This is a genomic window from Parvibaculum sp., from assembly GCF_035325945.1.
GTDB lineage: Bacteria > Pseudomonadota > Alphaproteobacteria > Parvibaculales > Parvibaculaceae > Parvibaculum.
This window is the reverse complement of record NZ_DAOKYX010000001.1, coordinates 1-56086: the sequence shown is the minus strand read 5'-3', so window position 1 is coordinate 56086 and position 56086 is coordinate 1. Positions and strand designations below refer to the sequence as shown.

General features: G+C 64.8%; 54 protein-coding genes. 22 read left to right on the top strand and 32 right to left on the bottom strand.

Translation table 11 applies throughout. The features are described 5' to 3' along the window. Positions 1-343 precede the first annotated feature (343 nt). Positions 344-1174 carry a ferritin family protein gene (locus tag PKA57_RS00270; protein WP_324297251.1) on the bottom strand — a complete coding sequence of 277 codons (831 nt, stop codon included), beginning with the start codon at positions 1172-1174 and terminating at the stop codon, positions 344-346. Between the two features lie 415 nt (positions 1175-1589). Here PKA57_RS00270 and PKA57_RS00265 point away from each other — a divergent pair, with 415 nt between their 5' ends. From PKA57_RS00265 to PKA57_RS00235, 7 genes are read left to right on the top strand one after another with little or no spacing between them, the layout of a single operon-like run. Further along, a complete protein-coding gene (locus PKA57_RS00265; RefSeq protein ID WP_324296915.1) occupies positions 1590-3728 on the top strand; it encodes a 4Fe-4S binding protein in 2139 nt (712 codons plus the stop codon). 39 nt (positions 3729-3767) lie between these two features. After that, the gene (nosZ, locus tag PKA57_RS00260; RefSeq protein ID WP_324296914.1) at positions 3768-5696 is read left to right on the top strand and encodes a TAT-dependent nitrous-oxide reductase; all 1929 of its coding nucleotides are present in this window, start codon (positions 3768-3770) and stop codon (positions 5694-5696) included. A 34-nt stretch (positions 5697-5730) separates the two neighbouring features. Next, positions 5731-6999, top strand: coding sequence for a nitrous oxide reductase family maturation protein NosD (locus PKA57_RS00255; protein WP_324296913.1), 1269 nt, complete (start codon positions 5731-5733; stop codon positions 6997-6999). Beyond that, entirely contained in the window at positions 6996-7901 is a 906-nt protein-coding gene (locus PKA57_RS00250; RefSeq protein WP_324296912.1) for an ABC transporter ATP-binding protein, read from the top strand. Before PKA57_RS00255 ends, PKA57_RS00250 begins: the two co-directional genes overlap by 4 nt. Then, complete coding sequence (locus PKA57_RS00245) at positions 7898-8728, top strand: ABC transporter permease (RefSeq protein WP_324296911.1); 831 nt, start codon at positions 7898-7900, stop codon at positions 8726-8728. The genes PKA57_RS00250 and PKA57_RS00245 overlap by 4 nt, the downstream gene beginning before the upstream one ends. Next, positions 8725-9270: a nitrous oxide reductase accessory protein NosL gene (locus PKA57_RS00240; protein ID WP_324296910.1), complete on the top strand. Its 546-nt coding sequence runs from the start codon at positions 8725-8727 to the stop codon at positions 9268-9270. The genes PKA57_RS00245 and PKA57_RS00240 overlap by 4 nt, the downstream gene beginning before the upstream one ends. Continuing rightward, positions 9267-10265, top strand: a complete 999-nt coding sequence (locus PKA57_RS00235) for an FAD:protein FMN transferase (protein WP_324296909.1) — start codon at positions 9267-9269, stop codon at positions 10263-10265. Before PKA57_RS00240 ends, PKA57_RS00235 begins: the two co-directional genes overlap by 4 nt. An 18-nt stretch (positions 10266-10283) precedes the next feature. On the opposite strand, the gene rffA is transcribed toward PKA57_RS00235, so the two are convergent. Together rffA and PKA57_RS00225 are read right to left on the bottom strand one after the other, a co-directional pair. Further along, a complete protein-coding gene (gene rffA / locus PKA57_RS00230) occupies positions 10284-11408 on the bottom strand; it encodes a dTDP-4-amino-4,6-dideoxygalactose transaminase (protein ID WP_324296908.1) in 1125 nt (374 codons plus the stop codon). 79 nt (positions 11409-11487) lie between these two features. Next, complete coding sequence (locus tag PKA57_RS00225; protein WP_324296907.1) at positions 11488-12138, bottom strand: HAD-IIIA family hydrolase; 651 nt, start codon at positions 12136-12138, stop codon at positions 11488-11490. 321 nt (positions 12139-12459) lie between these two features. Between PKA57_RS00225 and PKA57_RS00220 the strand changes: the two genes are divergently transcribed. Together PKA57_RS00220 and PKA57_RS00215 are read left to right on the top strand one after the other, a co-directional pair. After that, a complete protein-coding gene (locus PKA57_RS00220) occupies positions 12460-13992 on the top strand; it encodes a L,D-transpeptidase family protein (protein WP_324296906.1) in 1533 nt (510 codons plus the stop codon). Between the two features lie 124 nt (positions 13993-14116). Next, complete coding sequence (locus PKA57_RS00215; RefSeq protein ID WP_324296905.1) at positions 14117-14665, top strand: DUF882 domain-containing protein; 549 nt, start codon at positions 14117-14119, stop codon at positions 14663-14665. A 29-nt stretch (positions 14666-14694) separates the two neighbouring features. On the opposite strand, the gene PKA57_RS00210 is transcribed toward PKA57_RS00215, so the two are convergent. From PKA57_RS00210 to PKA57_RS00200, 3 genes are all read right to left on the bottom strand, one after another. Next, a complete protein-coding gene (locus tag PKA57_RS00210) occupies positions 14695-15918 on the bottom strand; it encodes an MFS transporter (protein ID WP_324296904.1) in 1224 nt (407 codons plus the stop codon). A gap of 136 nt (positions 15919-16054) precedes the next feature. Continuing rightward, entirely contained in the window at positions 16055-17272 is a 1218-nt protein-coding gene (locus PKA57_RS00205) for an acyl-CoA dehydrogenase (RefSeq protein ID WP_324296903.1), read from the bottom strand. 82 nt (positions 17273-17354) lie between these two features. Further along, a complete protein-coding gene (locus tag PKA57_RS00200) occupies positions 17355-18251 on the bottom strand; it encodes a LysR family transcriptional regulator (RefSeq protein WP_324296902.1) in 897 nt (298 codons plus the stop codon). A gap of 94 nt (positions 18252-18345) precedes the next feature. Between PKA57_RS00200 and PKA57_RS00195 the strand changes: the two genes are divergently transcribed. Both PKA57_RS00195 and PKA57_RS00190 read left to right on the top strand, forming a co-directional pair. Further along, a complete protein-coding gene (locus PKA57_RS00195) occupies positions 18346-19359 on the top strand; it encodes an SDR family NAD(P)-dependent oxidoreductase (protein WP_324296901.1) in 1014 nt (337 codons plus the stop codon). Beyond that, positions 19359-19520: a hypothetical protein gene (locus PKA57_RS00190; protein ID WP_324296900.1), complete on the top strand. Its 162-nt coding sequence runs from the start codon at positions 19359-19361 to the stop codon at positions 19518-19520. The genes PKA57_RS00195 and PKA57_RS00190 overlap by 1 nt, the downstream gene beginning before the upstream one ends. On the opposite strand, the gene PKA57_RS00185 is transcribed toward PKA57_RS00190, so the two are convergent. The 4 genes from PKA57_RS00185 to PKA57_RS00170 form a co-directional block, all read right to left on the bottom strand. Further along, complete coding sequence (locus PKA57_RS00185; protein ID WP_324296899.1) at positions 19465-19857, bottom strand: DUF3703 domain-containing protein; 393 nt, start codon at positions 19855-19857, stop codon at positions 19465-19467. The two genes, PKA57_RS00190 and PKA57_RS00185, sit on opposite strands and share 56 nt — an antisense overlap. Positions 19858-19889: 32 nt before the next feature. Continuing rightward, a complete protein-coding gene (locus tag PKA57_RS00180) occupies positions 19890-20660 on the bottom strand; it encodes an AraC family transcriptional regulator (protein ID WP_324296898.1) in 771 nt (256 codons plus the stop codon). 97 nt (positions 20661-20757) lie between these two features. Continuing rightward, a complete protein-coding gene (locus PKA57_RS00175) occupies positions 20758-21765 on the bottom strand; it encodes a nitronate monooxygenase family protein (protein WP_324296897.1) in 1008 nt (335 codons plus the stop codon). A gap of 98 nt (positions 21766-21863) precedes the next feature. Continuing rightward, positions 21864-22778, bottom strand: coding sequence for a LysR family transcriptional regulator (locus tag PKA57_RS00170; protein WP_324296896.1), 915 nt, complete (start codon positions 22776-22778; stop codon positions 21864-21866). Positions 22779-22975: 197 nt separating this feature from the next. On the opposite strand from PKA57_RS00170, the gene PKA57_RS00165 reads away from it, so the two are divergent. After that, complete coding sequence (locus tag PKA57_RS00165) at positions 22976-23974, top strand: nitronate monooxygenase family protein (RefSeq protein WP_324296895.1); 999 nt, start codon at positions 22976-22978, stop codon at positions 23972-23974. 77 nt (positions 23975-24051) lie between these two features. Here the strand turns inward: PKA57_RS00165 and PKA57_RS00160 are convergent, their stop codons facing one another. After that, the gene (locus tag PKA57_RS00160) at positions 24052-24768 is read right to left on the bottom strand and encodes a Crp/Fnr family transcriptional regulator (RefSeq protein ID WP_324296894.1); all 717 of its coding nucleotides are present in this window, start codon (positions 24766-24768) and stop codon (positions 24052-24054) included. A gap of 93 nt (positions 24769-24861) precedes the next feature. Here PKA57_RS00160 and PKA57_RS00155 point away from each other — a divergent pair, with 93 nt between their 5' ends. Together PKA57_RS00155 and PKA57_RS00150 are read left to right on the top strand one after the other, a co-directional pair. Then, positions 24862-25701 (top strand): TauD/TfdA family dioxygenase, encoded by an 840-nt coding sequence (locus PKA57_RS00155; RefSeq protein ID WP_324296893.1) that lies wholly within the window; start codon positions 24862-24864, stop codon positions 25699-25701. A gap of 89 nt (positions 25702-25790) precedes the next feature. Further along, entirely contained in the window at positions 25791-26660 is an 870-nt protein-coding gene (locus PKA57_RS00150) for a TauD/TfdA family dioxygenase (RefSeq protein ID WP_324296892.1), read from the top strand. Positions 26661-26671: 11 nt separating this feature from the next. Here PKA57_RS00150 and PKA57_RS00145 read toward each other — a convergent pair whose 3' ends face one another. The 5 genes from PKA57_RS00145 to PKA57_RS00125 all read right to left on the bottom strand — a co-directional run bounded on the left by PKA57_RS00145 (position 26672) and on the right by PKA57_RS00125 (position 31790). Then, positions 26672-27577 (bottom strand): DMT family transporter, encoded by a 906-nt coding sequence (locus PKA57_RS00145; RefSeq protein ID WP_324296891.1) that lies wholly within the window; start codon positions 27575-27577, stop codon positions 26672-26674. A gap of 215 nt (positions 27578-27792) precedes the next feature. Next, positions 27793-29034 carry a serine hydrolase domain-containing protein gene (locus tag PKA57_RS00140; RefSeq protein ID WP_324296890.1) on the bottom strand — a complete coding sequence of 414 codons (1242 nt, stop codon included), beginning with the start codon at positions 29032-29034 and terminating at the stop codon, positions 27793-27795. A gap of 91 nt (positions 29035-29125) precedes the next feature. Further along, complete coding sequence (locus tag PKA57_RS00135) at positions 29126-29413, bottom strand: hypothetical protein (protein ID WP_324296889.1); 288 nt, start codon at positions 29411-29413, stop codon at positions 29126-29128. A 26-nt stretch (positions 29414-29439) separates the two neighbouring features. Further along, positions 29440-30732 (bottom strand): Glu/Leu/Phe/Val dehydrogenase, encoded by a 1293-nt coding sequence (locus PKA57_RS00130; RefSeq protein WP_324296888.1) that lies wholly within the window; start codon positions 30730-30732, stop codon positions 29440-29442. Between the two features lie 14 nt (positions 30733-30746). Continuing rightward, positions 30747-31790: a serine hydrolase gene (locus PKA57_RS00125; RefSeq protein WP_324296887.1), complete on the bottom strand. Its 1044-nt coding sequence runs from the start codon at positions 31788-31790 to the stop codon at positions 30747-30749. 214 nt (positions 31791-32004) lie between these two features. On the opposite strand from PKA57_RS00125, the gene PKA57_RS00120 reads away from it, so the two are divergent. After that, entirely contained in the window at positions 32005-33972 is a 1968-nt protein-coding gene (locus tag PKA57_RS00120) for a cellulase family glycosylhydrolase (RefSeq protein ID WP_324296886.1), read from the top strand. Here the strand turns inward: PKA57_RS00120 and PKA57_RS00115 are convergent. Next, complete coding sequence (locus PKA57_RS00115; RefSeq protein ID WP_324296885.1) at positions 33969-34754, bottom strand: DNA-binding transcriptional regulator; 786 nt, start codon at positions 34752-34754, stop codon at positions 33969-33971. The two genes, PKA57_RS00120 and PKA57_RS00115, sit on opposite strands and share 4 nt — an antisense overlap. 182 nt (positions 34755-34936) lie before the next feature. Between PKA57_RS00115 and PKA57_RS00110 the strand changes: the two genes are divergently transcribed. Beyond that, positions 34937-35512, top strand: coding sequence for a DUF1214 domain-containing protein (locus PKA57_RS00110; RefSeq protein WP_324296884.1), 576 nt, complete (start codon positions 34937-34939; stop codon positions 35510-35512). Then, positions 35509-36042, top strand: a complete 534-nt coding sequence (locus PKA57_RS00105; protein WP_324296883.1) for a DUF1254 domain-containing protein — start codon at positions 35509-35511, stop codon at positions 36040-36042. Before PKA57_RS00110 ends, PKA57_RS00105 begins: the two co-directional genes overlap by 4 nt. Positions 36043-36061: 19 nt before the next feature. Here PKA57_RS00105 and PKA57_RS00100 read toward each other — a convergent pair whose 3' ends face one another. From PKA57_RS00100 to PKA57_RS00080, 5 genes are all read right to left on the bottom strand, one after another. Further along, a complete protein-coding gene (locus tag PKA57_RS00100) occupies positions 36062-38155 on the bottom strand; it encodes a S9 family peptidase (protein ID WP_324296882.1) in 2094 nt (697 codons plus the stop codon). Between the two features lie 10 nt (positions 38156-38165). Beyond that, positions 38166-38591, bottom strand: coding sequence for a peptide-methionine (R)-S-oxide reductase MsrB (gene msrB / locus PKA57_RS00095; protein WP_324296881.1), 426 nt, complete (start codon positions 38589-38591; stop codon positions 38166-38168). Between the two features lie 60 nt (positions 38592-38651). After that, entirely contained in the window at positions 38652-39104 is a 453-nt protein-coding gene (locus tag PKA57_RS00090; RefSeq protein WP_324296880.1) for a MaoC family dehydratase, read from the bottom strand. Positions 39105-39244: 140 nt separating this feature from the next. Further along, entirely contained in the window at positions 39245-39727 is a 483-nt protein-coding gene (locus PKA57_RS00085; RefSeq protein WP_324296879.1) for an OmpA family protein, read from the bottom strand. Positions 39728-39792: 65 nt separating this feature from the next. Continuing rightward, entirely contained in the window at positions 39793-41343 is a 1551-nt protein-coding gene (locus PKA57_RS00080) for an AMP-binding protein (protein ID WP_324296878.1), read from the bottom strand. Positions 41344-41544: 201 nt separating this feature from the next. On the opposite strand from PKA57_RS00080, the gene PKA57_RS00075 reads away from it, so the two are divergent. After that, positions 41545-42450 (top strand): crotonase/enoyl-CoA hydratase family protein, encoded by a 906-nt coding sequence (locus PKA57_RS00075; RefSeq protein WP_324296877.1) that lies wholly within the window; start codon positions 41545-41547, stop codon positions 42448-42450. Here the strand turns inward: PKA57_RS00075 and PKA57_RS00070 are convergent. Continuing rightward, entirely contained in the window at positions 42447-43703 is a 1257-nt protein-coding gene (locus tag PKA57_RS00070; RefSeq protein WP_324296876.1) for an MFS transporter, read from the bottom strand. The genes PKA57_RS00075 and PKA57_RS00070 overlap by 4 nt on opposite strands. Before the next feature lie 20 nt (positions 43704-43723). Continuing rightward, a complete protein-coding gene (locus tag PKA57_RS00065) occupies positions 43724-44944 on the bottom strand; it encodes an MFS transporter (protein WP_324296875.1) in 1221 nt (406 codons plus the stop codon). A gap of 251 nt (positions 44945-45195) precedes the next feature. Between PKA57_RS00065 and PKA57_RS00060 the strand changes: the two genes are divergently transcribed. Further along, positions 45196-46374 (top strand): ATP-binding protein, encoded by a 1179-nt coding sequence (locus PKA57_RS00060; RefSeq protein WP_324296874.1) that lies wholly within the window; start codon positions 45196-45198, stop codon positions 46372-46374. Positions 46375-46381: 7 nt separating this feature from the next. Here PKA57_RS00060 and PKA57_RS00055 read toward each other — a convergent pair whose 3' ends face one another. From PKA57_RS00055 to PKA57_RS00045, 3 genes are all read right to left on the bottom strand, one after another. Beyond that, a complete protein-coding gene (locus PKA57_RS00055) occupies positions 46382-46591 on the bottom strand; it encodes a hypothetical protein (RefSeq protein WP_324296873.1) in 210 nt (69 codons plus the stop codon). 186 nt (positions 46592-46777) lie between these two features. Continuing rightward, complete coding sequence (locus tag PKA57_RS00050) at positions 46778-47446, bottom strand: NAD(P)H-binding protein (RefSeq protein WP_324296872.1); 669 nt, start codon at positions 47444-47446, stop codon at positions 46778-46780. Then, on the bottom strand, positions 47443-48690 hold the full coding sequence (locus PKA57_RS00045; protein ID WP_324296871.1) for a citrate synthase family protein: 1248 nt from the start codon (positions 48688-48690) through the stop codon (positions 47443-47445). The genes PKA57_RS00050 and PKA57_RS00045 overlap by 4 nt, the downstream gene beginning before the upstream one ends. 126 nt (positions 48691-48816) lie before the next feature. On the opposite strand from PKA57_RS00045, the gene PKA57_RS00040 reads away from it, so the two are divergent. Next, positions 48817-49941 (top strand): citrate synthase/methylcitrate synthase, encoded by a 1125-nt coding sequence (locus PKA57_RS00040; protein ID WP_324296870.1) that lies wholly within the window; start codon positions 48817-48819, stop codon positions 49939-49941. A gap of 16 nt (positions 49942-49957) precedes the next feature. Here the strand turns inward: PKA57_RS00040 and PKA57_RS00035 are convergent, their stop codons facing one another. Beyond that, positions 49958-50380, bottom strand: a complete 423-nt coding sequence (locus tag PKA57_RS00035; protein WP_324296869.1) for a Rap1a/Tai family immunity protein — start codon at positions 50378-50380, stop codon at positions 49958-49960. A gap of 103 nt (positions 50381-50483) precedes the next feature. Between PKA57_RS00035 and PKA57_RS00030 the strand changes: the two genes are divergently transcribed. Next, on the top strand, positions 50484-51608 hold the full coding sequence (locus tag PKA57_RS00030; RefSeq protein ID WP_324296868.1) for a saccharopine dehydrogenase NADP-binding domain-containing protein: 1125 nt from the start codon (positions 50484-50486) through the stop codon (positions 51606-51608). A 3-nt stretch (positions 51609-51611) separates the two neighbouring features. On the opposite strand, the gene PKA57_RS00025 is transcribed toward PKA57_RS00030, so the two are convergent. Both PKA57_RS00025 and PKA57_RS00020 read right to left on the bottom strand, forming a co-directional pair. Further along, positions 51612-51887, bottom strand: a complete 276-nt coding sequence (locus tag PKA57_RS00025; protein ID WP_324296867.1) for a hypothetical protein — start codon at positions 51885-51887, stop codon at positions 51612-51614. Positions 51888-51945: 58 nt separating this feature from the next. Beyond that, complete coding sequence (locus PKA57_RS00020) at positions 51946-52275, bottom strand: hypothetical protein (RefSeq protein ID WP_324296866.1); 330 nt, start codon at positions 52273-52275, stop codon at positions 51946-51948. Between the two features lie 158 nt (positions 52276-52433). Between PKA57_RS00020 and PKA57_RS00015 the strand changes: the two genes are divergently transcribed. Then, a complete protein-coding gene (locus PKA57_RS00015) occupies positions 52434-53552 on the top strand; it encodes a DUF2336 domain-containing protein (protein ID WP_324296865.1) in 1119 nt (372 codons plus the stop codon). Here PKA57_RS00015 and PKA57_RS00010 read toward each other — a convergent pair whose 3' ends face one another. After that, a complete protein-coding gene (locus PKA57_RS00010; RefSeq protein WP_324296864.1) occupies positions 53553-54365 on the bottom strand; it encodes a helix-turn-helix transcriptional regulator in 813 nt (270 codons plus the stop codon). Between the two features lie 396 nt (positions 54366-54761). Continuing rightward, complete coding sequence (locus PKA57_RS00005) at positions 54762-55817, bottom strand: aromatic ring-hydroxylating dioxygenase subunit alpha (RefSeq protein WP_324296863.1); 1056 nt, start codon at positions 55815-55817, stop codon at positions 54762-54764. Between the last annotated feature and the right edge of the window lie 269 nt (positions 55818-56086).

Genomic DNA, 56086 nt, shown 5'->3' with positions numbered 1-56086 from the left:
TTTCACATGGCAGCCGCGTGGCGTTCCCGGCACATATTTCGGATATCCGAGGAAGTAACAATTTCCGATGGAGCTATGTCGGGCGTGAGCGTGAATGGCTGTTGGTGACCTGTGCTCCCCGCAAACTGGCCATTCGAAGTAGGAATTTTCTCATAGGTCCGAGGCCGGACTGACGAGGAAAGACCGGGAAGACGTCCAGATTTTCAGGGCTACCGATTGCCGTCCTGCGGAAGCAAGTGGATGACGGGTTCGGGGGCGGCGGGCGGGCAGGGGTATCCGAGCGACGCATGCCTCGTTCAGCGTCGAGCCATGACGGCACCGACAGCGTCACGTCCAGTGACGATCATCTCGCTGCGGGCAGGGAGCCGAGCGCCAGGCTCAGGCGGCGGAGGGCCCGGGTCGCCATATCCATGGAGACGCGCATGACTTCTTCATCGCCGGTCCGCTCGGCAATGTCGGAATAGCGCTCGAAGGCTTCTTCGAGCAGGCGAAGGCCGCCTTCGACGGTCGGCCGGTCTTCCGGCGCGATCTCCGGTACGGCCTGGCCGGTTAGGGCTGCCGCCTCATTGGCGCAGCTCTCCTCATCGCTGGCGGCGGCGATGAAGGGCGCGGCATCCCTGCCGAGATCGGTGAGCACGCGCCCGAGTGCGCGGTGGTAGCGCGCGGCGCGCCACTCCTCGCGAAGACTGATCGTCCAGAACTCGTCGGTGGAAGCCGGAATGGCCGCGCGTGCCCGCCTCGTTCCGTCCTCGGCGCGATAGGCGCGCCTGCGCTCCGCGCGAAGAAGGGCCGCATGGTCGAGCTCTTCTCTGGCGAGATCCTCGGCAATCGTCCGTGTGCGCTCGTCCGGGGCTTCGGCGGCCACATATGTATAGAAGGCGAATGCGCGCTCCTCGTTGCGAACCGCGATGGCGAGCGCGAGATAGGGCGTGAGCGTGTGCGAGCTTCCCGCCTCCTCGTCGAAATTCTCGGGCACCTCCCACGACGCTTGCGCAAGGTCGATGCTCTGGTCGAGCGCATCCTGCGTAAGCGTCGTGATATGGACCGCGTGCTTCTCCTCGATGGAAGCGAAAAAATCGAAAAGCGAGGCCAGCGCCATTTCGCCGCGCAGCCTCATGCGGGCGGCAAGCTCTCCATACCACCGCGCCGATTCTCGCTCCATTGCATACGCCATCGCCATGAGCTGGTGAGGCGAGCATATGGGCGGCGGCAAACTTTTCGATGCGACCAAGACCCGACTCCCTCCTGTCGTCCGATGGTGCATTTGTCTTGAAGTTTAACCGAAAAATCTTTCCGGTCATTGCGATCGATCAAAGACCGCTCACGCAGGATTGGCGATGGTTGCCCGGACGATCATCTATGTTACCCTCTTCCGTGAGCGTTGAATGCGAATTGCCGACGGCCTTGTGAGCCGCAGGGCCACCACAAAATACGACCGCGCCGCCCGGCGCCGGTGGGGAGGGCCCTTGTTCAGCAGCCGATTCGTCATTCGAATTGTTGCGTTTCTGCTTATTCCGTTAGCTCTTGTTGCATTGCTGCCGCGTCCGGCCATGGCTGCGAGCCGGCTGCCCGAATTTCTGCAGAAATTGATGCCTTCCGACGTTTTTCCGGGCGCTGACAGATTCGGCGCCGTCGAGGGCACGCCGCCCGTGGCGGCCGCCTTCGCGGGAAACAGGCATCTCGGCTACGTCTATCTCAACAGCGACGTCGTGAACTCGGTCGGCTATTCGGGCAAGCCGATCAACATCGTCATCGGTCTTTCCGATGCCGGCGTCATCGTCGGCGCAAAGCTCGTCGAGCATCATGAGCCGATCGTTCTGATCGGGATTCCGCAATCCAAGGTCGAACATTTCATCCAGGGCTATGTCGGACTGAACTACAGGGACATTCCGTCCGTAACGCGCAACGGTCCGCCCGTGGATATCGTCAGCGGCGCCACCGTCAGCATGATGGTGATAGGCGACAGCATCACGCGCTCGGCGATTGCGATTGCGCGTGCCACGGGGCTCGAGGGGCCGGGGCAGGCGGGCGGTCGGCCCGCGCCGCAGGAAACGCGCGTCATCGATGAGCAGAAATCTTCCGTCGAGGACTGGCAGACACTGATCGGCGACGGCTCGGTGCGGCGGCTGCATCTCACGGTCGGCGAGATCAACAAGGCGTTCGAGCGGACGGGCAACCGGGGCGCCATCCGCCATCCCGAGGCCGGCGATGCGGACGATACCTTCATCGACCTTTATGTGGCGCTTGTCAGCGTGCCGTCGATCGGGAGGAGCCTTCTCGGCGAGGAGGGATGGGAGCGGCTGAGGGCGCGCCTCGAGCCCGGCCAGCAGGCGCTCCTCATTGGCGGGGAGGGGAACTATTCGTTCAAGGGATCGGGCTATGTGCGCGGCGGCATCTTCGACCGGATCGAGCTGCTGCAGGATGAAAACAGCATCCGTTTCCGCGACAGGAACCACCAGCGGATCGGCGATATCGAGGCGGAAGGCGCGCCGGAACTGCCGGAGATCGGCCTTTTCACCGTTCCGCGCGGCATGGCCTTCGATCCGGCCGCGCCATGGCGTCTGCAACTTCTCGTCCAGCGCGCTTATGGCGCGCGCGACAAGGCCTTCCTGACCTTCGATCTCGGCTACACCCTGCCCGGAAAATATACGCGGGTTGCGCAACGGCCCGCCGCAATCGCGGCGCCGCCAGCGGCGACCTCTTCCTCGGCACTCGCAGGCGAGATCGGATCGGCGCAAACGGCGAGCGTCTTGCCCGGCGCTCCGGGCGAAGAACCGCTCTGGCAGAAGATATGGCGAACCAAGCTCATCCAGATCGCGGTGCTGCTGGTGGCGCTTCTGATCCTGACGGCGGTCTTTTTCTTTCAGGATTGGCTCGTGCGCCGTCCCGTCTTTTATGAGCGGTTCCGCATCGGTTTTCTCGTCTTCACGCTCGTATGGCTCGGCTGGTACGCGCAGGCGCAGCTCTCCGTCGTCAATGTGCTGACCTTCTCCAACGCGCTCAGAACCGATTTCCATTGGGAATATTTCCTGATGGACCCGCTGATCTTCATTCTCTGGTTCGCGGTCGTCGCCTCGATCCTGTTCTGGAATCGCGGCGCCTTCTGCGGCTGGCTCTGCCCATTCGGCGCGCTTCAGGAACTCACCAACAAGGCAGGACGCCTGCTCGGCATCCGCCAGATCGAGGTGCCGTTCGGCCTGCATCAGCGGCTCTGGGCGCTGAAATACATCATCTTCCTCGTCCTGTTCGGCCTCGCCCTCTACGATCTCGCGCTGGCCGAGCGCATGTCCGAGGTCGAGCCTTTCAAGACGGCGATCGTGCTGAGGTTCATCCGTAGCTGGCCGTTCGTCGCCTTCGCCGTCGCGCTGCTTGTCGCCAATCTCTTCATCGAGCGCTTCTTCTGCCGCTACCTCTGCCCGCTGGGCGCCGCGCTCGCCATTCCGGCGCGCATCCGCATGTTCGACTGGCTGCGCCGTTATCGCGCCTGCGGCAATCCCTGCCAGCGCTGCGCCAATGAGTGCCCGGTGCAGGCGATCCATCCCGACGGCGTGATCAATCCCAACGAATGCATCCAGTGCCTGCACTGCCAGATGCTCTACCACCACGACCAGAAATGCCCGGTGATGATCCAGAAGAGGCTCAAAGAGGAAAGAAGGCTTGTCGTGACGACGTCGAAGGGGAGGGCCGCGCGCGCGGAAGCGCCGGCTCCCTCGTCAGCGGGAAAATGAACCCTGGAGCGTTTCGCTCCGTATAAAGAGGAGCCGATCATGGCCAATGAGAGCGAAAAAGGAGTGAGCCGCCGCGGCCTTTTGAGTGGCACCGCGACGGTCGCGGGCGTGGCGGGGCTCGTCGGGGCGACGGGCGGCCTCGCGGCATCCGATTTGATCGCCGGCGCGCAGGCGGCGGAAAAGAAGAAGGCGAAGGGGCTCAGTTCCGAGGTTCTCCCCGGCGATCTCGACGAATATTACGGCTTCTCGTCCAGCGGCCAGACCGGCGAGGTGCGCATCATCGGCATCCCCTCCATGCGCGAGCTGATGCGCATCCCCGTCTTCAACAGGTGCAGCGCCACCGGCTGGGGCCAGACCAATGAGAGCCTGAAGATCCTGACGGAAGGGCTGACCGAGCGGACGAAGGAATTCCTGAAGACGCGCGGTGGCGTCTTCATGAATGGCGACGCGCATCACCCGCATATGTCCTTCACGGACGGCACTTATGACGGACGCTATATCTTCATCAACGACAAGGCGAATTGCCGCGTCGCGCGCATCCGCTGCGATGTGATGAAGACCGACAAGATCATCGAGGTGCCGAACGCATCCGACATTCACGGCCTGCGGCCGCAGAAATTTCCTCGCACCGGCTATGTCTTCGCCAATAGCGAGCACATCATTCCGATCCCGAATGATGGCAAGGTGCTGGACGATCCGAAGAAGAATTACTGGTCGGTCTTCACCGCCATCGACGGCGACAAGATGGAAGTCGCCTGGCAGGTGCTTGTCGATGGCAATCTCGACAATTGCGATGCCGACTATCAGGGCAAATACGCCTTCTCGACCTGCTACAACTCCGAGAAGGGCGTGACGGTTGCTGAAATGACCTCGGCCGAGCAGGACTGGGCGGTGGTCTTCAACATCAAGCGCATCGAAGAGGCGGTGAAGAAGGGCGACTACAAGAAGATCGGCGGCGTGCCGGTGGTCGATGGCCGCCACGGGTCCAAATACACGCGCTACATTCCCGTACCGAACTCGCCTCATGGCTGCAACACGGCGCCGGATGGCATCCATGTCGTCTTCAACGGCAAGCTGTCTCCGACCGTGACTGTGATCGACGTGCGCAAGCTCGACGATCTCTTCGACGACAAGATCAAGCCGCGCGATTGCGTCGTCGCCGAGCCGCAACTGGGCCTCGGGCCGCTTCACACCGCCTTCGACGGAAAGGGCAACGCCTTCACCACCGTCTTCATCGACAGCCAGATGGTGAAGTGGAACATCGAAAAGGCGAAACAGGCCTTCCAGGGAAAGAAGGTCGATCCGATCATCGAGAAGCTCGACGTTCACTATCAGCCGGGCCACAACCACACTTCAATGGGCGAGACGAAGGAAGCGGATGGAAAGTGGCTCATTTCGCTCAACAAGTTTTCCAAGGACCGCTTCCTCAATACCGGCGTTCTGAAGCCCGAGAACGATCAGCTCATCGACATATCGGGCGACAAGATGAGGCTCGTGCATGACGGGCCGAGCTTCGCCGAGCCGCATGACATCTGCATCGTCCACCGCTCCAAGGTGAACCCCGTAAGCATCTGGAAGCGCGACGATCCGACATGGGAAGATGTGCGGAAGATGGCCGCCAAGGATGGCGTCGATCTCGACGAGGCGGCGGATGTCATTCGCGACGGCAACAAGGTGCGCGTCTATATGTATTCGACCGCGCCGACCTTCAGCCTTGAGCAATTCGAGGTCAATGAGGGCGACGAGGTGACCATCGTCGTCAGCAATATGGACGAGGTCGAGGATCTGACGCATGGCTTCACGCTGGTGCGCTATGGCATCGCGATGGAGATCGGGCCGCAGGCAACGGCCTCCGTCACCTTCAAGGCGGACCGGCCGGGCGTGCATTGGTGGTATTGCCAGTGGTTCTGCCATGCGCTCCACATGGAAATGTCTGGTCGGATGCTCGTTCATCCGAAACCGGCCTGATCCGGTGCGGTGGAGCCCGTCATGGTTCGGGAGAGTGAGGGCGGCGGTTGCGGCAATCGCCGTCCTCAATCTCGTGTCGATCCTTCCGGGCCTCGCCGCCACCATCGAGCTTCAGCCGGGCGACAGTCTTCAGGAGGCCGCCGCCCGCGCGAGGCCGGGCGATGTGCTCCGCCTCGCTCCGGGGCGTTACGCGGGCAATGTCGTCGTCACGCGGCCGCTCACCATAGAAGGGCCGGATGATCGTTCCGCCATCGTCGAGGGGCTGGGCGATGGCCGCGCGATCTGGATCGAGGCGCCGGATGTCACGATCCGCAATCTGACGGTCAAGGGTTCCGGCCTCAGCCTGTTCGACATGGACGCCGCGATCTTCGCCGACAAAACGGCCGATCGCGTTCTGGTCGAGCATAACGACATTCTCGACAATCTAATCGGTGTCTATCTCTGGGGTCCGCGCGATGCGACGGTGCGCGAGAACCGGATCGTCGGCCGGCACGATTTGCGCCGCAGCGAAAGAGGCAATGGCGTTCAGCTCTGGAACACGCCGGGCTCGATCGTCATCGGCAATGACATAAGCGCCGGCCGCGATGGCATCTTTACCACGACGAGCCGCAACAACATCTTCCGCGGAAACAGGTTTCGCGATGTCCGCTTCGCGGTTCACTACATGTACACGAATGACAGCGAGGTAAGCGGTAATCTCTCCATCGGCAACGATGTCGGCTACGCCATCATGTATTCCGACCGGCTTGTCATCAGCGACAATGTCTCGGATGGCGACCGCGAGCACGGGCTGCTCTTCAATTTCGCCAATGGCTCCGAGATCAGCGGCAATGTCGTGCGCGGCAGCGAGAAATGCGTCTTCATCTACAACGCCAACAAGAACCGCTTCGAGGACAATCTCTTCGAGGGCTGCCGGATCGGCGTGCACTTCACGGCGGGATCGGAGCGCAACCGGATTTCGGAGAATGCCTTCATCGGCAATCAGACGCAGGTCATGTATGTCGGCACCCGCGCGCTCGACTGGCAGGTGGAGGGGCGTGGCAATTACTGGAGCGACAATGCCGCTTTCGATCTCGATGGCGACGGTGTCGCCGACACGGCCTATCGCCCGAATGGAATCCTCGATCAGGTGCTCTGGCGCGCGCCAGCGGCGAAGCTTCTGCTCAACAGCCCGGCGACGGAAGTCGTGCGCTGGGCGCAGTCGCAGTTCCCCGCCATTCATCCTGGCGGCGTGATCGACAGCGCGCCGTTGATGAGCCCGCCGCATGTCGCGGCGGCAAGCCGGCTGGAGGTGAAGCCGTGAGTGATGTATCGGTCGAGCTTTCCGGCGTGACGAAGACCTATGACGGCGTTGCCGCCGTCGAAAGCGTGGATCTCGTGTTGCGGCCGGGCGAGTGCGTTGCGCTTGCGGGGCATAATGGCGCGGGCAAGAGCACGCTCATCAAGCTGATGCTTGGGCTCATTCGCCCGGATGCGGGCCATGTTCGCGTGCTTGGCGAGGACCCGGCCAGCCGCGCGGCGGCGCAAGTGCGCATGGATATCGGCTATCTGCCGGAGAACATCGCCTTTCATCCGGCGATGACGGGCGTCGAGACGCTCGCCTTTTATGCGCGGCTGAAGCGCCAGCCGCTCGCGGGCAATGCGAGGCTGCTCGAGCGTGTCGGCATTTCGCAGGCGGCGAGAAGGCGGGTCGTCACCTATTCCAAGGGCATGCGCCAGCGCCTCGGCCTCGCGCAGGCGCTGCTCGGGCGCCCCAGGGTGCTTTTCCTCGACGAGCCCACCACCGGCCTCGATCCGGCCTTGCGGCAGAGCTTCTATGACATCCTTCGCGAACTGCGCGAGGAGGGCGCCTGCATCCTTCTTTCGTCTCACGCGCTGGCCGAACTCGAAGGCAGGGTCGATCGTGTCGTCATCATGAACCGCGGACGGAAGGTCGCCGACGGCACGATGTCGGATCTGCGACGGGCGGCTGGCCTGCCCATACGTATCGAGCTTCGGCTGAGCGAGAGGGCCGGGGCTGCGCGGCTCCCCGCCGGCTGGAGCCGCATCGGCGAGGCGCGATACGAACTTCGCTGCACGGAGAAGGAGAAGATCGCCGCCATTCGGGCGCTGTCGGAGCTTCCCTGTTCCGTCGAGGACATCGAGCTTCACCAGCCCGGCCTCGATGACATGTATGCGCATTTTCTGACACGCGAGGACGCATGAGATCGGTCGCGATCATTGCCGGCAAGGAATTCCGCGATGGCTTGCGGAACAGGTGGGTCGTGGCGACCACATGCCTGCTGGCGGCGCTGGCGTTGACGCTCGCCTTCCTCGGCAGCGCGCCCACGGGTGAAGTGCGGGTCGGCGCGCTCGCCGTCACCATCGTCAGCCTTTCGAGCCTCACGATCTTTCTGATCCCGCTGATCGCGCTGCTGCTTGCCTATGATGCCGTGGTCGGCGAGGTGGATCGGGGCACCATGGCCCTGCTTCTCACCTATCCCGTCTCGCGCTGGGAAGTCATGCTCGGCAAATTCGCGGGCCATGTCGCTATTCTCGCCGTTGCCACGCTGATCGGTTACGGCATTGCCGGCGTCGCGCTCGAAGCGGTGAACGGCGAGGGCGATACGGACGCCTGGCAGGCGTTCGCCGCCATGATCGGGACAAGCGTGCTGCTCGGCGCGGCTTTCGTTTCGATCGGCTATCTCATCAGCGCGGCCGTGCGCGATCGCGGCACGGCGGGCGGCATCGCCATAGGCGTCTGGCTCGTCTTCGTGCTGATCTACGACATGGCGATCCTCGGCATTCTGGTGGCGGATCAGGGGCGCATACTGACGGCGGAGCGGCTCAACCTTCTGCTCATGCTCAATCCGGCCGATGCCTACCGCCTGCTCAATCTGACGGGATTTGCGAATGTCTCGCGCTTTTCTGGCATGGCGGGGATCGCATCGCAGGCCAATCTTGCGCCATCGGTACTGATCGCAACGCTCGTTGGATGGGTTCTGGCGCCGCTCGGACTTGCGACCTTCCTTTTTGCGAGGAAACAGTTGTGAATGCGCTTGTGAGGAGTTTTGCGGTTTGTGCTCTCGTCCTCGCGCTGTCCGGTTGCGACCAGCCGGAGCAGGCGAAGGCGCCGCCGCCTGCGGAAGTGTCCGACGTCGCCGTCGGACATTTCTGCGGGATGACGCTTCCCGAACATGCGGGCCCCAAGGCGCAGATTTTCGTCGCGGGCAGGGCGGACCCATACTGGTTTTCGTCCGTGCGGCAGCTTTTCGCCTTCATGCGTCTGGCGGAGGAGCCGAAGAACGTCACCGCGATCTATGTCAACGACATGGGCAAGGCGAAGAACTGGAACCAGCCCGAGCCCGGAACATGGATCGACGCGCGCAAGGCCTGGTACGTGATCGGCAGCAGCCGGCGTGGCGGCATGGAGGCGGATGAGGCCATTCCCTTCGGCGAACAGCAGCAGGCGGAGGATTTCGTGGGCAAGGCAGGCGGCAGGGTGGTCGGTTTCAATGACATGCCCGACGATTACGTCTTCCCCGGCGCGGAGCCCTCATCTGCTGACGCCACGGACAAGGAGGATCGGAGATGAGCGTGACGCGCAGGCGATTCATCACCATCACGGCGGCGGCCGCAGGATTTTCTCTCATGCCGCGCATGCCGGGTGCGGCGGCGCAGGGCGGACAGGCGAACCTCAGAAGCTGGCGCGGCGTAGCGCTTGGCGCCGATGCCATGCTCCGCATCAACCATCCCGACCCGAAGGTGGCGGATCGCCTGATCGAGCGCTCCATCGCCGAAGTGCGGCGTCTGGAGCGGATCTTCAGTCTCTATGCGCCCGACACCGCGATCTCGCTTCTCAACCGACAGGGCCGCATAACGGAACCGCCTGCGGATTTTCTGCGGCTTCTGAGCGAAAGCGAAGACTATGCCCGCATGACGGGCGGCGCTTTCGACATCACTGTGCAGCCGCTCTGGCGCCTCTATGCCGAGCACTTCTCGAAACCCGGCGCGGACAAGGACGGCCCATCGGCGCATGAGCGTGCGCGCGCCCTCGCATCGGTCGGCCATGATTCCGTCGCCTTCGATGCCTCGCGGGTGGAATTCATGCGTCCCGGCATGGGGCTCACCTTCAACGGCATCGCGCAAGGCTACATGACCGACCGCGTGACGGAGCTTCTGCTGGCCTCGGGGATCGAGCGTGCGCTGGTCGACATGGGTGAAATCCGCGCGCTGGGCGAGAACCCTTCCGGCGAACCGTGGCGCGTCGGCATCGAGGATCCGCGAAAGCCGGATCGCATCGCCGAAACGGTCGAACTCGCCAATCTCGCCATTGCGACGTCGGGCGGCTATGGCACGGTCTTCGATCCGGCGGGGCGCAGCAACCACATCTTCGATCCGCGAACGGGGCTGACGGCGAGGCGCTATCTCGGCGTTTCGGTGTTGGCGCCGAGCGCGACGAGGGCGGATGCGCTTTCGACCGCCTTTTCGCTGATGCCGCTCGATGAGACGCAAGCGATCGTACGGCGTCTCGGCATCGAGGCGCGGTTCGTGCTCCCGGACGGAACGCGGATCGTGCAGACCGCCTGACGCGGAAGGCGCCAGTCCTCAGAGCGTGGCGAGCGCGGCGGCCGCGCGCTCGATCACGTCGTCCGGCATATGCGCATAGAGCGGCATGCGCAGCAGCCCTTCGCCGACATGATCGGCAACCTTCATCGCACTTGCCGCGCGACCGAGGCGTTGACCGGCGGGAGAGCTGTGCAGCGGCGCGTAATGCGCCGAGGCCATGATGCCCTGAGCGACGAGAAGTTCGCGCGCCCTTGCGCGCAGGTCGCCGGTCTCGAAGACGAGCCAATAAATATGGCCGTTATGCGCGCAATGCTGTGGTATCTCCGCGCGTCGCGCGAGGCCGCGGGCTTCGAGCGGGCGAAGCGCCTCGTGATAGCGCCCCCATAGCGCGACGCGGCGCTGGTTGATCGCCTCGGCCTGTTCGAGCTGGGCGAGCAGCAGCGCCGCCGTGATCTCGCTCGGCAGGAAGGACGAGCCGAGATCGACCCAGGTATATTTGTCCACCTCGCCGCGAAAGAACTGGCTGCGGTTCGTGCCTTTCTCGCGCACGATCTCGGCGCGCAGCCGGTATGCGGGATCGTTGACAAGCAGCGCGCCGCCTTCGCCCGCCACCACATTCTTGCTCGCATGGAAGCTCAGCGCGGAGAGCGCGCCGAAAGTGCCGAGCGCCTTGCCCCGATAGAAGGCGCCGAAACCCTGCGCCGCATCTTCGGCGACGGCGAGCCCGTGCTTCGCCGCGAGCGCCATGATCGTATCCATCTCGCAGCCGACGCCCGCGTAGTGCACCGGCATGATGGCCCGCGTTTTCGGCGTGATGGCCTGTTCGATCAGATTTTCATCGATGTTGAGCGTGTCGGCGCGAATGTCGACGAAGACGGGGACGCCGCCTCGCAGCGCGATTGCATTGGCCGTGCTGACGAAAGTGTAGGATGGCATGATGACTTCGTCGCCCGGCTCGATTTCGAGCAGCAGGCCGATCATGTCGAGCGCGCCGGTGCCCGAATGGGTGAGGAGCGCGCGCGCAGCGCCCGTCTTCTCCTCGAGCCATGCGTGGCAAGCCTTGGTGAACTTCCCGTCCCCCGCTAGCTGCTTTGCCGACAGGACTTCGTCCAGATATTCTCTCTCGCGGCCAGCGAGAGTGGGCTCGTAATAGGGAACGCTCATGGGATGATGTCCGGGGCAGCGGTGGAATCGTGCGGCCATTGAACAGGCCCACTGCCTTGCGCGCAAGGGGCGGCGCTGCCTATCGGGCGGCACCGAAGCGCCGGGCGCTGAGAAGCGCAAGCGCTTCCTCCGGATCGGCGGCGGCGATGACCTCGAAGCCTGGCCGCGCCAGCGTCATGGCCGCCCCGCGCTCCTCGGGCCCATGGCCGGTGAGCACATGAATGGCGCCGGCAAGGCCCGCGTTTCTCGCCGCTTCCACATCGCTTGCCTTGTCGCCGATCATGAAGCTCCGGCTGCGGTCGATGCCGAGCTTTTCGGCGGCAAGATCGATCATGGCCGGGCCGGGCTTGCGCCAGCGCGCATGGGCGTCGTCATAGCCATCCGTGTGGTCGGGGTGATAGGCGCAGGCGACGATGAGATCGAGCGCGACTCCGGCGGCCCGGAGCTGGCGCGCGATCTCCGCCTCCACCGCCTCGAAGTCCGGCCAGCCGAAACGCCCCCGCGCGATGCCCGCCTGATTGGTGACGGCGGCAACCGCAAGCCCCTGCGCATGCGCCCAGCCGATGAGCTTCGCCGCCCCGCGCTCGAGAACGACATCCTCGGGGCGGAAGAGATAATCGACCTCCCGCACGATGACGCCATCGCGATCGAGGAAGAGCGCGGCCGCGCCCTCGCGCCGTTCCGGGTTCTCGTTTGAAATCCAGATTCCGTCTGGCAGGGGCGTCGTCATTCTCGATCTCTCGTCTTTCTGTCTCGGTGGCAATCCGGCCATGCCGGTGCGGCAGGGCGATGATGATCGAAGTGCCGCTCGCCGTCAGCCTCGAAAGCGAAAGCCGGCCGTGCCCGGACGCAAGCTATCCACGCGACGCCTGGTCCCGGCGATCGGCCCACAAGGGCGACCCGTTTCGGTGTATCCTGTCACTTACGGCGCAATCGGGCGGCTCGATATTGAAAGCAGGGTTTCGTTCAGGTGTTGCGTTCCAATCCGAAGCCCCGTTCGCAGGGGTACTCCTTCGCCGCCTGGCATCATTTCCGAATGTTCGCCGGCGCCATGGCGATTGCGTTTTCCTGCATCGCGGGCGCGCCTTCCGCGCAAGCCGCAGCCTGTTCCGATCCATTGTCAGCGATTGCGGCGTTGCCCGGCTCCGTAAGCGCGACGCTCGATTTCAATTCGCTGCGCCGCTTCTATGGCGGATCGGGCGGTGTCTGCGTCTGGTCGGCGGCGGATGCAGCCACGCTCATTAAGGCGCTCACCGCTGTCGGGGAGCAGGGGCTCGACCCGCGCGACTTTCATCTTGCCGAACTGAAGGGCAGCGACGCCATCAGGGATGCGCGCGCCCGCGATCTCCTGCTGACGGACGCCGCCCTCCGATATGCACGCGATATGCGGAACGGCCGCCTCGAACTCGAAAGCATCGAGAGCGATATCGACTTTCCCCGGCCCGTCACCGACCCCGTCGCGGGGCTGCGCGATGCCTTCGCCACACATTCGCTCGCGGCCTGGCTTGCTTCGCTGCCGCCATCCCAGCCGGAATATGCGCGCCTCGTCGTCGCCTATGCGCGCTATGCCGACATGGCGGCAAAGGGCGGATGGGCGATGCTTGATGCGCCCGCAAAGGCGGTGAAGTCGGGGGAGGCGAGCCCGCTTGTGCCCACCCTGCGCCGGAGGCTCGCGGCCGAGGGCGATCTCGATGCGGCGGATGCTTCCGCCACCGGCAGCCGTCTAGATGGCGCGCTCGTCGCGGCGCTCAAGCGATTTCAGGACCGCCACGGTCTGAGCGCCGATGGCGTTGTCGGCCGAAAGACGCTCGAAGCGCTCAACGTCGCGGCGGCAGACCGCGCCGCGCAGATCGCCGTCAATCTCGAGCGCTGGCGCATGCTGTCGGGCGCGATCTCGCCGACGCGTGTCGAGGTCAACGCGGCCGCCGCGACCGCGAAGCTCATCGTCGGTGGCGCCCCCGTGCTCGAGATGCGTGCGGTGGTCGGCAAGAAGAAAACGCCGACACCGATCCTGCGCAGCGTCATAAGTTCCATCGTCGTCAACCCGCCCTGGGTCGTCCCGTCGTCGATCATGCGCAAGGAGATCCTGCCGGCGCTGACGCGCGAGCCCGACTATCTCGAGAAGAACGACATGTACTGGCGCGACAATCAGATCGTGCAGGCGCCAGGTGAAAGGAATTCTCTCGGCCGCATCAAGTTCGAGCTGTCGAGTTCCTTCGATGTCTATTTGCACGACACGCCCGCGCGCCGCCTCTTCGCGCGTGACGATCGCGCGCGAAGCCATGGCTGTGTCCGCCTCGAAAAGCCGCTCGCGCTTGCCGAGCATCTGCTTGGCAACGATACCGGCTGGCCGCGCGAACGCATCGAAGGCGTGATCGCAGATGGAAAGACGCAGCGTATTCCGCTCACGGATGAAGTGCCGATCGTCATCGTCTACTGGACGAGCTTCGTCGATGAGGATGGAACGGTCGAGTTTCGCGACGACATATATGGCCGCGACGAAAGGCTGCTCGATGCGCTCAGGCAGCACCGTTTTGCGCAATCGGGAGAGCCCGCTGCCGCCGCGAAAAGCTGCGGCGCGTGAGGCGCGACGCGCGTTTTCCATAACGGCAATCGCGTCATTGCGTTTGACGCATCGGGTCCGAAACCCTATACGGGGATCGGGCGGGTGGGCTTCACGTCGAACTCAAGAGGTGGATGTGAGGTCGGTGATCACACGCAGAGGCGTATTGGCTCTCGGCGCGACTGCGGCAGCTTCCGTCATTCTGCCGCGGCCTTCCATCGCGTCGGTGGCGACGCCGCGCATGCTCAAATTCTATAACACGCATACGGGCGAAAGCCTTTCCACGACCTATTGGGCCGATGGCGTCTACATTCCCGACGCGTTGCGCGACGTGAAGAAACTTCTTCGCGATCATCGCTCGGGCGACGAGCATCACATCGACGTGCGCCTGCTCGATCTTCTGTCCGAGCTGTGCCACAAGCTCGACACGCATGAGCCCTATCACGTCATTTCCGGCTATCGCTCACCGAAGACGAACAGTCTTCTCGCCCGGGCGAGCCACGGCGTCGCCAAGCGCAGTCTCCACATGGTTGGCGAGGCGATCGACATTCGCGTGCCGGGGCGTGATCTTTCCCGCGTGCACAAGGCGGCGCTGTCGCTCCGGCGCGGCGGCGTCGGCTACTATCCGGCATCGGATTTCGTGCATGTCGATGTCGGCCGCGTTCGCCAATGGGGGCCAAAGCACGAGGCGTGAGGCCCGCCTGAATTTGCGTTGCCCGCTTCTCAGCGGGCAGACGCGGCTGCCCGCTCGATATTCGGCAGGAAGCCCGTGAACAGGCCGAGCAGCGGCAGGAAGGCGCAGACCCGATACACGAACTCGATGCTCGTGAAGTCGGCAAGCTCGCCCAGCACCGCGGCGCCGATGCCGCCCATTCCGAATGCAAAGCCGAAGAAGAGGCCCGCGACCGTTCCGACGCGGCCCGGCATCAGCTCCTGCGCATAGACGATGATCGCAGGGAAGGCCGAGGCGAGAATGAGGCCGATCGGAATGCTGAGGAGGCTCGTCCAGAAAAGGCCGACATGAGGCAGGATGAGCGTGAAGGGAAGCACGCCGAGGATCGAGGCCCAGATCACATATTTGCGCCCGAAGCGGTCGCCGAGCGGGCCGCCGATGATCGTGCCGGCCGCGACCGCGCCAAGGAAGATGAAGAGATGCACCTGCGCGCTCTCGATCGACACATGGAATTTGTCGATGAGATAGAAGGTGTAATAGCTCGTGATGCTGGCGAGATAGAAATATTTGGAGAAGATCAGCACCAGCAGAATGGCGATGGCCATGCGCGCGCGTTCGGGCGAAACGGCGCTTGTGCGAATGGCGCCGGATCTTGCGGCTCCCGTCACGGGCGGCATCGCGTTGCGCTTGTACCAGATGCCGACATGCCACAGGAGCACGATGCCGATCATCGCCGCGATGGAGAACCAGGCGACGCTGCCCTGGCCCCTCTGGATGACGATGAAGGCGGCGACGAGCGGGCCGATGGCGGAGCCCGCATTGCCGCCCACCTGAAAGAGCGATTGCGCAAGTCCGTGTCGCCCGCCCGATGCCATGCGCGCGACGCGCGAGGATTCCGGATGAAAGACGGACGAGCCCGTGCCGATGAGCGCGGCGGCGAGTAGCAGCAGCAGAAAATGCGCGGCCGACGACAGAAGCAGCAGTCCCACCAGCGTGAAGCCCATGCCGATGGCGAGCGACCACGGGCTCGAGCGCCTGTCGGTGTAATAGCCGACAAGTGGCTGGAGGAGCGAGGCGGTGAGCTGATAGGTGAGGGTGATCAGACCCACCTGACCGAAATCGAGACCGTAATTTTCCTTCAGCATCGGGTAAATCGCGGGCAGCAGCGATTGCATCATGTCATTGAGCAGATGGCAGAAGCTGATGGCCGCAAGCACGGTGAAAGTCGTGTTCGTCGCCGAAGGGGCGGAAGCGGAGGATGTCGTCTCGGTCAAGATGCTCTCCCTGGAGCGCATGGCTCCCGGAGCATGAGCCGGAAAGGAGCGACTTTCCAGATCAACTCATGCCCTGTCTCGAAAAATCCGGAGCGCACCTTGCCGCAACGACATCTTTCCGTTGCGGCTCCGCGCCTCAGGAGAAGGCCTGAATGCCCGTGATCTCGCGCCCGAGGATAAGGGCATGCACGTCATGCGTCCCTTCATAGGTGTTGACGGCCTCGAGGTTCATGACGTGGCGGATGACGTGATACTCGTCGGAGACGCCATTGCCGCCATGCATGTCGCGCGCCGTGCGGGCGATATCAAGAGCCTTGCCGCAATTATTGCGCTTCATCAGCGAAATGGCGGCAGGCGCGGCCTTGCCGGCATCGAAGAGGCGGCCGAGCTGGAGGCAGCCCTGAAGCCCGAGCGTGATCTCGGTCTGCATGTCGGCGAGTTTCTTCTGGATGAGCTGGTTCGCCGCCAGCGGCCGGCCGAACTGCTTGCGGTCGAGCGTGTACTGGCGGGCGGCATGCCAGCAGAACTCGGCGGCGCCGATCGCGCCCCAGGCAATGCCGTAGCGCGCGCGGTTGAGGCAGCCGAAGGGGCCGGCAAGGCCGCGCACATTCGGCAGCAGGTTCTCGTCCGGCACGAAGACGTCCTGCAACGAGATTTCGCCCGTCACCGAGGCGCGCAGCGAGAACTTGCCCTCGATCTTGGGCGTCGAGAAGCCCTTGAAGCTGCGCTCGACGATGAAGCCGCGAATGACGTCATCATCCGTCTTCGCCCAGACGACGGCGAGATCGGCGATGGGCGCATTGGTGATCCACATCTTGGCGCCGTTGAGGATGTAGCCGCCATCGACCTTCTTCGCGCGCGTCTTCATCGATCCCGGATCGCTGCCATGGTCGGGCTCCGTCAGGCCGAAGCAGCCGACCCATTCGCCGGTTGCGAGCTTAGGCAGATATTTCTCGCGCTGCGCCTCCGTGCCATAGGCGTTGATGGGGTGCATCACCAGCGAGGACTGCACGCTCATTGCCGAGCGATAGCCGCTGTCCACGCGCTCGATCTCGCGCGCGGCGAGGCCGTAGCAGACATAGGAGAGGCCCGCGCAGCCATATTTCTCCGGCAGGGTGGAGCCGAGAAGCCCCTGTGCGCCCATCTCGTTCATGATCTCGCGGTGGAAGATCTCGTGCCGGTTGGCTTCCTTCACGCGCGTGAAGAGCCGCTCCTCGGCAAAGGCGCGGGCGGCGTCGCGCACCATCCGCTCTTCCTCGGTGAGCTGCTCCTCGATGAGCAGGGGGTCCTGCCAGTTGAAGGAAGGGAGCTGTGGATTGGCGCCGGCGGCCGGCTTGGTACTCGTTTCAGACATGCAACTTGACCTCGCGTAATCCTGGGGTTTGGGCTCATATAGCAGAAGCCATTTGGCCTGGCGACCCTCAGTATGCGTAGGATCAATGTCCTTCCGAGGCGATGTGGGCAGCCAGATGTTCCGCCAGATGGTCGAACATGAGCCGGGCGCGCCGGCTCGTCTTCAGGTCCTCATGCATCACGACCCAGACCTCGAGCTTGAAGCCGATGGTCCCGGGGAGGATGGGGAGGAGCCCGTCGCGCCGGGCGAGCGCGTTCTGGCAGATGCCGAGCCCGAAGCCGGCGCGAAGCGCCGCATATTGCGCGACGTCGCTGTCGCAGCGAAAGGCGAAGAGTTCGCGCGAGGGCGTGAAGCCGAGCCCCTCGAGGCGGCGCAGCGAGGGTTCGCGGTCGAAGCCGATGATCGGATGGGCCTCGATTTCCTCCAGCGTCGCTGGCTTGCCATGCGCCTCCACATAGCGCGGATGCGCGTGAAGCCCGAGGTGAATGGTGCCGATCTTGCGCGCGACGAGCGCGCTCTGCGTCGGCCGCACCATGCGGATGGCGATGTCGGCCTCGCGCCGCAGCAGGTCTTCCGCGCGGTTCGAGAGCAGGAGTTCGATGGCGATGCGCGGATGCGCCTCGCGGAAGGCGGCAAGGATGGGTGGCAGCACCTCCGTGCCGACGATTTCGCTCGCCGTGACGCGGATGGTGCCGCGATCCTCCTCGGCTTCGCCGGACGCAGCGCGCTGGAGCGCCTCGGCCGCGCTCGCCATCGCCTCGGCATGCGGGACGAGCGCAAGCGCGCCCTCCGTGGCGTTGAGACCCGTCTGCGAGCGGGTGAAGAGCGCGAGCCCCAGCGCCTCTTCCAGCGCGTCCACATGGCGCCCGACAGTGGGCTGGGTGAGGTTCAGCGCCCGGGCCGCCCCGGAAAGGCTGCCCTCCCGCATGACGGCGAGAAAGGTCCGGTAAAGCTCCCAGCCGGGTTGTGATTTTGTCATACGAAAACGTATATCTGTTCGTCGATAAAAGGCAATTCATATTCAAATATGAATGAGAGATCGTCCGGTTGTCGAATTCAACCGGAGATCGGACATGACCCGAACAGCTCTCATCATCGGCGCCACCGGCGGCATAGGCAGCGAAACGGCCCTTGCCCTCGCCGCGCGGGGCTGGCGCATCCGCGCCCTCAACCGCAATCCCGAAAAAGCCGCCCGCGATTTTGCCTGGCTCGGTCCGGTCGAATGGGTGAAGGGCGATGCGATGAACGCGGCCGATGTGGTCGCCGCCGCCCGGGGCGTGAGCCTCCTCGTCCATGGCGCCAACCCGCCCGGCTATCGCAACTGGAACAGAACGGCGCTCCCCATGCTCGAAAGCTCCATCGCCGCCGCGATGGAGGCGAATGCGCGGATCGTCTTTCCCGGTTCGGTCTACAATTTTGGCCCCGAGACTTTCCCTCTCGTGGACGAGCGCGCACCGCAGCGCCCGAAGACGTGCAAGGGCGCCATCCGTGTGGCAATGGAAGCGCGGCTCAGGGAAGCCTCCGCCCATGGGCTCCGTGTGCTGATCGTTCGTGCCGGAGATTTCTTCGGACCGCGTGGCGGCAATAACTGGTTCGGGCAGGGGCTCGTGAAGGCGGGAAAGCCGCTCCGTTCGATCACCTATCCGGGCCGGCCCGAGGTGGGTCACGCCTGGGCGTTTCTTCCCGATCTTGCCGAAACCATCGTGCGCCTTGTCGAGCGCGAGGAGGATCTCGGCGGTTTCGAGGTCTTCCATTTCGGCGGCCACTGGTTCGAGCGGGGCGTCGAGATCGCCGAGGCGGCGCGCCGCGCGGCGGGCGTTCCCGATGCCCCGATCCGCGGCTTTCCCTGGATCGCGGTCTGGCTCGCTTCGCCCTTCGTCGAGATGTTCCGCGAGGTTCTGGAGATGCGCTATCTCTGGAAGCACCCCCTCCGGCTCGATAACGGAAAGCTCGTCGCCTTTCTCGGCGAGGAACCCCACACGCCCGCCGAACAGGCGCTGCGCGTCACGCTCAAAGGTCTTGGTTGTCTCGATGTCCAGCCGCGCGCAGCGGGCCTTTCCGCCCCGCGCCTTCAAGGGAGGCTCTGATGAAAATGCCGCTTGTCATCCGTCATCGCGCCGAGCGCATCATGGTCGCGCTCGTCATGTCCGTCATCGTGACCTATGTCGCGATGTTCACGGCCAGCGCCGCGCTCACGATCCATGCGCTCGATTTTCCGCAGGAGACGGCGCAACACCATCTCGTCTGATGCGTTCGAAATGGCGGGCGAGATCTGCCGGGATCGGCATCGGCTTGATGGCGCTGACATTCGCCCGTCCGGTATTGCCGATGGGCACGGCGCCGACAAGCGATCCGGCCGAGCCGATGATGCGGACGATCTGGCCCAGCACTTCTTGCATGTCACGCCTCTGCCAGCCAGCCTTCAGCATCCAGTAGTGATTGACGACATGGGGGATGTAGTTGCGCTGGCCGAGAATATGGGCGCGCTCGAGATGCGCGAGGCAGCGCTCGTAATCCCGTTCCCGGTAGAGCGCCTTGGCGATGGTCATCTCGGCGTCATAGGCCGCGCGCAATTCGCTGTGCATGGGGCGTCTCCTTCTGCGTTTCGGAAGGCAATCTAGGAGACGTCCCGCTTTCCCGCTTGAACGAACCGGCTATTGCGCGCGACGGAGAGCGGATTGATGCCGAACATTTCCCGGCAGGTGCGGCTCAGATGCGCCGAGTCCGCAAAACCCGTGGCATGGGCCGCATCCGTGAGCGATGCGCCCGCCAGCGCGCGAGCCATCGCATCGCCGAGGCGGAGCCAGAGCAGATAGCGGCGGAAGGAAACGCCCGTTTCTTCCTTGAAGAGATGGGTGAGGCGGCTTTCGGAGAGCCCCATTTCGGCCGCGATGGCGCCAAGTGAGGCGCGTTTTTCTGGAAGCGCGCGCAGCCGCTCCTGCAACGCGGCGATGCGCGGGTCGCGTTCCGGCATGTCTCGCGTGCCGGGCGCGAGAAGGCCGAGCATATGCGCGTGCGATGGCGTCCCGTCCCCGAGGCAGACCGCGCGGAGCTGCCGCATCTCTTCCATCGGCAAGGGCGCGAAGGCTTTGCCGCCGAGCAATCGCGCCATTGCCTCGCGCGCGGCGGCGAGTTCCGGTTCGACGAGCAGCACGGCCACCTCGCCGCCGCGACTGTCGAGCCGGTGCGGCGTGCCGGGCGCGACGATCGCGCCTTCGAGTGCGAGGTCGTCGCCCGCGCAAGAGAGATGGAATGGCGTGCGGAGCGCCACGGCGATCTGAAGCGCATGATGGTGATGCGGCGCGACGTCGATGGTCGCTCCCCGGATGAGGATCGACATCTCCTCGCGCGAGATGCGAAGGGCCGAAACGGTGGGAGCGCCTGTCATGGTTCTATTGATCGACGGGAGAGGCGGCTTGGCAAGCGCATATGAAAGGCGGCGGGATCGCTCCCGCCGCCTTCGCATGTGGCCCTGTGTGCGGGGATTATTCCGCCGCGGCCTTGAGCCCCGCAAGCGCCTCGCGCGGCATGCGCTCGGCGAATTCGCGGCACGCCTGCACATATTCGTTCTTCATGCGCGCAACGAGTTCGCCCACGGGCGGCGCGTCCGAGATCTGGCCGATGCCCTGACCCGAGCCCCAGATATCCTTCCACGCCTTCGACTTCATGTTGCCGCCCGAGCCGAAATTCATCTTCGACTTGTCGGCGGCGGGTAGATCGTGCGGATCGAGGCCGGCGGCCGCGATCGACGGCGCGAGATAGTTGCCATGCACGCCGGTGAAGAGGTTGGAATAGACGATGTCCTCGGCCGTATGCGCGATCAGCGCCTCCTTGTAGGCGGCGTCGGCATTGGCTTCCTGCGTGGCGATGAAACGGGTGCCCATATAGGCGAGGTCGGCGCCGAGCGCGAGGGCGGAGGCGATGCCCCATCCATCGGAGATCGAGCCCGAGACGAGCACCGTTCCCTTGAACCACTGCTTCACCTCGCGCACCAGCGCGAAGGGCGACAGTGTGCCCGCGTGACCGCCCGCGCCCGCGCAAACGAGGATGAGCCCGTCGACGCCCTGTTCGGCCGCCTTGCGCGCGTGCTTCACATTGATGACGTCGTGGAAGACGAGGCCGCCATAGGAATGCGCCGCCTCGACGACTTCCGCCGGCGGGCGGAGCGAGGTGATGATGATCGGCACTTCGAGCTTGGTGCAGACCTCGACGTCATGCGCGAGGCGGTCGTTCGAGGCATGGCAGATCTGGTTGACGGCGAAGGGCGCGACCTTCTTCTCGGGGTGCTTCGCCTGATACTCGCCAAGCTCGCCCTTGATCCGCTTGATCCATTCTTCCAGCACATGCGCGGGTCGCGCATTGAGCGCCGGGAACGAGCCGACGATGCCCGCCTTGCACTGGGCGATGACAAGTTCGGGACCGGAGACGATGAAGAGCGGCGAGCCGATCACCGGAAGCTCCAGCCGGTCCTTGAGAAGCGATGGCAGCGACATGGGAAGTCCTCATCCCTGGTAAAAATGATGACAAGAGACTAGGCAGCGCCGCCCGGCCTGTCCGCACAAGAAATGTCGAGGCGCCTGTTCACATATGATCATCGCCCGGCGAGAAGCGCCCTGTCGGCCTTGGCTCTCGCGGCGATGAAATCGACCGCCGCCCGCACGGGCGGCGTGTCCTTGAGATCGGGATGCGTCAACAGCCAGATGTCCGTCGCGCTGTAGAGCTTTTCCGGCGAGATGCGGACGAGTTGCGGAAAGCTGTCGCCGGTGAGGCAGGTGAGCGCCGAGATGCCGACGCCCGCCAGCGCCGCATAGGCCGTGTCGAGTTGCGAGGAAAAGCGCAGATGCGTCGGCGCGTTGCGCGTCACATGCTGGCTCCAGCGGGCAAGCTCCTGGTTCGCGGCCGATCCCGCGAAGCCGAGGATGACGTGATCGGCCCATTCTTCGCGCCGCGCGGGCAGGCCATGCTTCTCCGCATAATCCTTCGATGCGTAGAAGGCGACGCCGAGCCGCCCGATCTTGCGGCCGACGAGGTTTTCCTCGCCCGGCCCATAGAGCCTGATGACGATATCGGCCTCGCGGCGGCGCACGCTCGCAGGCCAGGACTCGGTCACGAATTCGAGTTCGATGCCCGGATATTGCGAGCGGAAGGCGGGCAGATGCGGCACCAGCCAATGCCCTGCGATGCCAGGGGCGGTGGAGATGCGAACCGTGCCGCGCGGCTCGCCGTCATCCGCGGTGGCGGCGCGGACGGCGCGTTCGGCGGCCATTGCCATGGGCTCGACCTCGGCGCGCAGCCTCTCGCCCGCCGCCGTCAGCGCATAGCCGGCCGGCTCGCGCACGAAGAGCTTGGTGCCAAGCTCCTTTTCGAGCGCGGCGACGTGGCGGCCCACCGTCGCATGGCTGAGCCTCAGCTTGCGGCCGGCGCCGGAAAGGCTCTGCGTCTCTGCGACTGCGAGAAAGATGCGATAGGCGTCCCAGCCGCCCGCAAAGGCCCCGTCTTTGTTCATCGCTGAACATCCCGTTGTCTGTTTGCGCGGAAAGATGAACCCGTCCGCCGGGGATTTCAAGCAATCCCGCACTGACGCTGGGGAATGGGAAGGGGCGGGCGCGCCTGCGAATGCAGGGTGCCGTTCGATCCGCCATTCTGCTAGAAAGGGAGCCATCTAAATCATTGGGCCATCGGGCCATCTGAGGGAGAAACAACGTGCTCAAGACAAGATTTACGGAACTGTTCGGCGTCGAACATCCGATCGTGCAGGGCGGCATGCAGTGGGTCGGCCGCGCCGAACTCGTCGCGGCGGTCGCTAATGCGGGCGCGCTCGGCTTCATCACCGCGCTGACGCAGCCGACGCCCGAGGATCTGGCGAAGGAGATCAAGCGCTGCCGCGAGATGACCGACAAGACGTTCGGCGTGAACCTGACCATCCTTCCGGCGCTGAAGCCGCCGCCCTATGCCGAATATCGCGCCGCGATCATCGAGTCGGGCGTCAAGATCGTCGAGACGGCGGGCTACAAGCCGCAGGAGCATGTCGACGACTTCAAGAAGCACGGCATCAAGGTCATCCACAAGTGCACGGCGGTCCGTCATGCGCTTTCGGCCGAGCGCATGGGCGTCGACGCGATCTCGATCGACGGCTTCGAGTGCGCGGGTCATCCCGGCGAGGACGACATTCCGGGCCTCATCCTCATTCCGGCTGCTGCCGACAAGGTGAAGATCCCGATGATCGCCTCGGGCGGCTTCGGCGATGCGCGCGGCCTGGTGGCGGCGCTGGCGCTCGGTGCCGAAGGCATCAACATGGGCACGCGCTTCATGTGCACGGTCGAGAGCCCCATTCACCAGAAGGTGAAGGAGCAGATCGTGGCCAATGACGAACGCTCGACCGACCTTATCTTCCGTACGCTGCACAATACGGCGCGCGTCGCGAAGAACGTGGTCAGCCAGGAAGTCGTCGCCATCGAGAAGAAGGGCGGCGCCAAGATCGAGGACGTCGCGCATCTCGTCGCGGGCGCGCGCGGCCGCGTCGTCTATGAGCAGGGCGATCCCGAATACGGCATCTGGTCGGCCGGCATGGTGCAGGGTCTCATCCACGACATTCCGACTGTGAAGGACCTCGTCACGCGCATCGTCGCCGAGGCGGAGCAGATCATCGCTTCGAGGCTCAACCGCATGGCGGGCATCTCCATCGCCCGCGCGGCCGAGTAAGCACGAACGCCGAGTTTGGAACCGGGATCACGTCCGGGGTGACAGCAGAGTTTGCGGAACGGCATTCATCCTGTCTGTCATGCCGGACCTGATCCGGCATCCATCTTCACCACGCGGGCGAGGCCGTCCGCATCGCGAACGGTGATCTCCCTGTAGCCGAGCGCGACGATGCCGCGCTTCTCGAAATCGCGCAGGATGCCGTTGACGGTCTTGCGCGAGAGCCCGGTGAGTTCGGCAAGCTCGTCCTGCCGCAGCGGCAGCACCGCCATGCCGCCATCGCCCCATACCGTCGCATAGGCATGAAGTCTCGATGCGAGCCGCGCCTGAGGCGAAAGGCGCGCGCGCTCCGCGTTGATCCTGACGGCCGCTGTGAGCTGCTCCGTGGCAAGCTCCGCGAAGTGAAGCCAGAGCGAGGGCAGCTCGCGGGCGATGGCGGCCAGCGCCTGCTGGGGGATGAAGAGAATTTCCGAGCGCTCCCGCGCCACCGCCGTGGTCACGCGCCGACCGCCCAGAACCTGCGCGGCATAGCCGAAAATGCTGCCCGGGCCCGAAATATTGACGGGAACATTCTCGCCATTGTCGAGCCAGACATAGGTGGTCACCGAGCCGCTGAGCACGCCGTAAAGCCCGTGCGCTTCATCGCCCGTGTCGTAAAGCCAGCGTCCCGTCTCGACGTTCGAGACCTGCATATGCTCGATGAGCCGGCGGCGAAGCTCGGCCGGCCGGCGGCGGAACCAGCCATTGCGGGCGAGCGAGGCGGCAATGCGGTCTTGCGGGTTTCCTGCCCGGGGCATGACAAATCCAGAATGTTACCAGAGTGACAATCTTCACCCGCTTCGGGGCTAACCTCAAGCCGGCTAGAGTCACATTCGGGAGGAGACGGGAAGATGTCATTCCAGACGCCGACGGTAAGGAAGCTCAGTGCGGGCTGTGGCGCGGAGGTGCTGGGGGTCGACCTCAGAAAGCCGAGCAACAGCGATATGGAAATCATCCGCGACGCCTATCGCGATTACGGCGTCATCTTCTTCCGCGATCAGCAGCTCACGCCGGAGGATCACATCGCCTTTGCGCGTCGCTGGGGCGAGATCGACATCAACAAGTTCTTCCCGGCCAATGGCGAGTATCCGGAAATCGCGGAGGTAGGGAAGGAGAAGGAGAAGAAAACGAATATCGGCGGTGGTTGGCACAGGGATCTTTCCTACGATCCTTCGCCCGCCATGGGCTCGATCCTCGTCGCGCGCGTACTGCCGAAGGAGGGCGGCGACACGCTCTTCTCCAACATGTATGCCGCCTATGAGGCGCTGTCGGACGGGTTGAAAGAGACGCTTTCAAGCCTCAAGGCCGTGCACTCCAATGCGATGGCCTTCGGCGCGGCCGGCTTCTACAAGAACAGCGACCAGAGCGCCGGCTTCAAGGGCGAGAACCTCATCGGCCAGGCGGTGCATCCCGTCATCATCACCCATCCTCTGAGCGGGCGTAAGGCGCTTTACGTGAACCCGGCCTTCACGACGCATTTCGAGGGCTGGACGCCGCTCGAAAGCAGGCCGCTTCTCGATTTCCTCTACGCCCATGCGGTCCGCCCGGAATTCACCTGCCGCTTCCAGTGGCGCGAGGGCTCGGTCGCCTTCTGGGACAATCGGGCGACATGGCATTACGCCGCGAACGACTATCACGGCAGCAGAAGGCTTCTGCACCGCATCACCATCGGCGGCGTGCCGCTCGGCTGAGCTTTCACAGGCTTGCCTTCGCGTCCGTACATGGCAGACTGCCTCGCAACAGCAAAAGCCCGCAAGGAAGGGCCATGAGGGAGGACGTCATGACGGCAGCGATGGCTGGCAAAGCGGCGATCACGGTCACGCCGAACGAGAACGGCTTTGGCGCGGCGATCACGGGCCTCGATCTCTCGAAGCCCTTGGCCCCGAATGTGCTCACCGAGGTGAAGGATGCCTGGGCGCGCCATTCCGTCGTCTGGTTTCCGGACCAGCCGCTTACTCATGACGAGCTTGAGGCGTTCACGCTTCAGATCGGGCCGTTCGGCGTCGATCCTTTCATCAAGCCGATGGAAGGGCGCCCGCATATTCTGGAACTGCGCCGCGAGCCCGACGAGAAGGCGCGCAATTTCGGCGCCGGCTGGCATTCGGACTGGAGCTTCCAGGAAACGCCGCCCGCCGCGACCATCCTCCATTCCAAGGTCGTGCCTCCTGTCGGTGGTGATACGCTCTATGCCGACTGCTACCGCGCCTATGACGCGCTTTCGGACGAGATGAAGCGCGTGCTCGGCACGCTCACGGCGATCCATTCGGCGGCGCTGCCCTATGGCACCGATGGCATTTTCGCGCATGAAAAGGAAAAGCGCACGATGGAGATCGTCGTGAGCAAGGAGGCGGAGAAAACCTTTCCGCATCCGCTGGTGCGCACCCATCCGGTGACGGGCCGCAAGGCGCTCTTCGTGAGCCCTGTCTATACGCTGGGCATCGAGGGCATGAAGCGGGAGGAATCCGCCGCCATTCTCGGCTACCTCTACACGCATATGACGAAGGACGAATTCGTCTATCGCCACAAGTGGCATGAGAACATGCTCACCATGTGGGACAATCGCTGCACGCTTCATTACGCCGATGGCGGCTATGACGGCCATCTGCGCGTCATGCACCGCACGACGGTTGCAGGCGAGCGGCCGGTCTGACCGGGCGGCGTTCAGCGCAGGAAGAGCAACAGCAGCAGCCCGCCGATCACCAGCGCTATGCCCGCAAGTTCGAGGCGCGCCGTCTTTTCGCGAAAGAGAAAATGCGAGGAGGCGAAGGTGAAGACGAGCTCGATCTGGCCGAGCGCGCGCACATAGGCGGCGTTCTCGATCGTCATCGCCGTGAACCATCCGATCGACGCGAGCGAGCCCGCGATGCCGACGCCGGAACTGACCTTCCAGTTCCTCATCGTGCCGGCGAGTTGCGCGGGCTCGCGCCAGCCGAGCCAGATCGTCATGACGATGGTCTGGATGACGAGCACGGTGACGAGCGTGAAGCCGGCCGGTATCAGGAAATCGGAGCGCCCGAGCGAGAGCGACGCCGCGCGATAGGCGACGGCGGCGATGCCGAAGCCCGCGCCCGAGCCGATGCCCATCAGCGTCGCGCGGTCGCTGAGGGTGCGCAGGAAATTCGCAAGCGTGAGATGCGACTTCGCCATCGAGATGGCGATGACGCCGGCAAGGCTCACAAGGATCGCCGCGGTGGCGCCGAGGCTCGGCCGGTCGCCGAGCACGATGACGCCGAAAAGCGCTGCCTGCACCGTCTCTGTTTTCGAGTAGGTCGTGCCGACGGCGAAATTGCGATAGGCGAAAAGCCCGACGAGAAGCGCCGTGCCCCAGATCTGCCCGAGCCCGCCCACGATGCAATAGAAGAGGAAGGTCCAGTTGGGCGCGGGTAGCTCATGCCCCGTGATTGCCACAAGGCTCCAGAGATAGACAACCGCGATAGGGAGCCCGAAGGCGAAGCGCACATAGGTCGCGGCGACGGCGGAAAGCTCGCCCGTGAGTTGCTTCTGCAGCGTCGAGCGCATGTTCTGCAGGAAGGCGGCGGCGATGGTAAGCGGTATCCAGAGCGGCATGAGTGGAAGGTTCGGGGTGAGATTCAGGGAAAACGAATTTCTTTCATTGTCAGCCCGTGGTCGAGCGCTTCGTCCCTATTTGTCATGCCGGGCTCGTCCCGGCATCCAGGGGCCACCTAGCGCCGACCTTGCCGCCATGGACCCCGGAATCCCGGCCTGCGCCGGGACAGGCAAGTCCGGGGTGACGGCAAGAGATTGGGACGAGCGATGCGCCGTCACTCCTCTATCGCCGCATAGACGAGCTGCTGAAGCTGCGGCCGCAGCGGATAGGTGCTCGACGGCATGAGCTGCGTCATCAGAATGGCGACGAGATCCTCTTCCGGGTCGATCCAGAAATAGGTGGAGGCGGCGCCGCCCCATGAAAGATTGCCGACTGAGCCCACGGCCTGTGCCTCGGCCGGATCGAGGATCACCTGAAATCCGAGCCCGAAGCCCGCGCCGTCGCCCGCAAGCTCGCTGAAGGCCGCCGTCGACATCTCCTTCATGGTCTTGCCGCCGGGCAGGTGGTTGAGCGACATGAATTCGATGGTCTTGGGCGAGACGAGCCGCGTGCCCTCGAAGACGCCACCATCGAGGATCATCTGACAGAAGCGCCAATAATCCGTCATCGTCGAGACGAGGCCGCCGCCGCCGGAGAGGAACTTGCGCGGACGCGCATAGACGCTCGTCTCGTCGCCGCGGTCGATGGCGCGGACGGCGCGCGTCCTGAAGTCCTTTTCGTAATTGGTGGTGAAGCGGCCGAGCTTTTCCTTCGGCACGTGAAAGCCCGTATCGTTCATGCCGAGCGGCGCGAAAATGCGGCTCGCAAGGAATTCGTCGAGTGGGCGGCCGGAGAGCACTTCGACGAGATAGCCGCAGACATCGGTCGAGACGGAATAGTTCCACTGTTCGCCGGGCGAGAAGAGAAGCGGCAATTCGGCAAGCCGCGCCACCATTTCCTTGAGCGTGATGTCGCCGGTCGCGGCGCCGTCGATGCCGCGCTGGCGATAGAGCTTCGCCACCGGATGCCCGGGCATGAAGCCATAGGTGAGGCCCGATGTGTGGGTGAGGAGATCGCGGATCGTCATTTCGCGCGCGGCGGGCTTCGTCTCGTATTTCTCATGCGTGCCGCCCGCCCAGACGCGCAGGCCCTTGAATTCGGGGATGTAGCGCGAGACGGCATGGTTGAGCTGAAAATGCCCCTCCTCATAGAGCATCATCAGCGCGAGGCTCGTGATCGGCTTCGTCATCGAATAGATGCGGAAGATCGAGTCGCGTTCGAGCGGCAGCCCGCTTTCGCTGTCCCGCTGCCCGATCGTTTCGAAATGCGCGATCTCGCCATGACGCGCGACGAGCGTCGAGATGCCCGCGACTTTTCCCTTCGCAACATAGGAGCCGAAATAGTCGGGAATGGCGGCAAGGCGTGCGGAACTCAGTCCCACATCTTCCGGCCGGGCGATCTTCGCAGCGACGTTCATCGGCATTCCTCCTCCGCATATGGTGGAGAAAGCATAGGGCGGATTTGGAAAAACCGCCTGCGGGAATTGCCGGCCCCGGAAGGAGGCCGCGCTATCGGCTCAGGGCGATGAGGCGGAAGAGATCGTCCGGCCGCCTTGCCTCGAAGGCAACTGCCTCGCCCGCGTCGGGGGCAAGGTCGATCGCTTCCCAGCCCTCGCCAGTCTTTTTCAGCCGGTAGCAAGGATCGAACTGCCCGCAACGCAGCACAAGCACGCTGAACCCATGCGCCGCGTCATGGCGAAATTCGAGATCGAGGGGAGAGCCGTCCGCCGCGGCCATGAGCCTGCGGCGGTCGTGTCCGGTCACGAGATCGGCCGGGAAGGGGAGGACGTTGTCCAACCTCACATCTCCCCGGCCGAAGCCATTCAGACGGCAGCCCGGCGGCCCGCCGTCTCGGCGACCGGCGAGATCACCGCCGTCGTCGCTTCGATGGCGGAGGTCAGGCGGCCGAGGCCGACGATATAGGCGGCCGTGCGGAGCGGCACCTTGCGCGTCTCCGCCACCTTCCAGACGATGTCGCCCTGGGCGTTCATCCGGTTTTCGAGTTCGCGGTGCACGCGCTCCAGCGTCCAGCGTTCGCCCTGGCGGTTCTGCACCCACTCGAAATAGGAAACGGTGACGCCGCCGGAATTGGCGAGAATGTCCGGAATGACGGTGACGCCCGCCTTGTGCAGAAGCGCGTCGGCTTCCGGCGTGACCGGGCCGTTGGCGAGTTCGAGAACGACCTTGGCGCGGATGCGTTCGGCATTGCCCTCATGGATGAGGTCCTGGAAGGCTGCGGGCACCAGCAGCTCGCAATCGACGCTCAGCATCTCGTCGGGGTCGATCTGGCGCGTCGCGCCGGTCGCGCCGTTGCGGACCGACATGCCGGACGCCTTGAGCTTCTCCAGCGCCGCGACATCGAGGCCCTGCGGATTGAAGATCGCGCCGCCCGAATCGCTGGCGGCGACGATGGTCCAGCCGCTGTCGACGAGAAGCCGCGCCATGTGCGCGCCGGCATTGCCGAAGCCCTGGATCACCGCGCGGCGCGGACCGTTGTCGAGGTCGAGACGGCCGCAAAGATGCTCCAGAAGGTTGAAGCCGCCGCGGGCCGTCGCGTCGTCGCGGCCGAGCGAGCCGCCCAGCGCGAGCGGCTTGCCAGTGATGACGCCGGGCACGACCTGGCCGACGATCTGGTTATATTCATCGGCCATCCAGCCCATGATCGTGGCATTCGTCGCCACGTCCGGCGCCGGAATGTCGCGGTCCGGCCCGATGAAGCGGGCGAAGGCGCGGATATAGGCGCGAGACAGGCGCTCGAGTTCCGTCACCGAAAGATCGCGCGGATCGACCCGGACGGCGCCCTTGCCGCCGCCATAGGGAAGTCCGGCCACGGCGCATTTGACGGTCATCCAGAAGGCCAGCGCCTCGACCTCGTCGGCCGTGGAGAGATGATGAAAGCGAATGCCGCCCTTGGTCGGGCCGCAGGAATCGTCGTAGCGGCAGCGCCAGGCTTCGAACGATTTCAGCGAGCCGTCATCCATGCGGATGGTGAGGCGAGCCTGCAACAGCTCGCGCGGCAGTCGGAGCCGCTCCATCGTATCGGGAGAAATTTCCACATGGCGCGCCGCTTCGTCCAGCCGTTGCAATGCGCGTTCAAACTCACTCTCTGCCATCATTCAATTTCACTTGTTCAGTTTCGGAAACAATCAGCGATGTCGGCAAGCCAGCGTTTGACATTGTTCTTCATCGCGGCGGGTGTCTTGCCGTTACGCACGAGGACCATGTCGAGTTGCGGCACGAGGACGATGTATTGCCCGTCGTAGCCTTGCGCGGAGAAGGAACCCGGACCCGCCAGGCCGAGCCACCAATGCGCACCGTAGGGCCCATCCTCAGTCGGCTGCTGCCAGGTGGGCGTTCGTGCATAGTCGATCCAGCGGCCGGGAAGCAACCTTTTTCCCTCCCAAACCCCGCCTCTGAGGTAGAGAAGGCCGAAGCGGGCGAAGTCCCGGGGGGTCGCAAAACAGAAGGAAGAGCCGATAAAAGTGCCCGCCTTGTCGAATTTGGGCCTCGCGGACCTCATTCCGAGGGGGTCGAGGAGCCGCCGGCGCATGAAAGCCTCGAAATCCGGCCCGAAAGCGTCGGCAGCCTGCGAGGCGCAGCGGCTGACTATGTTCGTCGTCCCGCTGGAATAGGAAAAAAAGCTCCCCGGCGCATGAGCGAGCGGGAAGGAAGAGGCGAAATGGGCCACATCGTCCTTGCCCTTGCCCCAGAGCATCTCGATCACGTCCGAGGGGTGGTCCGGCGCATAATCCTCGACAAAGGCAAGGCCGCTCGACATGCGCAGCAAAAGGTCGAGCGTGATGGCACGGCGCGGATCGCCGGCCCGTTCGCGCCATTCCCGCACATCCGCAGGTTGCATGATGTCGAGTTTACCCTCGTCGACGAGAAAGCCCACCAGCGCCTGCGTGATGCTCTTGGCCATCGACCAGGAATGGCAGGTGACATCGGGCCCGTATCCGGCCCCGTAGCGCTCCAGAACGAGCCTTCCGTGCTGGATAACGACGAGCGCCTGCGTTTCGCCGAGATCCTCAGGGGGCGTGGCGGCAAAGGCGTGATCGACGAGCCGGGCGAGTTTCGCCTGGTCGGCGCTCGCGTGGAGATCGCCGATGGGCCATTCGTCCGTGGGCCAGGGTGTGCCCGAAGGCTGCGCCGGAAGCGGCGGAAGACTGCTCATACGCTCTCGTAAATTGGTGAGGGGCGCAGTCTAGTGCAGCCGTCCCGCCAGGTCGAACCGTTGCGGCACATTTTTGCCGTTGGTGGCCGAATCGACGCACCGCCGCGCCTGTGGATAAGTTTCGCCCCGGGCATGGCCGACAGGCATCGCGGCCGCCCGTTGTGCTGACGGCCCATGAGGTTATCCTGAACGGAGATAACCGGGGAGGGATCACATGACGTTGCCGAGATTGCAGATCGACGGGGAATGGTTCGTAGGCGAGGATCGCCGGACGCATATCCTGCGCGGGGTCAATCTGGGCGGCGACTGCAAGGTGCCTTTCACGCCGAACGGCCACACCAATCTCCCCACGGACTTCTCCGACCACCGCACGGTTTCCTTCATCGGCCGCCCGTTTCCGCTCGACGAGGCGGCGGAGCACTTCGCCCGGCTGAAAGCCTGGGGCTTCAACTGCCTGCGCCTGCTCACCACCTGGGAAGCCGTGGAACATGCCGGGCCCGTACAATATGACGAGGCCTATCTCGATTATTTCGCTACGCTCTGCCGAATGGCCGACGACCATGGAATGTTCGTCTTCGTCGATTTCCATCAGGACGTCTGGAGCCGGATGACGGGCGGCGACGGCGCGCCGGGCTGGCTTTTCGAGGCGGTGGGCCTCGACTTCACGAAGTTCCATGCGGCGGGCGCCGCCCATGTGATGCAGTACAAATATGATTTCGCACGGGGCGGCAGGCAGGAAGAGCGCTATCCGACCATGACCTGGTCGCAGAACTACCGCTACCCGGCCAACGCGCTGATGTGGACCTTCTTCTTCGCCGGCCGGACCTTCTGCCCCGACTTCATGGTCGAGGGGCGGAACGTGCAGGACTTCCTCCAGGAGCACTATCTCGGCGCCATGGAGGCCGTGGCCCATCGCCTGAAGGGGATGAGCAATGTCATGGGCTTCGACTCCCTCAACGAGCCGGGCTCGGGCTATGTCGAACAGCGCCTGAGCTACCGCCATGTCGCGCCGAGCGAGTTCAACCGCTTTCCGCCGCGCCCCGGCCTTGCCTGGTCGGCGCTCGACGGGCTCGCCGTCGCGCGCGGCCTTACGCGCGACATTCCCGATCTCAAGGTCGACAGGCAGCAGGGGAAGGTCGTGCCCGCGGGCGATGTGCGGGTGAATGGAGGGCGCGTGCCGATCTGGCTCGATGGCAGTGAGTGCCCCTTCGAGCGCGCGGGCGCCTACAGGCTCTCGGGCGACAGCATCGAGGCCGTGGACGAGGAATTCTTCGTCATGCGGAACGGGCGCAAGGTCGATATGGAGCATGATTTCATGTCGCCCTTCTTCCACCGCGTCGCCGAGCGCATCCGCGCCATCGATCCCGACTGGCTGCTCTTTGCGGAACTCGACGCGGCGCGTGTCGGCCACGGCTTTCCGGCGGACGCGCCGCGCGGCACCGTCAATGCGAGCCACTGGTACGACGTCGTCACCCTCTCGACGAAGGAGTTCAATTTTCCGGTCTGGGTGAACCCCTATTCGGGCCGCACGCTCGAGGGTGCTGAAGCGATCGAGGGCGCCTATACGCGCCAGCTCGGCTTCATCAAGGAAACGGCGAAGACGCTCAATGACGGCACCGGCGCGCCGACGCTCATCGGCGAATTCGGCATCCCCTTCGATCTCGATCACGCCGCAGCCTACAAGGCGTGGGCTGCCGGCGATCATGGCCCGAAGCCCTGGGAGCGCCATGTCATCGCGCTCGATCTCATGTACAACGCGCTCGACACGCTGCTCATCTCCTCGACGCAGTGGAACTACACGGCGTCGAACCGCAACGATCAGGCGGTCGGCGATGGCTGGAACCAGGAGGATCTCTCCATCTACTCGGTCGACCAGCGCGGCAACTCGAACGACATCAACAGCGGCGGCCGCGCGCTCGAAGGCTTCGTGCGCCCCTATGCCCGCGCCATTGCCGGCCGCCCGCTCAAGATGAAGTTCAAGCGCGAGACAGGCGCCTTCCGCTTCGTCTATGAGGCGACGGGCGAGGGCGAGACGGAAATCTTCGTGCCGAAGCTGCAATATCCGAACGGTTTTGCGATCGAGGTCGAAGGCGGCGACGTCACGCGCCGGGATGAGAACCAGTCCGTGCTTGTCCATGCCGACGTGCCGGGCAAGGTCGGGATCACGATCACGCGGCTCTAGGCGGGTTTTTCGTCGAGCGTCGAGGCGATGGCGGCCGCCGCGTCGCGCATCGAGCCGAGGTAGCGCCGTGCCGCTTCCTCCTCGCTCATGGCGGAGCCGAAATAGCGCATGGTCATGCAGGCGACGACATTCGGCCCCTGCATGACGGGAACCGCGAGCCCCGTGGCGGGATCGCCGCGCAGTGGCGCCGTCGATGCGAAGCCGCGCGCACGGATGGTTGCAAGGAGGCGCATGACCGCGCGCTCGTCCCGCGCCGTCCGGTCGGCGCGGGCAGGGGAGGCGCGCAGCATGGCGAGGATCGTCTCCCGCTCCTCGTCGGGGCAGAAGGCGAGATAGGCCCGCCCCAGCGCCGAGACGAGCATGGGAAGCCTCGTGTCGAGATAGTCGGGATCGGTGCTGAAGGGGCTCGCATGCCGCGTGCCCGCGCGCACGATCATGGCGTCGCCATCGAACGTGGCGAGTGCGACCGGCCATTTGTGCCTCGCGGTGAGCGCATAGAGGAAGGGGCGCGCCGCCTCCACCACCCTGTCGGTGTGGCGGAAACCGCCCGAAAGGCGCAGCACGCGCTCGGCGAGGCTGTAGCCCGCCCGCCGCGACACACGGCGCACATAGCCGGCCGCGATCAGCGTATCGAGCAGACGCACGAGCGTCGGCTTCGGCAGGCCCGTTTCTTCATGGAGCCTGCCGAGCGGCATCACCGTTTCCCCGTTCAGCGCTTCGAGAAGCCGCAGCGCCCGGATCACGGGTTCGATGGGCGCCTTGTCCGTCGCGCTGTTATTCATTCTGTCTTTCCTCCCGGTGTCAGCGGAAGTCTAATTCCGTATCGCGGAATTTCCTAAAGTTTCGATCTGCCTCTGCGGCAGGTGGCGCTAGGTTTGCGGCAGGTGCCGATTCTGCCGGATGTACGGCATGGAAATACGGCAGGTTGATCGCTATCCGGCCGCGTCCGGGGAGAATGTTGAACATGAAAGCCATCGCCTTCTGGGGCGGCGTTCTGGCTCTGGGCCTCGTGCTCGGCGTCGGCTCCGCCTTCTACACACTGAAAAATGGCGCGCTCAGCGGAAACGTCGCTGTCGGGCCCTGGGGCACGGGCACGAGCTTCGGCAGCGCCGAGGCCGATATGTACACGCGCGCCCGCGTCGCGCTCTTCGGCCTCCTCGCGCTCGATAAGAAGGAGACGATGTACTACACCGCGCTGCACGACAGCGACGGTGGCGAGCTTTCGGGGAGCTGCACCTACCGCGTCGAGGGCAAGGATCTCGCCACGCGCTGGTGGAGCATCACCGCCTATGGGCCGGACAGTTTCCTCATTCCCAATGAGGCGAACATCTATTCCTATGCACAGACGACGGTGAAGCGCGAAGCGGACGGAAGCTACATCATCCGCGTTTCGCCGGAGAAGCAGGAGGGCAACTGGCTCCCCGTGAAGGCGGGCGAGAAATTCGATCTCACCGCGCGCTTCTACAATCCGGAAGCCTCCGTCTACGCCAATCCCGCCGCCGCCGAGCTGCCGCGCATCGTGAAGGAGAGCTGCAAATGAAGCGTCTATCGATCTTCGTGCTCGCGACCCTCGCGGTTGCGGCGGCTGTCCATGTGGCCACAGTCTGGGAACTGCCGCGCTTCATCATGTCGAAGGCCATGACGAAAATAGCGGGCAATGCGCAAGCGAACCTCATGCTCGAGCCGCCGCTTTCCGACGCAACCGCGCGGGCGGTCGTGCGTCCGAGCCCCGATCTCGCATATTCGATCTGTGTGCTCGACCTTCAGAAGACGCCGGTGCGCGTGCATGTGCCGCTGACGGCGCCCTACACGTCGGTGGCGTTCTATTCATCCGCGACCGACAATTACTTCGTCCGCAACGACCGCGAACTCGAAGGCAGGGATCTCGATGCCATCGTCGTCGCGCCGGGCGCGGCGAAGCCCGCCTCCGTGCCCGCCGGTGTCGAAGTGATCGAGGCGCCGACGGAGAACGGGCTCGTCCTCGTCCGCCGCGTCGTGGAAAGCCCTGAGGCTTTTCCCGCGCTCGACGAAGTGCGGAAGAAGGCGACATGCGCGCCCTTCGAGGGGTGAGCGCGGACGAGCGGCGCGATCAGGCGCGCTCGGAAATGCCCAACGCGAAGGCATAGACGAGCGCGACTTCCTTCAGCCTTTCAAAACGGCCCGATGCGCCGCCATGTCCCGCTTCCATGTTGATGCGGAGTAGTGTGAGCCGCGCATCGGTGCGCAACGCGCGGAGCTTCGCCGCCCATTTGGCGGGCTCCCAATAGGTGACGCGCGGATCGGTGAGGCCGCCAAGCGCGAAAATGTGCGGATAGGCTTGCGCCCGCACATTGTCATAGGGGCTGTAGGAGGCCATGTAGCGATAGGCTTCCTCATTCTCGATGGGGTTGCCCCATTCGTGCCATTCGGGCGGCGTGAGCGGCAGCGAGGCATCCAGCATCGTCGCCAGCACATCGACGAAGGGCACTTCCGCGATGATGCCGTTGAAGAGATCGGGCGCCATATTGGCGACCGCGCCCATGAGCATGCCGCCCGCGCTGCCGCCATGGCCGACGATCCTGCCGCGCGCGGTGAAGCCTTCCTTCGCGAGATGCTCGCCCGCGGCGATGAAGTCGGCGAAGGTGTTGCGCTTCTTCAGCAGCTTTCCGTCCGTGTACCAGCGATAGCCCTTTTCCATCCCGCCGCGAATATGCGCGATCGCATAGACGAAGCCGCGATCGACGAGCGAGAGCGCGGTGACCGAGAAGGATGAGGGAATGCTGATGCCGTAGGAGCCATAGCCGTAGAGAAGGCATGGCGCGCTGCCGTCGAGCTTCGTCGTCCGGGCGTAGAGAAGCGAGATCGGCACCCGCTCGCCATCCGCCGCCGTGGCGAAGATGCGCCGCGTCACATAGTCGGCGGGGTTGTGGCCGGAAGGCACTTCCTGCCGCTTCCGCAGCACGCGCGCCCGCGTCTCCATGTCGTAGTCATAGACTTCGGACGGCGTCGTCATGGAGTTGTAGGAAAAGCGCGTCGTCGCCGTGTCGTATTCATAGCCGGGCGCGAGATTGAGATCGTAGGCTTCCTCGTCGAAGGCGATCTCGTGCTCGCTTCCATCGGCGAGGCGCCGGATGACGATGCGCTGAAGCCCGTCGCGCCGTTCCATGCGCGCATGGTGGTCGCGATAGGCGACATGCGAGAGGATGAGCGTTCCGGGGCGATGCGGCACCACATCGCGCCAGTTCGCCCGCTCCGGCGCCGCTACGGGCGCTTCGACGAGCTTGAAGTCCTCCGCGCCATTGGCATTGGTGAGAATGAGAAAGCGCCCGCGTGCCTCGTCATGCTCGATGTCGTATTCGACACCATGCTCCCGCGCGCTGACGAGCCGAGGCGGCGTGTCGGGCGCATCGGCCGGGATGAGGCGAAGCTCGCTCGTCTGGTGGTCATGCGTGTCGATGACGAGATAGCGCCCGCTCTGCGTCTTGCCGACGCCGACATAAAAGCCGATATCGCTTTCCTCATAGACGAGCTGGTCTTCGGCTGCGGGCGTGCCGACGATGTGGCGGAAGACCTTGAGCGGCCGGTGCTCCTCGTCCACATGCACATAGAGAAAGCTCTTGCCCGCCGCGTCCCAGGCAATGCCGGGCGATGTGTCGGGCACCTCGTCGGCGAGGTCCTTGCCCGTCGAAAGATCGCGCAGGCGCAGGCTGAAATATTCCGAACCCTTGCGGTCGGCCGACCATGCGAGGAGGCGATGATCGGGCGAATGATCGGCATCGCCGATGCGGAAATAGGCTTCGCCCTCAGCTTCGGCGTTGCAGTCGAGAAGCGTTTCCTCCGTGCCGTCCGGCTGCCTCCGCGCGAAGACCGGCTGCTGCGCGCCTTCCCGGTAGCGCGTGAAATAGGCATAGGCGCCATCGGGCGCGGGAACGGAGCTGTCCTCTTCCTTGATGCGTCCCTTCATCTCGGCAAAGAGCGTCTCGCGCAGCGCGGCGAGCGGAGCCAGCGCCTCGTCCGTATAGGCGTTCTCTGCCTCGATATAGGAGCGGATGTCGGGCGCCAGCTTTTCGGGCGCGCGCATCACCTCGCGCCAGTCGGGATCGCGAAGCCAGGCATAATCGTCCGTTCGCGTGATGCCGTGATGCGTGTCGGATTGCGGGCGGGCGTCGGCTTTCGGCGCCTGCGCCGGAGGTGTCAGTTTCATGGATCGGGTGTCACGGAGCTTCCGGCTCGTCGTCCGGGCGGAAATCGAGTGCGGTGCCGTTCATGCAGAAGCGCAGGCCCGTCGGGCGCGGTCCGTCGGGAAAGACGTGACCGAGATGCGCCTCGCAGGTGGCGCAGAGCGCCTCGACGCGGCGCATGCCATGCGAGACGTCCTCGCGCTCCTCGATCAGACCGGCCTCGATCGGCGCGAAGAAGCTCGGCCAGCCGGAACCGCTTTCATACTTGGTTTCGGAGCGGAAGAGCGGGGCGCCGCAGGCGACGCAATGGAAGGTTCCCTTGCGATGCTCGTCGAGCCAAGGCCCGGTAAAGGCACGCTCAGTTCCGCACTGGCGCGTGACCCTGTATTGCTCGGGCGTCAGTTCGGCGCGCCATTCCGCATCGCTTTTGACAATCTTCGGGCGCGATGTTTCGGACATGAGCCGCCTCCTGTGGTGAAGCCCCGCGCCTCCGCGATGAAGGCGCGGGGAAAAGCCGTCTTATTCGAAAACGAGGCTCAGCGTCTCGGCAACCATGGCCGGCCGCTCCTGGCCTTCGATTTCCATCGTCACTTCATTGGTGAGCTGATAGCCGCCCGACTTCGGCTGGGCGTCCTTCAGCTTCACGCGCGCGCGGACCTTGGAGCCGACGGGCACCATATTGGTGAAGCGCACCTGGTTCGAGCCGTAATTGATGCCGCGCGTCACGCTCTTGATCGTGCTCACCTTGCCCATGAGGAAGGGCAGGAGCGAAAGCGTGAGATAGCCATGCGCGATGGTCGGCATGCCGAGTTCCTTCTGCGTCCGCTCCGGATCGATATGGATCCACTGGTGGTCGCCCGTCGCATCGGCAAACTTGTTGATCCGGTCCTGATCGATCTGGACCCAGTCGCTGACGCCGATTTCCTTGCCCTTTTCGGCAATATATTCGGCAACCGTGTTGAAAGTGCGCATCCGCAAGTCTCCGTCGTGCTTTGGGAGTGATGAAGTCTGGAGGCCCGGCAAGGGGCCTTTGACGGTTAAACTAGCCCGTGGGGCAGGGGAGCGCCAACCCGTAATCGGGATCGCCGATCGCGGCGCGCGCCTTGCCGCGCTCAGAAGGACAGCCTCATGCGGACCCGGCGGTCATCCTCTGAATCGGATGTCAGCGCCTCTTCGAGCCAGCCCCAGGCTTCGCCTTCCGTCACGATCACGATCTTGCTGCTCGGCCAGCCCAGCGCCTCGAAGGCGTGAGCCACATTTTCGGCGCGCTTGCGCGACAGCCGGACATTCGCCGCCGCATTGCCGGTCTTGCTCGACTTGCCGAAGAGGCAGAGCTGGCCGGCCTGCTTGCCCTTGGCGAGCCCGTGCACATAGGAGATGCGCTCATGCCCGTCCGGCCTGATGCGGCTCGAATTGGTATCGAAGTAGACGTAGTAGTCCTGCGTGAAGGCGCGGCCGGCGCCCGGATTGTTGCGGCACCGCCCGCCATAGGTCGAGACTTCCGCGGCTTGCGCCATCTGGGTGTAGTCGGCCACCAGGAACAAGGATGCAGCTGCAAGGCCGGTGGCGGCCAGCGCGAGACGTGCGATTTTCATATGAGCCCCCGCGAGATTCGCAGGTTCCATAATAGCACAAGTCGCGCGCCGGCCGCCGCCGTGCGTCAGACGATCTTGGAGTCCTTGTTGCCCCAGTAGCGGTCGCGGATGAGGCGCTTGTAGAGCTTGCCGGTCGCATGACGCGGCAGCTGCTCCTCGAAGTCGATCGAGCGCGGACATTTGATTGCCGAAAGCTGGCTCCGGCAGAACTCCAGAAGCTCGGCCTCGAGCGCGGGGCCGGCATCCTTCCAGTCCACGGGCTGAACGACCGCCTTCACCTCTTCGCCGAAATCCTCGTTGGGCACGCCAATCACCGCGACGTCCGCGACCTTCGGATGCAGGACGAGAAGGTTCTCCGCCTCCTGCGGGTAGATGTTGACGCCGCCGGAGATGATCATGAAGGCCTTGCGGTCGGTAAGGTAGAGATAGCCTTCCTCGTCAACCCGGCCGATGTCGCCAAGCGTGGTCCAGCCCTTCGGGTGGCGCGACTCCGCCGTCTTCTTCGGGTCGTTGTGATACTCGAACTGGGCCTCGCTCTCGAAATAGATGACGCCCGCCTCGCCGACGGGAAGCTCGTTGCCCTCTTCGTCGCAGATATGAATGATGGCGTTGAGCGCCCTGCCGACCGAGCCCTTGTGCTGCAGCCACTCTTCCGAGTTGAGCGCGCAGAAGCCGTTGCCCTCCGAGCCCGCGTAATATTCATAGATGACGGGGCCCCACCATTCGATCATCTGCTCCTTGACGGGGATGGGGCAGGGGGCGGCGGCGTGGATCGCGACCTTGAGCGAGGATACGTCGTATTTCAGGCGCACTTCCTCCGGAAGCTTCAGCATGCGGATGAACATGGTCGGCACCCACTGGCTGTGAGTGGCCTTGTACTTCTCGATGAGCTGGAGAGCGCCTTCCGCGTCGAAATGCTCCATGACGATGACAGTGCCGCCGAGGCGCTGCACGGTCATGCACCAGCGCAGGGGCGCGGCGTGATAGAGGGGCGCGGGCGAGAGGTAGATCGAGTTCTCGTCCATCGCATAAAGGAGCGCGCCAAGCGTGGTGAGACCCGTCGGCTCGTCGATGGCGCCGCCCGTGAGCGGGTGCTTGACGCCCTTCGGCCGCCCCGTCGTGCCCGACGAGTAGAGCATGTCGGTGCCCGCCGTCTGATCGGCGATGGGTGTCACGGGAAGCTTCGCCCGCGCATCCTCGTAGGATTCGTAGCCGGCGATCGCGCCGCCCACGGAGAAGAGCCGCTCGACCTTCGGCAGATGATTGCCGTCGATGAGTTCGCGCGCCACAGTCTCGAGCGACTGGGAGACGAAGAACATCCGCGCGCCGCAATCGGCGGCGACATAGGCGATCTCGCCGGCCGTCAGCCGCGACGAGATGCAGGTGAAGTAGAGGCCCGCGCGCTGCGCGCCCCAGCAGATCTCGAAGTAGCGTGCGTCGTTCTCCATGAAGATGGCGATGGCGTCGCCCGGCTTGAGGCCGGCTGCACGGAAGAGATGCGCCGTCTGGTTCGAGCGTTCGTCGAGTTCCTTGTAGGTCACCGTTTCGCCCGTCGCTGCCATGATATAGGCGGGTTTCGTGGGCGTCTTCTGAGCGTGGATATAAGGGTGCATCAACTCGTCTCCCGGAGAGGCAATGGCCGGACTTCGCTTTTTTGCGGGTCCGTTGTTATATCAGGGCCGGACCGATCTGCGGGCCCCATTTTGCGTGAAAGGGAGCGCAAGACGAGCGCCGCGTCAACTCGCGCATGTTGACGCAACGGAAGGGCGGCCCCGCCGCGACGGATCAGGCATCAAGCCGCAACAGGGAGCGAAAACATGGCCTATGAGACGATCAAATACGAGGTTGAGGATCAGATTCTGACGATCACTCTCAACCGCCCCGACAAGCTCAACGCCTTCACCGGTCAGATGATGTTCGACATCATCGACGCCTTCGACAAGGCGGATGCCGACGACAATGTGCGCGCCATCATCGTCACCGGCGCGGGCCGCGCCTTCTGCGCGGGTGCCGACCTCTCGGCGGGCGCCAAGACCTTCGACTATGCGGCCCGCGAGGATCGCCCCGAAAAATCCGGGACGCCCGTGAAGCCCAATGGCGAGATCGACTGGAGCCATGAATCGGTGCGCGATGGCGGCGGCCGCGTTTCGCTGCGCATCTTCGAGAGCCTGAAGCCCGTGATCGCGGCCGTGAACGGGCCCGCCGTCGGCGTCGGCGTCACCATGCAGCTTCCGATGGATATCCGCCTTGCGTCGGAAGACGCGAAGTTCGGCTTCGTCTTCGCCCGCCGCGGCATCGTGCCCGAAGCCTGTTCGAGCTGGTTCCTGCCGCGCGTCGTCGGCATCAGCCAGGCGCTCGAATGGACCTATACGGGCCGCGTCTTCGGCGCGCAGGAAGCGCTCGAAGGCGGTCTCGTCAAGAAGCTCTACAAGCCCGACGAGCTTCTGCCCGCCGCCCGCGCGCTCGCCCGCGAGATCGCCGACAATACCGCGCCCGTCTCCGTCGCGCTCACGCGCCAGATGCTCTGGCGTATCGGCGCGGCCGACCATCCGATGGAAGCGCACAAGATCGACAGCCGCGCCATCTATGCGCGCGGCGCCGCCGCCGACGCGAAGGAAGGCGTCATGTCCTTCCTCGAGAAGCGCCCGGCGAATTATCCCAACCGGGTCTCGACGGATATGCCGTCCTTCTTCCCCTGGTGGGACGAGCGCAAATACAGCTAATCGCCATGGGCCGAAGCAGCCGGCGCGTGACCGCGCGCCGGCGCTTCGAGATCCCAGAGCGATGTGAAGAAGAAGATCGAGAGCCAGAGCACGATCATCAGCCCCACCGGCAAGAGCACGGCATCGAGCGGGCCCAGCCAGCTGATGATATAGCCCATGAAGAGCGCGCCGATCGGACCGCCGCCCATGGAGCCGAGCTGGAAGGCCGAGATAAGCCGCGCGCGCATATGCGGGCTTGCCGTTTCCTGAACGATGGCGCGCGACTGGGTCATCGAAACGCCGGCCGCCAGTCCCCAGCCAAGCGCCAGCAGATCGACCACATAGATCGAAAAGCCGAAATGCATGATCACCATGACGCAGGATCCCGTGCACATGGCGAGCATCATCGCGCGCCCCTGCCGGCGGATGGGGCGAAGGCGGCTCAGCGTGAAGGAGGAAAGGCCGATGCCGCCGAAGAAGCACATGTTGATGAGCGCGAGTTCGGGCGAACTGCCGTGATAGACGTCGCGCACCATGATCGGGAAGAGCACCATGAAGACGCCCATGAAGAGAATGCCCGACATGAACATCATCAGCACCACGGGGCGAAGCCGCTCGCTCCGCCAAAGGACGACGAGCCCCTCCTTGATCTCCGATAACTGGGAGCGGCGCGGCCCGGCCGTGGCGGCGGGCGGCGCGGGGGTGAGCCGCGACGTGGTGAAGGAGGCGCCCGCGAGGAGCGCGCTCTGGAGGACGAAGAGCGCGGGCGCGCCGGCGAGCATCGCCGTGCCGCCGATGAGGAAGCCCGCGACCTGCCCGAGGAACTGGCCGCTCATGGAAAGCGCGACGCCGCGCTGAATATTGCCCTTGAGGCTCGTGATGGCGACGCGGGTGAGCATGGCGTCGCGCGCCGGCATGACATAGGCGCCGAGAATGCCGAGGATGACGCCGAAGCCGAGGATCAGCTCATAGGTGAGATAGCCCGCATAGATGAGCGCCGCGAGGGCGAGCGGCGGTATCATCTGTATGGTCTGGAGCCGCCGCAAATGATTGCGCAGCTCGAGACGGTCGGCGAGCGCGCCGCCGAAAAGCGTGAACATCAGCATCGGCAGCATCATCATCATCTGCGCGATGCCGACGCGGTCCGAACTCTCGTTGAGCACGATGGCGATGATCCAGGGAAAGATCACGCCCTGAATGCCCGTTGAAATGAAATAGAGCCAGATGCCGCTCATATACCAGGCAAGATCGGATGGCTGCGTTTCGCTCGTCATGCTGTCGTCCGGTCCCACGCTCAGGCTTCCTGGGCGTGGTAGCGCCAGAGCGGCGACAGGAAGAGCGCGCCGACGACGCCGACCATCACGAAGGCGGGCACCAGCACGGCCTGGTGAATGCCGAGCCCGCCGACAAGAAAGCCCATGAGCAGGGAGCCGATGGGGGCGCCGCCCGAAAATCCGAGCTGATAGAAGGCGAGCACGCGCGCCCTGTGGCTCTCGGGCGCCGCGAGCTGGACGATGGTGCGCCCCATCGTCATCGTCGTGCCCGCGCCGATACCCCAGAGGAAGCAGAGTATGCAGAGCACCGCAAAGGGGATGGTCAGCGAAAGAAGCGCCAGAATGGCGAGGCCGCTCGTAATCGCGCCCATCATCACGCGGCCGCGCCTTGCGATATGACCGATCTTCAGCAGCGCCATGGTGGCAAAGATCGTGCCGCCCCAGAAGCAGATGTTGATGAGCGCAAAACGGATCGCGAATTCCGTGACGGTGCTGTGATAGATGTCGCGCACCATCAGCGGCAGCACCACCATGAAGCTGCCGACATAGAAAAGCCCGACCGCGAAATTGACGCCGATCACCGCGAAGACAATGCTGTGCGCCCGCGCGGTGGCGATGCCGTCCAGTATCTGCGCGAGCCGGCCTTCGCCCGTGTCCACCTGTGTCGGCGGCAGGGGTTGCAGCTTCGTCGTCGCCCAGCCGCCGGCGATCAGCAGCGCGGCCTGAAAGATGAGCAGCGCCGGCGCGCCGATAATGGCGGCAAAGGCGACGATGAGCATGCCGGCAAGCTGTCCGCCCATCTGCGTGCCCATGGTCAGCGTCACCGCCTGCTGAATGTCCGTTTCGGCGATGCGCGTCAGCGCTGAATCGCGCGCGGGCATGGCGAAGGCGCCAAGCGTGCCCATGGCCAGCGCATAGGCGATCAGGAACGGGTAGCTCAAATATCCACTGATGAAGACGACGGCCAGCACCAGCGGGGGGATGGCCGCCAACCAGTGCATGCGCACCAATATGCGCCGCACGTCGCCATGATCGGCCACGGTGCCGCCAAGCAGCATGAAAAGCAGCGACGGCGCCATCAGCGACATCTGCGCGATGCCGAGCCGCGCCGCCGGTTCATGCAGCACCTGCGTCACCAGAAACGGAAAGATGACGAACTGAATGCCGAGGCTGATATACCAGCTCGCCTGACCGCCGAGATAGAGGCGCAGACGCTGTGACCGCGTTGTGGCATCCGTCATCCCGGCATCGATTGCCTGCTCCCCCGGCACAGTCATCTGATCCTCACTCGATTCGCTGGCATTTCGCCATTATCGTTCCCGCAAACTATAGCATCTGGGCGCGCCGCAACCCCACTCGCGAACCCTTATGTGAATTTTTTCTGACATCGAGCGGAAGAAGGTCCGATTTCAGTCTCCGTTAAGCGAAGGGCGGCGATAAGGAGCGCAGAAGTTTCCGCATGTCTTCGCATGCATCAGTGTCCGAGTGCAGGATGACCACACCGACAGCCCGTGACCTCGCCGCGCCGGTTGCGCCCCTCTCGCCTGAAATGTCCTGCGCCGATGTATTCGATCGCCTGCTCAAGGAGGGCGACCTTCTCAACATTCCCGTCGTCGACGGCGAGCATCCGGTTGGCCTCGTCAGCCGTCAGGATTTCCTGCTCGTCTATGTGCGCATGTATGGCCGCGAGATTTACGGGCGCCAGCCCATCACCGCGCTTATGAACAGCAATCCGGTCATCGTCGATGCGGAGATGAATTGCGAAGACATCAACACACGGCTCCTCTCGACCCCGGAAAGCTTTGCTCTGCAAGGTTTCATCGTCGAGGAGGGCGGGCGCTATCTCGGCCTCGGCTCCGCCGCCATGCTCATGCGCATCACCGGCGACATCGTCATGCGTCGCGCCGAGGAGCTTGAGCGCCAGCGCCGCCGCGCTGAAGCCGCCAATGAAAGCAAGACCCAGTTTCTGGCCGGCATGAGCCACGAACTTCGCACACCCCTGAACGCCATCATCGGCTTTGCCGATCTGATCCGCATGCAGCTTTTCGGCCCCGTCGATCCGCCGCGCTATCTCGAATATGTCGAGGACATCTACGACAGCGGCGTCCACCTGCTGCACATGATCAACGAGCTTCTCGACATGGCTAAGATCGAGGCGGGCCGTTTCGATCTCCATGAGGACGAGATCGACCTGCGCTACATCGGCGCCGAAGTCCTGCGCATGCTGCGCCAGTCGGTGGAAACGGCCCGCGTCAAACTCGATGTGCGCCTTCCCGCGGCCTTGCCTCTCATCCGTGCTGACGAGCAGCAGGTACGCCGCGTGCTGGTGAACCTTCTGTCGAACGCGATCAAGTTCACCCCTGCAGGCGGCAGCATCACCTTATCCGCCCATGAGCGCGCCGACGGATGCCTTGAAATGACCGTGACCGACACCGGCATCGGCATTCCCCCCGACAAGCTCGACAAGGTGCTTGAACCTTTCGAGCAGGTGGAGAATTCCTTCACGCGCACCCGCGCAGGCACCGGCCTTGGTCTGCCGCTGACCAGGGCCATGGTCGAAGTGCATGGCGGGACGCTGACGCTGGAAAGCGAACTCGGTCGCGGCACATGCGTCCGCGTCTCGCTCCCCGCTGGCCGCATCCTCCGGCGCGCGAGCATCGACGCGGCGTGAAAATGCCTCAGGCGGGTGACGCGCCGTTCACCAGCCCAAGCCCCGCCGTCCTGTAGCCCAGCAGTTCAAGCATCGTGTCGGAGGCGAATTGCCTGACGGACGGATCGAGCGCCAGAAACCAGTTTTCCTGCGTGCGGTAGATCGGCCTCGTGTACCAGGCGAAAATCCCGGCGCCACGCGCGTTGCGCCGTTCGCCTCCGTGAAGTCGTCCACGCACCAGCAGATATTGACCCCCTGCGGTTCCGCGGGCCACGGCTCCGGCACGAATATCTGATCGGCATGCAGCACCATCTCGCCGCCGCCGCACAAGCGCAATCTGTTGCAGCGTCACCTGGTTTTCATTTGTCACCCCGGGCTTGTCCTGGGGTCCAGGAGCCACGTACCCAGAACTTGCTGCCGAGCATCACCGCGCCAGCGCCATCATCTCCCGATAGGTCAGCACATGCCGCCCCGTGCCGCTGCGCAACGCAGCCGCAACCATGGCGGCGGCGATCGTGTCGGCCGGAATGCCGCGATAGATGTCGAGCGAGCCGACAAGGAGGAGGTTGAGCGCAGGCATCGCCGCCATCATGGCGGCCTCGGCGGGCCGCCTCTCGTTGCGCTCGCCGAAAATGAGGCCCGGCCGGAAAATATGCGTCGCGCCGAAGCCGATTGAAGCGACCGCCTGTTCCGCTTCGCCCTTGATGCGCGAATAGAAGACGCGCGAATCCGGCGAAGCGCCGATGGCCGAGACGAGAAGAAAGCGCGTGGCGCCCGCCGCTCTTGCCGCCCGCGCGAAAGCCGCCACATAGTCGAGGTCGATGCGCGCGAAGGCGGACTGGCTTCCGGCTTTCCTGATCGTCGTGCCGAGCGCGCAGAAGGCATCGTCCACCCTTGTGCCCTTACGGGCGATCGCGTCCTCGACATGCTCGAAATCGGTGACGATCTCTGTGAGCTTCGGATGGCTGATGCCGAGGCTGCGCCTTGTCACGGCGATGACCGCGCCATAATCGGGCGAGGCAAGAAGCCGTTTCAGCACGAACCCTCCGACAAGCCCGGTCGCGCCAGCAATGAGCGCCGTCTTTCCCGTCATCGCGGTATCTCCCCCGTATAGCGCGCCCGCGGCCGGATCATCTGGCCCGAGCGATATTGTTCGATCGCATGCGCGATCCAGCCCGCCGTGCGGCCGAGCACGAAAACGGCGAGCCCCGCGCCGGGCAGCATCCGCAACGTAGCGCCGAGCGCGCCTATGGCGAAGTCGATGCTCGGCCTGAGCCCGCCCGCATCCTCCATCACATCGACGATGCGGAGCGAGCGGAGGAAGGCCGGATCGTCGCCATGGCTTTCCTTCATCATGCCGATGAGGGCGGCCGCGCGCGGGTCGCCGTCGGGATAAAGCGGATGGCCGAAGCCGGGAACGGGATCGCCGTTCCGCAGCCGGTGGAGCACGGCGTCCTCGAGATCCTGACGATGCGCCATGTCGGTGAGAAAGCCCTCGACGCGATTGGTGAAACCGCCATGGCGCGGGCCTTGCGCGGCGCAGATGCCCGCCTCGATCGCGGCATAGAGCGTCGCACCCGTGCCCGCGACGCAGCGCACCGTGAAGGCGGAAGCGTTGAGCTCGTGATCGGCGCAAAGAACGAGCGTCGCGCGGATGAGATCGGCGGCGCGCCTGTCGCCGAAGGTGAGCGCGCGAGCCAGCGCCTCATGCACGGGCTCGCCCGAGGGCGCGGTACCGCAAATGATGGCGGCGACGAAGCGCAGGAGCCGCGCTCCGGTCGTGGCAAGGCCGCGATCCGTCATGTTGTAGATCGAGGGGTCGTCCTGCGCGGCGAGCGGCAGAAGGGCGAGCGCGCGTTCAATGCGGCCGCTCGCGGCAAGCTCCGAGGCGAGCCTTTCGACCGTTGGCGACATTGCCGGAATCGCCTCGCGCGTGAAGGGCTGCACGTCCCGGCAGCCCCAGAGCAGCGCCGCCACCTGTTCGAGGCTCGAATTGCGGGCGAGTGCCGTCGCGTCCGAGCCGCGATAGTAGAGCTTTCCGTCGGCGATGAGCGTGATGGCGGAATCGAGCACCGGCACGCCGCCGAAACTCGCGATCCCGTTCGCGCTTCCCGGCTGCGCCGCGCCGCCCGGCGCGCTCGAGCGCCGCTGCTTCAGAAGGCGCACATCCTCCGCCCGGTAGCGCCGCGCCCTGCTGTCCGGCACGGGCTCGGAGCGGATCATGTCCCGGCTCACATAGGCGTAGAGCGTGGCGAGGCTGATGCCCAGCTCCGCCGCGGCTTCCTTGGCGGAGAGGTAGAGCTTTTCCGTGGCCTCGGTTGCGGTCTGGCGCGGCATGGCTTCTCACTTTTTATAGTATTGATCAGCTTAATCAAGATTGACGCTATTGCAAGGCCTGACCACCTTGTCTGGAAAAGGGGCCGTTGTCGCGGCTTCCGCTTCGACAAGTGAAAGGAGAGCGTCATGTCCGAGAATGTCATCATGGGAGCAGGCGGCCGCGCGACGGCGGCGGGCCTCGACAATGTGGTCGCGGCCGAAACGGCCCTGAGCCATGTGGATGGCGAGGCGGGCCGCCTCATCATCGCCGGCCATGACCTCGAAACTCTGGTCGCCACGCATGATTTCGAGGGCGCGGCGGCGCTCCTCTGGCGCGTGGCCGGGCTCGATCCCGCCCCCTCGCGCGAGGCGGTGGCGGCTGGTCTTGCCCGCGCCCGGGTCGAGGCCTTCGCGCTGGTGCCGAAGCTTCTTGCCGCCACGGAAGGGTTGAGCGTGACCGAAGGGCTCAGGACCGGTTTCTCGATGCTCTCTGACGAGGGCGCGCTTCCCGCCCATATCCGCGCGGTCGGCGCGGCGCCGGTCTTCATCGCCGCGCTCTGCCGCCGCGAGGCTGGCGCGGCCGCCATCGCGCCCGATGCGGGGCTAGGCCATGCCGCGGATTTTCTCCGCATGCTGAAGGGTGAAATGCCGAGCGATGCCGAGGCGAAGGCGCTCAATGCCTATCTCGTCACGGTGACGGATCATGGCATGAACGCCTCGACCTTCACCGCGCGCGTCATCGCCTCGACGCGGGCAGGCACGATTTCCGCCATTGTCGGCGCGCTCTGCGCGCTCAAGGGCCCGCTGCATGGCGGCGCGCCTGGCCCCGTCCTCGACATGCTGGACGATATCGGCACGCGCGAGAATATCGAGCCCTGGCTGAAGCGCGAGATCGCGAAGGGCGAGCGCCTGATGGGCTTCGGCCATCGCGTCTATCGCGTCCGCGATCCGCGTGCCGACGTCTTCAACAAGGCGGTGACGCTGCTCACGAACGGCAATGAGCGCGTGCTCTTCGCCCGCGATGTCGAGCGCGCGGCGCTGGCGGCGCTCAAGGCCGCCAAGCCTGACCGGCGGCTCGACACGAACATGGAATATTACACCGCCGTGCTTCTGGAGGCGCTCGGCATACCGCGTTCTGCCGTCACCGCCGTCTTCGGCATGTCGCGCGTCGTCGGCTGGACGGCGCATGTGATCGAGCAGGAGCGCGTCGGCCGCCTCATTCGTCCGCAGTCGCGCTATATCGGTGACTGGCCGGACGACAAGGCCGCCTAGCGCCTGTCCATGAACCTCAGCAGGGCGGCTTCGAACCGAACGCCGCCCTGGCGAGATAGACCGCGGGCTGATCCAGAAGCTCCGGGTGCCACTCGCCATTTCGCACGACCTTGCCGGCGAGCTGGTCATAGGAATTCGTGTCCGCGACGGGCGCGCAATCGGTGGGGGCGAGGGGCAGGCCGAGCGCCTGCTTGTCGGTGTCGCTTTCACGGACATATTTGGCCGAGCGGAAATACCCCTCGATGAACTGGCGGCAGCGCAGGCCCGGCGAGGGCGTGCGCCCCTGCGGGTTCAGCGAATATTCCGCCAGCACCTTGCACGCTTCGTAAAGCTCTTGGCCGGTAGAAATATGGCTGCGGGCGGCCGCCTCCCGTGCCGGGAGCATGATGAATGCGGCAAGCCCGAGCAGAAGCGCTGCGGGTATCCATGATCGGTTCATTGCGGGACCTCCCCGTGCGGCGGCAGTATATCACCCGGGTGGAGACTATCGAGGTGGGGTCGCGATCGCGGGAAGTAAAGGGGCCGGTTGCCGGAGGGGAGGCATGAAGACGCGGCTCGCCATTTATGGCGTCGATGAATATCAGGGCGCGCTGATGTCGCGGCGCGCCGCGGCCCGCGGCATTTCCCATATCGGCGCGGGCCGGGACATCGCGTGTGTCGCGACGCATGCCAATGCCACGCTCTCCGGCAAGGAGCATCCGGTGGAGCCGCGCGTCTTCGGCCTTGGCGATGTCTCGCGCATCGCGTCCCAGCTCGATGACGTGGCCGTGCTGATCAATTGCGCGACGCCCTTCGGCGAAACCGCCGCGCCGCTCATCGCCGCCGCGCTTGCCACCGGCACACATTATCTCGACCTCGGGAGTTCAACGCCTCACCTCGCATCCGTCATGGCGCGAGATGCCGATGCCGTGGCGGCAGGCGTCACTCTTCTATCCGGCGTTTCCTTCGATTTCGCCGCGGCCGAAGCCGTGGCGGCGCGACTGGCGACACTTCTGCCGATGGCGCGCGCGCTCACCCTTGCGGCCAAACGCGCCAACCTATCGCGAGCCGAAGCGAGGGAACTCGTCGCCGCATTGCGCCGGCCGGGCGAGGTCGCGAAGAACGGGCAACTCGTCCGGGCCATGCCTGCCGCGCGCATGGTCGATGTCGATTTCGGAAAGGGGCCGGAGCGGGCGGCGCTGGCGCCCTGGCGCGGCGAGGCGGTCGCCTGCCGCCGCCGCCTGCCATATTCGTCGATCGAGACATTCGAGGTCTTGCCCGCGCCGCTCGCCCGTCTGATGAGGCGCGGCACCCTGGCGCATTTCCTGTTCCGGCGCGGCTGGCGGGCGGCAAGTCTCGAGCGGCGTCTCGCGCATGGCCGGGAGGGCACCCCCGACGCCGAGCTTCAGCGCGCCCGCGCCGTCGTCTGGGGCGAGGCGCGCACGCCCGATGGCAGGGTGAGGCGGGCTCGCCTCGAAACGCCGGCGGCGCCGGTTTTTAGCGCGGATGCGGCGTTCCTCATCGCGCAGCGCCTTGTCGAAGGGGCGGGGATGCCCGGCTTCCGCCTGCCCTCGGAGGCGGCAGGCGCGGCGCTCGTTGAAGGAATAGAGGGTGTGACGTGGCGGGAAATAGCCGACGCGGAGGAAACGTTCGCGCCCGATCCGGTTGCGCTTGCGGACGCGCCCTGACCCTTATTGCGCGGGTTTCCTGATGCCGAGCCAGCGATCCTTGAGCTGCGTGAGGCATTCGCGTTCCGAATACTGGCTCGTCGCCATGAGCGCCAGGCGCTCGGCCGCTTCGGGCGTCTTGCCCGGTTCGGCGCCCATGGCCTCGGCCATCTTCGAATAAGCTTCGCGCGCCATGTCCTTGGCGAGCATGCGGCAGGGATCGAGCGTGCCATAGGTCGCAAGCGGCCAGATCACCAGCGCGGCGACGATGAGCGCGATCAGTCCAAGGATGATTCTCACCTGAAACCTCCTTCAGTTCATGCGCAGCGGCTGGCGCTGCCGGGCGGGCGCCGCGTCCTCAATATCCGCTGGGGCCGTTGCGCCTCCCGCGGCCCATATCCTCGCCAGCGCCGGGCGCGTTCGTGGTGCTGGCGCGGCAGGAATTGAACCCCGCCTTCCAGCCCGCGCGATAGGCCTTGTTCGTGTTCCAGAGTTCGGGATCGCGAATGACGGTGGCGGAATTTCCGGGCACATAGCCCGTGCCGGTGCCGCAGCCGGCCGAATAGCCGGCCTTGTATTCCGGCTTCTCGGAATAATCCTCGCCGAACATCGTTCCGCAGGCCGAAAGCGTCATGGCCAATCCGAGGATCGCCGCGGCAAGAACGGGCTTCGGGAGATTTTTTGCCATATTGCGGCTCCTTGGTGGCGCGGCGAACCGCGGCGAGCATAGCCGAGTGACCCGCAGCCGCAACCCGCCCGCTTATAGTTTACGGGGTTTTAATTCAGCCGATGCTCAGATGGGGGAGCGTGGAAAGGGGCGGGCTCCCTCGTGGGGTTGTGGCGGCGATGGCATCGATTGGACTGATGGGCGAGCAGGGCGTGAGCGCGGAGGCAGTGCCTTCGCTGCATGAGCGCGACCTGTTGCTGAGAAGGCTCGCCGATCTCGCCGTGCTGCCGCCGGGCCGCGTCACCCCGCAGGAGCGGGCGCTGGTCGATATGGTCATGGCGACGGCCGTCTCGCGGCTCGATGTGGCGCAGCGCTGCCGCATCGCCGAGCGCGTGGCGCAACTGCCGGAAGGCCCGCGCGAACTGACGCTCGCCCTTGCCCGCGACACGATCGAGGTGGCCGCACCCGTGCTCGCCGAGGCCGCGAACATTCAGGGCAGCGATCTCGTCGAGATCGTTCGTGTGACGAGCATGGATCATCGTCTCGCCGTCGCCAGCCGCAAGATCCTTCCACCCGCCGCCATCGACGCCCTGATCGAGTATGGAAACACCGATGTCCTGCGCCGCATGCTCGAAAACCGCAGCATCGAAATTTCGAGCCGTTCCATGGAAGTTCTCGTGCGCCGCAGCGCCAGCGAGCCGGAGCTTCACGCGCCGCTCCTCGAAAGGCCCGAACTCAATCAGCGTCTCGCCCTGCTCATGTTCTGGTGGGTGTCATCGGGGACGCTGCGCGTCGAAATCCTGAACCGCCATGCCGTCGAGCGGCGCATGATGCATATCGCCATCGCGGATGTGCTCGAAGGGGGCCTCGCCGCATCGGGAGCGGATGAAGCTTTGCGGGTCGCGCTGTCGCTTGTCCATCCGCCAGCGACGATCGCGAAACCTCAGCTCACGCGCCTCGTCAACCTCGCCACGCTCGGGCAGCGCGAGGAATTCGTGATGGAACTTGCGCGCGAGGCGCGGCTCAGGCCGGAAACCGCCTTGCGCATCGTCAGCGATTTCGGCGGTGAGCCTCTGGCGGTTCTTGCCAAGGCGCTGGGCCTTTCGCGGCAGGAATTCGGCGATCTCATCGTCGCGGTCGCGGAGCTGCGAAGCGGCTACGTGCCGGCGAAATCCGATATAGAGCGCATAACGGCCGTGTTCGACGCGATCTCAACAGACCGCGCGGATCTCGTACTGCATTTGTGGGACTGGTCGATCTCGGGCGAGGCCCAGTTTCCGCTGCCGGCCGAGGAATAGCTATTCGGCCGCCGTCGCGGAGGATGCCTCTTGCGGCTCGCGGGCGATGGCGGCGGGCAGGGCGTCGGGCGGCGGCAGGAAAGTCGGCTGCCTCACGATTTCCTCGAGCGCGCGCTGCGCCTTCTGCGCGGTTTCGATGATGTCGCTTTCCGCCTTGTCGACGAGATCGAGTACGGCCCGCGCGCCCGCCAGCACATCGTCGAGCCAGCCTTCCGGCTTGCTGGCCTGCGCCTTGAGGGCGACGGCATCGGCCGCGAGCGTCGTCACCGTGCGGCGCACGGCGGCGGTGTTGAAGTCGACATGTCCCGTCACGAGTTCGACCAGCGTCCGCACCTGCGCGCGCAGACCATCGACGAGCGCGGAGCGTTCGCGCGCGCGACGCCTGTCATCGTCGGCGGGCGGCGCGAGATCGTCGAGAGAAACGCTCAGCACACGGGCGATCGCCGCCATGGTGCGGAACGTGCCATCCTTCTTGCCGGTTTCGATTTCGGACAGATAGGCGGGGCTGATGCCCGCGGCGCGCGCCAGCGCCACCGCCTTCAGCCCGCGCGCCTGCCGCCAGACGCGCACCGGATTCTCGCCATCGGCAATTCTATGCGCCACATTCGCAGGGACGCCGGTTCCCTCGCCGAGCCGGTCGGCGAGCGCCGCGCGCGTGCGGTCGAGATCCTGCGCCGCCTGCTTCAGGCTCATCAGGGTTTCATATTCCTCGGCGGGAACGACGACGAAGAGGGGTTTGCCCTCGGAACCGAAAATCCGCTGATGCGCTGCCTCGCCGGAGTTCTTCGCGGCGCCGATGCCGGGAGTGTTCACGACCTCTCGCCCCCGCTCGCCGTTCTCGCTGATCCGGTAAGTCCTTGTCGCATCGCTATCCGATTTCTGCCTTGCCCTGCGCAGGGCGCGCGGGGCGTCACTCCATCATTGCCGCAACCGGCGACGAAGGCCGGCCTCGTCCCCAGGTCCGGACGCGGCCGGATGATAGCCCCCGGCGAGGGGCGAAGCAAAGCAGGGAATATGTGTCCACCGAACCCGTTCGCACACGCGATATGACCGAGAGGGGGCAGGTGTCGCATTGCGAAACGGACGCGAAACGACAGAGCCCGGCCAATCGTGGCGGGCAGGGCGTCCCGAACCCGGACGGGCGCGAGGGCGCCGGCGGCGACAACAAAAATATATCAGTATACGGAAGTTGTGCCGGGCACCCCGGGGCTAGCTCCGCCAGCGCAGCGTCACCGGCTTCACCGGGTTCTGGAAGGGCCGGCCTTGCGCGGTCGCCTCGTCCCACTCGTTCTTCAGCCGGTGGTACCACTTCGCCTGCACATCGGAATCGTTGATGAGCATGAGCCGGGGCTCGAAGCGCAGTCCCTGCTGCTGAAGGTTCACCATGTCCCGGTCCTGACCGAGAAAGGCGCGCATGAAACGCCGCAGAACGGGCTTCGCGACGGAAAGAAGTGGCAATGTCCAATAAAACGATTGTGTGATTTCCGTCGAGGTCTCGTCGATCGGCGTCACCGCGGTGAGGCCGACGACCCGGTGCCGCCCGGCATGGATGCGCTCGAGGCGGATGCCGGGCAGGCGGAAGGAAATTTCGGTGGTCGGCTTCCCGCCCAGAATCCTGTAGGCGAAGGAATTGCTCGAGGGCGTGTGCTCGACCATGGCGAAGCCCATTTCCGAGGGCGCGAAATTCTTGGCCTTTTCGTGGATCGAGGCCTTCGTCCGCCAGTACCATGACCGGTGCACGAAGGGGCCGTGTGCCGGGTCCATGAGGCCGATCACCGCATGATCCACATGGCATGAGAAGGTCATGCTTTCGCGGATATTGGCGGATTTGCCGTCAAAACCCGGAATGGCGGGCGGCTCATGGGTCGGGGCGAGGTCGGCGCGCTTCTCGTCGGTCATATAGACCCAGATATTTCCGTTCACCTCCCGTACCGGGTAGCGGCGCACGCGAATGCGGGAAACGTCGATGTCCTGGCCGGGAACGAGCGAGGGGATTTCGGTGCAGACACCGGAGGTGTTGAATTTCCACCCGTGATAGGGGCATTCGATGGCGGCCTCGCCGCATCCGCTCGATCCGGCGTCATAGAGATGCCCCGCCGAGAGCGGCACGCCGCGATGCGGGCAGATGTCCCGCAGTGCAAAAGGCTCGCCCTGTCGTGTGCGGCCGAAAACGAGCGGCTCGCCGAGAAGCACCTTGTTCGCCAGGCCGCCGCTCTTCAGCGCCTCCCCGGGCATGGCGAAATACCAGATATCTCTAAGAAACATAGCTGTCCCGATCCGTCGGTTCCCGGCGCGCATTATGCGCGAGGCCGAGGGGCCAGTTCCAGCGCAGATAGGTCGCAGTCCGATATGTCTGAAGAGGCCAAAGAAAGGGCCCCGGAGCGATCTTCTTGGCGAGGAACGCCATTACATAAAGGGGGCCTCTGTGCACTGATTGTGGGGTGGTGGAATCTTCATTTCGACTTCTGCCATGATTATTTTATGAAATCGGATGGCTGTATTCTCCTTGTCCGATGACTATTGAAGATGGCAGA

Bases quoted from the DNA above. Each gene is read 5' to 3' on its own strand.
- PKA57_RS00040 (WP_324296870.1), top strand. From the start codon at position 48,817: ATGTCCGAGAATGTCATCATGGGAGCAGGCGGCCGCGCGACGGCGGCG.
- PKA57_RS00225 (WP_324296907.1), bottom strand. From the start codon at position 12,138: ATGACGACGCCCCTGCCAGACGGAATCTGGATTTCAAACGAGAACCCG.
- PKA57_RS00030 (WP_324296868.1), top strand. From the start codon at position 50,484: ATGAAGACGCGGCTCGCCATTTATGGCGTCGATGAATATCAGGGCGCG.
- PKA57_RS00020 (WP_324296866.1), bottom strand. From the start codon at position 52,275: ATGGCAAAAAATCTCCCGAAGCCCGTTCTTGCCGCGGCGATCCTCGGA.
- PKA57_RS00265 (WP_324296915.1), top strand. From the start codon at position 1,590: ATGCCTTCCGACGTTTTTCCGGGCGCTGACAGATTCGGCGCCGTCGAG.
- PKA57_RS00155 (WP_324296893.1), top strand. From the start codon at position 24,862: ATGTCATTCCAGACGCCGACGGTAAGGAAGCTCAGTGCGGGCTGTGGC.
- PKA57_RS00235 (WP_324296909.1), top strand. From the start codon at position 9,267: ATGAGCGTGACGCGCAGGCGATTCATCACCATCACGGCGGCGGCCGCA.
- PKA57_RS00075 (WP_324296877.1), top strand. From the start codon at position 41,545: ATGGCCTATGAGACGATCAAATACGAGGTTGAGGATCAGATTCTGACG.
- PKA57_RS00105 (WP_324296883.1), top strand. From the start codon at position 35,509: ATGAAGCGTCTATCGATCTTCGTGCTCGCGACCCTCGCGGTTGCGGCG.
- PKA57_RS00245 (WP_324296911.1), top strand. From the start codon at position 7,898: ATGAGATCGGTCGCGATCATTGCCGGCAAGGAATTCCGCGATGGCTTG.
- PKA57_RS00050 (WP_324296872.1), bottom strand. From the start codon at position 47,446: ATGACGGGAAAGACGGCGCTCATTGCTGGCGCGACCGGGCTTGTCGGA.
- PKA57_RS00035 (WP_324296869.1), bottom strand. From the start codon at position 50,380: ATGAACCGATCATGGATACCCGCAGCGCTTCTGCTCGGGCTTGCCGCA.
- PKA57_RS00190 (WP_324296900.1), top strand. From the start codon at position 19,359: ATGAAAATGCCGCTTGTCATCCGTCATCGCGCCGAGCGCATCATGGTC.
- PKA57_RS00085 (WP_324296879.1), bottom strand. From the start codon at position 39,727: ATGAAAATCGCACGTCTCGCGCTGGCCGCCACCGGCCTTGCAGCTGCA.
- PKA57_RS00220 (WP_324296906.1), top strand. From the start codon at position 12,460: ATGGCGATTGCGTTTTCCTGCATCGCGGGCGCGCCTTCCGCGCAAGCC.
- PKA57_RS00205 (WP_324296903.1), bottom strand. From the start codon at position 17,272: ATGTCTGAAACGAGTACCAAGCCGGCCGCCGGCGCCAATCCACAGCTC.
- PKA57_RS00170 (WP_324296896.1), bottom strand. From the start codon at position 22,778: ATGAACAAAGACGGGGCCTTTGCGGGCGGCTGGGACGCCTATCGCATC.
- PKA57_RS00120 (WP_324296886.1), top strand. From the start codon at position 32,005: ATGACGTTGCCGAGATTGCAGATCGACGGGGAATGGTTCGTAGGCGAG.
- PKA57_RS00175 (WP_324296897.1), bottom strand. From the start codon at position 21,765: ATGTCGCTGCCATCGCTTCTCAAGGACCGGCTGGAGCTTCCGGTGATC.
- PKA57_RS00140 (WP_324296890.1), bottom strand. From the start codon at position 29,034: ATGAACGTCGCTGCGAAGATCGCCCGGCCGGAAGATGTGGGACTGAGT.
- msrB (WP_324296881.1), bottom strand. From the start codon at position 38,591: ATGTCCGAAACATCGCGCCCGAAGATTGTCAAAAGCGATGCGGAATGG.
- PKA57_RS00110 (WP_324296884.1), top strand. From the start codon at position 34,937: ATGAAAGCCATCGCCTTCTGGGGCGGCGTTCTGGCTCTGGGCCTCGTG.
- PKA57_RS00090 (WP_324296880.1), bottom strand. From the start codon at position 39,104: ATGCGCACTTTCAACACGGTTGCCGAATATATTGCCGAAAAGGGCAAG.
- PKA57_RS00160 (WP_324296894.1), bottom strand. From the start codon at position 24,768: ATGCCCCGGGCAGGAAACCCGCAAGACCGCATTGCCGCCTCGCTCGCC.
- PKA57_RS00005 (WP_324296863.1), bottom strand. From the start codon at position 55,817: ATGTTTCTTAGAGATATCTGGTATTTCGCCATGCCCGGGGAGGCGCTG.
- rffA (WP_324296908.1), bottom strand. From the start codon at position 11,408: ATGAGCGTTCCCTATTACGAGCCCACTCTCGCTGGCCGCGAGAGAGAA.
- PKA57_RS00015 (WP_324296865.1), top strand. From the start codon at position 52,434: ATGGCATCGATTGGACTGATGGGCGAGCAGGGCGTGAGCGCGGAGGCA.
- PKA57_RS00270 (WP_324297251.1), bottom strand. From the start codon at position 1,174: ATGGCGTATGCAATGGAGCGAGAATCGGCGCGGTGGTATGGAGAGCTT.
- nosZ (WP_324296914.1), top strand. From the start codon at position 3,768: ATGGCCAATGAGAGCGAAAAAGGAGTGAGCCGCCGCGGCCTTTTGAGT.
- PKA57_RS00125 (WP_324296887.1), bottom strand. From the start codon at position 31,790: ATGAGCAGTCTTCCGCCGCTTCCGGCGCAGCCTTCGGGCACACCCTGG.
- PKA57_RS00130 (WP_324296888.1), bottom strand. From the start codon at position 30,732: ATGATGGCAGAGAGTGAGTTTGAACGCGCATTGCAACGGCTGGACGAA.
- PKA57_RS00185 (WP_324296899.1), bottom strand. From the start codon at position 19,857: ATGCACAGCGAATTGCGCGCGGCCTATGACGCCGAGATGACCATCGCC.
- PKA57_RS00070 (WP_324296876.1), bottom strand. From the start codon at position 43,703: ATGACGAGCGAAACGCAGCCATCCGATCTTGCCTGGTATATGAGCGGC.
- PKA57_RS00060 (WP_324296874.1), top strand. From the start codon at position 45,196: ATGACCACACCGACAGCCCGTGACCTCGCCGCGCCGGTTGCGCCCCTC.
- PKA57_RS00145 (WP_324296891.1), bottom strand. From the start codon at position 27,577: ATGCCGCTCTGGATACCGCTTACCATCGCCGCCGCCTTCCTGCAGAAC.
- PKA57_RS00065 (WP_324296875.1), bottom strand. From the start codon at position 44,944: ATGACGGATGCCACAACGCGGTCACAGCGTCTGCGCCTCTATCTCGGC.
- PKA57_RS00100 (WP_324296882.1), bottom strand. From the start codon at position 38,155: ATGAAACTGACACCTCCGGCGCAGGCGCCGAAAGCCGACGCCCGCCCG.
- PKA57_RS00045 (WP_324296871.1), bottom strand. From the start codon at position 48,690: ATGCCGCGCCAGACCGCAACCGAGGCCACGGAAAAGCTCTACCTCTCC.
- PKA57_RS00115 (WP_324296885.1), bottom strand. From the start codon at position 34,754: ATGAATAACAGCGCGACGGACAAGGCGCCCATCGAACCCGTGATCCGG.
- PKA57_RS00150 (WP_324296892.1), top strand. From the start codon at position 25,791: ATGACGGCAGCGATGGCTGGCAAAGCGGCGATCACGGTCACGCCGAAC.
- PKA57_RS00195 (WP_324296901.1), top strand. From the start codon at position 18,346: ATGACCCGAACAGCTCTCATCATCGGCGCCACCGGCGGCATAGGCAGC.
- PKA57_RS00200 (WP_324296902.1), bottom strand. From the start codon at position 18,251: ATGACAAAATCACAACCCGGCTGGGAGCTTTACCGGACCTTTCTCGCC.
- PKA57_RS00180 (WP_324296898.1), bottom strand. From the start codon at position 20,660: ATGACAGGCGCTCCCACCGTTTCGGCCCTTCGCATCTCGCGCGAGGAG.